Origin of the sequence: Acinetobacter sp. WCHAc060033, from assembly GCF_004209125.1 — a bacterium.
Taxonomy (GTDB): domain Bacteria; phylum Pseudomonadota; class Gammaproteobacteria; order Pseudomonadales; family Moraxellaceae; genus Acinetobacter; species Acinetobacter wuhouensis.
In genome coordinates, this window is sequence record NZ_SGSW01000028.1 from 1 (window position 1) to 56,437 (window position 56,437).

Annotated in this window: 55 protein-coding genes and 1 riboswitch; of the genes, 26 read left to right on the forward strand and 29 right to left on the reverse strand. The window is 38.6% G+C overall.

Going from position 1 to position 56,437, the window contains the following annotated elements; all coding sequences use genetic code 11:
* The first annotated feature begins 268 nt into the window (after window positions 1-268).
* The 7 genes from EXE10_RS13115 (at window position 269) to EXE10_RS13145 (ending at window position 5,715) form a co-directional block, all read left to right on the forward strand.
* Entirely contained in the window at window positions 269-1,228 is a 960-nt protein-coding gene (locus tag EXE10_RS13115; RefSeq protein ID WP_068973327.1) for a VacJ family lipoprotein, read from the forward strand.
* Between the two features lie 124 nt (window positions 1,229-1,352).
* Complete coding sequence (gene gigA / locus EXE10_RS13120) at window positions 1,353-2,321, forward strand: RsbU family protein phosphatase GigA (protein WP_130113664.1); 969 nt, start codon at window positions 1,353-1,355, stop codon at window positions 2,319-2,321.
* A gap of 113 nt (window positions 2,322-2,434) precedes the next feature.
* Window positions 2,435-2,959 (forward strand): anti-anti-sigma factor GigB, encoded by a 525-nt coding sequence (gene gigB / locus EXE10_RS13125; protein ID WP_068973325.1) that lies wholly within the window; start codon window positions 2,435-2,437, stop codon window positions 2,957-2,959.
* A gap of 36 nt (window positions 2,960-2,995) precedes the next feature.
* Window positions 2,996-3,820, forward strand: coding sequence for a carbon-nitrogen hydrolase family protein (locus EXE10_RS13130; RefSeq protein WP_130113665.1), 825 nt, complete (start codon window positions 2,996-2,998; stop codon window positions 3,818-3,820).
* A 107-nt stretch (window positions 3,821-3,927) separates the two neighbouring features.
* Window positions 3,928-4,515, forward strand: coding sequence for a hypothetical protein (locus EXE10_RS13135; RefSeq protein ID WP_130113666.1), 588 nt, complete (start codon window positions 3,928-3,930; stop codon window positions 4,513-4,515).
* Window positions 4,516-4,627: 112 nt separating this feature from the next.
* Window positions 4,628-5,053, forward strand: coding sequence for an organic hydroperoxide resistance protein (locus tag EXE10_RS13140; protein WP_130113667.1), 426 nt, complete (start codon window positions 4,628-4,630; stop codon window positions 5,051-5,053).
* Between the two features lie 212 nt (window positions 5,054-5,265).
* Entirely contained in the window at window positions 5,266-5,715 is a 450-nt protein-coding gene (locus EXE10_RS13145) for a hypothetical protein (protein WP_068973321.1), read from the forward strand.
* Between the two features lie 276 nt (window positions 5,716-5,991).
* Here EXE10_RS13145 and gspE read toward each other — a convergent pair whose 3' ends face one another.
* Entirely contained in the window at window positions 5,992-7,479 is a 1,488-nt protein-coding gene (gspE, locus tag EXE10_RS13150; RefSeq protein WP_130113668.1) for a type II secretion system ATPase GspE, read from the reverse strand.
* 134 nt (window positions 7,480-7,613) lie between these two features.
* Here gspE and EXE10_RS13155 point away from each other — a divergent pair, with 134 nt between their 5' ends.
* From EXE10_RS13155 to EXE10_RS13170, 4 genes are all read left to right on the forward strand, one after another.
* The gene (locus EXE10_RS13155; protein ID WP_130113669.1) at window positions 7,614-8,435 is read left to right on the forward strand and encodes a hypothetical protein; all 822 of its coding nucleotides are present in this window, start codon (window positions 7,614-7,616) and stop codon (window positions 8,433-8,435) included.
* Window positions 8,436-8,450: 15 nt separating this feature from the next.
* A complete protein-coding gene (locus EXE10_RS13160) occupies window positions 8,451-9,386 on the forward strand; it encodes a mechanosensitive ion channel family protein (RefSeq protein WP_068973316.1) in 936 nt (311 codons plus the stop codon).
* A 516-nt stretch (window positions 9,387-9,902) separates the two neighbouring features.
* Complete coding sequence (locus EXE10_RS13165) at window positions 9,903-10,349, forward strand: VOC family protein (protein WP_130113670.1); 447 nt, start codon at window positions 9,903-9,905, stop codon at window positions 10,347-10,349.
* Window positions 10,350-10,449: 100 nt separating this feature from the next.
* Window positions 10,450-11,070, forward strand: coding sequence for a rhomboid family intramembrane serine protease (locus EXE10_RS13170; RefSeq protein WP_068973314.1), 621 nt, complete (start codon window positions 10,450-10,452; stop codon window positions 11,068-11,070).
* Window positions 11,071-11,136: 66 nt separating this feature from the next.
* Here the strand turns inward: EXE10_RS13170 and EXE10_RS13175 are convergent, their stop codons facing one another.
* The 9 genes from EXE10_RS13175 to EXE10_RS13215 all read right to left on the reverse strand — a co-directional run bounded on the left by EXE10_RS13175 (window position 11,137) and on the right by EXE10_RS13215 (window position 21,022).
* Window positions 11,137-11,490: a DMT family transporter gene (locus tag EXE10_RS13175; RefSeq protein WP_068973313.1), complete on the reverse strand. Its 354-nt coding sequence runs from the start codon at window positions 11,488-11,490 to the stop codon at window positions 11,137-11,139.
* A 186-nt stretch (window positions 11,491-11,676) separates the two neighbouring features.
* A complete protein-coding gene (gene ygiD / locus EXE10_RS13180) occupies window positions 11,677-12,543 on the reverse strand; it encodes a 4,5-DOPA dioxygenase extradiol (RefSeq protein ID WP_130113671.1) in 867 nt (288 codons plus the stop codon).
* Between the two features lie 166 nt (window positions 12,544-12,709).
* Window positions 12,710-13,696: a diaminopimelate dehydrogenase gene (locus tag EXE10_RS13185; RefSeq protein ID WP_130113672.1), complete on the reverse strand. Its 987-nt coding sequence runs from the start codon at window positions 13,694-13,696 to the stop codon at window positions 12,710-12,712.
* 276 nt (window positions 13,697-13,972) lie between these two features.
* The gene (locus tag EXE10_RS13190) at window positions 13,973-14,458 is read right to left on the reverse strand and encodes a DUF934 domain-containing protein (protein WP_068973310.1); all 486 of its coding nucleotides are present in this window, start codon (window positions 14,456-14,458) and stop codon (window positions 13,973-13,975) included.
* Window positions 14,451-16,094, reverse strand: a complete 1,644-nt coding sequence (locus EXE10_RS13195; protein WP_130113673.1) for a nitrite/sulfite reductase — start codon at window positions 16,092-16,094, stop codon at window positions 14,451-14,453. Before EXE10_RS13195 ends, EXE10_RS13190 begins: the two co-directional genes overlap by 8 nt.
* Before the next feature lie 228 nt (window positions 16,095-16,322).
* Complete coding sequence (locus tag EXE10_RS13200; protein ID WP_130113700.1) at window positions 16,323-16,832, reverse strand: DUF1543 domain-containing protein; 510 nt, start codon at window positions 16,830-16,832, stop codon at window positions 16,323-16,325.
* 323 nt (window positions 16,833-17,155) lie between these two features.
* Window positions 17,156-18,382: a tryptophan synthase subunit beta gene (trpB, locus tag EXE10_RS13205; RefSeq protein ID WP_087554139.1), complete on the reverse strand. Its 1,227-nt coding sequence runs from the start codon at window positions 18,380-18,382 to the stop codon at window positions 17,156-17,158.
* Complete coding sequence (locus EXE10_RS13210; protein ID WP_130113674.1) at window positions 18,366-19,016, reverse strand: phosphoribosylanthranilate isomerase; 651 nt, start codon at window positions 19,014-19,016, stop codon at window positions 18,366-18,368. Before EXE10_RS13210 ends, trpB begins: the two co-directional genes overlap by 17 nt.
* A 158-nt stretch (window positions 19,017-19,174) precedes the next feature.
* Entirely contained in the window at window positions 19,175-21,022 is a 1,848-nt protein-coding gene (locus EXE10_RS13215) for a TonB-dependent receptor domain-containing protein (protein WP_130113675.1), read from the reverse strand.
* Window positions 21,023-21,130: 108 nt separating this feature from the next.
* Window positions 21,131-21,291: riboswitch (cobalamin riboswitch) on the reverse strand.
* A 105-nt stretch (window positions 21,292-21,396) separates the two neighbouring features.
* Here EXE10_RS13215 and EXE10_RS13220 point away from each other — a divergent pair.
* The 4 genes from EXE10_RS13220 to EXE10_RS13235 all read left to right on the forward strand — a co-directional run bounded on the left by EXE10_RS13220 (window position 21,397) and on the right by EXE10_RS13235 (window position 24,955).
* Complete coding sequence (locus EXE10_RS13220) at window positions 21,397-21,975, forward strand: cob(I)yrinic acid a,c-diamide adenosyltransferase (protein ID WP_130113676.1); 579 nt, start codon at window positions 21,397-21,399, stop codon at window positions 21,973-21,975.
* Window positions 21,976-22,251: 276 nt separating this feature from the next.
* Window positions 22,252-22,974, forward strand: coding sequence for a glycerophosphodiester phosphodiesterase (locus tag EXE10_RS13225; RefSeq protein ID WP_130113677.1), 723 nt, complete (start codon window positions 22,252-22,254; stop codon window positions 22,972-22,974).
* Between the two features lie 309 nt (window positions 22,975-23,283).
* Window positions 23,284-24,447, forward strand: coding sequence for an acyl-CoA desaturase (locus tag EXE10_RS13230; protein ID WP_068973303.1), 1,164 nt, complete (start codon window positions 23,284-23,286; stop codon window positions 24,445-24,447).
* A 178-nt stretch (window positions 24,448-24,625) separates the two neighbouring features.
* On the forward strand, window positions 24,626-24,955 hold the full coding sequence (locus EXE10_RS13235; RefSeq protein ID WP_130113678.1) for a DHCW motif cupin fold protein: 330 nt from the start codon (window positions 24,626-24,628) through the stop codon (window positions 24,953-24,955).
* On the opposite strand, the gene EXE10_RS13240 is transcribed toward EXE10_RS13235, so the two are convergent.
* The gene (locus tag EXE10_RS13240) at window positions 24,938-25,297 is read right to left on the reverse strand and encodes a hypothetical protein (protein WP_130113679.1); all 360 of its coding nucleotides are present in this window, start codon (window positions 25,295-25,297) and stop codon (window positions 24,938-24,940) included. The genes EXE10_RS13235 and EXE10_RS13240 overlap by 18 nt on opposite strands.
* Before the next feature lie 168 nt (window positions 25,298-25,465).
* Between EXE10_RS13240 and EXE10_RS13245 the strand changes: the two genes are divergently transcribed.
* Window positions 25,466-26,908 (forward strand): protein adenylyltransferase SelO, encoded by a 1,443-nt coding sequence (locus EXE10_RS13245; RefSeq protein ID WP_130113680.1) that lies wholly within the window; start codon window positions 25,466-25,468, stop codon window positions 26,906-26,908.
* Between the two features lie 28 nt (window positions 26,909-26,936).
* Here EXE10_RS13245 and EXE10_RS21725 read toward each other — a convergent pair whose 3' ends face one another.
* Both EXE10_RS21725 and EXE10_RS13255 read right to left on the reverse strand, forming a co-directional pair.
* Window positions 26,937-27,938 (reverse strand): hypothetical protein, encoded by a 1,002-nt coding sequence (locus tag EXE10_RS21725; protein WP_322972702.1) that lies wholly within the window; start codon window positions 27,936-27,938, stop codon window positions 26,937-26,939.
* Window positions 27,939-28,059: 121 nt separating this feature from the next.
* On the reverse strand, window positions 28,060-29,469 hold the full coding sequence (locus EXE10_RS13255) for a hypothetical protein (RefSeq protein ID WP_130113681.1): 1,410 nt from the start codon (window positions 29,467-29,469) through the stop codon (window positions 28,060-28,062).
* A gap of 516 nt (window positions 29,470-29,985) precedes the next feature.
* On the opposite strand from EXE10_RS13255, the gene EXE10_RS13260 reads away from it, so the two are divergent.
* Together EXE10_RS13260 and EXE10_RS13265 are read left to right on the forward strand one after the other, a co-directional pair.
* Window positions 29,986-30,585: a L,D-transpeptidase family protein gene (locus EXE10_RS13260; protein WP_130113682.1), complete on the forward strand. Its 600-nt coding sequence runs from the start codon at window positions 29,986-29,988 to the stop codon at window positions 30,583-30,585.
* Window positions 30,586-30,612: 27 nt separating this feature from the next.
* On the forward strand, window positions 30,613-30,990 hold the full coding sequence (locus tag EXE10_RS13265) for an MmcQ/YjbR family DNA-binding protein (RefSeq protein WP_130113683.1): 378 nt from the start codon (window positions 30,613-30,615) through the stop codon (window positions 30,988-30,990).
* A gap of 175 nt (window positions 30,991-31,165) precedes the next feature.
* Here EXE10_RS13265 and EXE10_RS13270 read toward each other — a convergent pair whose 3' ends face one another.
* Window positions 31,166-31,852: a response regulator gene (locus EXE10_RS13270; RefSeq protein WP_068973296.1), complete on the reverse strand. Its 687-nt coding sequence runs from the start codon at window positions 31,850-31,852 to the stop codon at window positions 31,166-31,168.
* A 15-nt stretch (window positions 31,853-31,867) separates the two neighbouring features.
* Window positions 31,868-33,607, reverse strand: coding sequence for a sensor histidine kinase efflux regulator BaeS (gene baeS / locus EXE10_RS13275; protein WP_130113684.1), 1,740 nt, complete (start codon window positions 33,605-33,607; stop codon window positions 31,868-31,870).
* Between the two features lie 136 nt (window positions 33,608-33,743).
* Here baeS and EXE10_RS13280 point away from each other — a divergent pair, with 136 nt between their 5' ends.
* On the forward strand, window positions 33,744-34,415 hold the full coding sequence (locus EXE10_RS13280) for a hypothetical protein (RefSeq protein ID WP_130113685.1): 672 nt from the start codon (window positions 33,744-33,746) through the stop codon (window positions 34,413-34,415).
* Between the two features lie 75 nt (window positions 34,416-34,490).
* On the opposite strand, the gene yjgA is transcribed toward EXE10_RS13280, so the two are convergent.
* From yjgA to mazG, 9 genes are all read right to left on the reverse strand, one after another.
* Window positions 34,491-35,030 carry a ribosome biogenesis factor YjgA gene (yjgA, locus tag EXE10_RS13285; protein WP_068973293.1) on the reverse strand — a complete coding sequence of 180 codons (540 nt, stop codon included), beginning with the start codon at window positions 35,028-35,030 and terminating at the stop codon, window positions 34,491-34,493.
* A gap of 2 nt (window positions 35,031-35,032) precedes the next feature.
* Window positions 35,033-35,302 carry an HPr family phosphocarrier protein gene (locus EXE10_RS13290; RefSeq protein WP_004725933.1) on the reverse strand — a complete coding sequence of 90 codons (270 nt, stop codon included), beginning with the start codon at window positions 35,300-35,302 and terminating at the stop codon, window positions 35,033-35,035.
* Window positions 35,299-36,150, reverse strand: a complete 852-nt coding sequence (rapZ, locus tag EXE10_RS13295; protein WP_130113686.1) for an RNase adapter RapZ — start codon at window positions 36,148-36,150, stop codon at window positions 35,299-35,301. The genes EXE10_RS13290 and rapZ overlap by 4 nt, the downstream gene beginning before the upstream one ends.
* Window positions 36,151-36,205: 55 nt before the next feature.
* A complete protein-coding gene (gene panC / locus EXE10_RS13300) occupies window positions 36,206-37,051 on the reverse strand; it encodes a pantoate--beta-alanine ligase (protein ID WP_068973291.1) in 846 nt (281 codons plus the stop codon).
* A 2-nt stretch (window positions 37,052-37,053) separates the two neighbouring features.
* Window positions 37,054-37,863, reverse strand: coding sequence for a 3-methyl-2-oxobutanoate hydroxymethyltransferase (gene panB / locus EXE10_RS13305; RefSeq protein WP_068973290.1), 810 nt, complete (start codon window positions 37,861-37,863; stop codon window positions 37,054-37,056).
* A gap of 60 nt (window positions 37,864-37,923) precedes the next feature.
* Entirely contained in the window at window positions 37,924-38,409 is a 486-nt protein-coding gene (gene folK / locus EXE10_RS13310; protein ID WP_130113687.1) for a 2-amino-4-hydroxy-6-hydroxymethyldihydropteridine diphosphokinase, read from the reverse strand.
* Window positions 38,406-39,890 (reverse strand): polynucleotide adenylyltransferase PcnB, encoded by a 1,485-nt coding sequence (pcnB, locus tag EXE10_RS13315; protein WP_130113688.1) that lies wholly within the window; start codon window positions 39,888-39,890, stop codon window positions 38,406-38,408. The genes folK and pcnB overlap by 4 nt, the downstream gene beginning before the upstream one ends.
* A 192-nt stretch (window positions 39,891-40,082) precedes the next feature.
* The gene (locus EXE10_RS13320) at window positions 40,083-40,544 is read right to left on the reverse strand and encodes a ComEA family DNA-binding protein (protein ID WP_130113689.1); all 462 of its coding nucleotides are present in this window, start codon (window positions 40,542-40,544) and stop codon (window positions 40,083-40,085) included.
* On the reverse strand, window positions 40,519-41,331 hold the full coding sequence (gene mazG / locus EXE10_RS13325; RefSeq protein ID WP_130113690.1) for a nucleoside triphosphate pyrophosphohydrolase: 813 nt from the start codon (window positions 41,329-41,331) through the stop codon (window positions 40,519-40,521). Before mazG ends, EXE10_RS13320 begins: the two co-directional genes overlap by 26 nt.
* 106 nt (window positions 41,332-41,437) lie before the next feature.
* On the opposite strand from mazG, the gene EXE10_RS13330 reads away from it, so the two are divergent.
* Window positions 41,438-42,211, forward strand: a complete 774-nt coding sequence (locus EXE10_RS13330; RefSeq protein WP_130113691.1) for an SDR family oxidoreductase — start codon at window positions 41,438-41,440, stop codon at window positions 42,209-42,211.
* Between the two features lie 136 nt (window positions 42,212-42,347).
* Window positions 42,348-42,770 carry a hypothetical protein gene (locus EXE10_RS13335; RefSeq protein WP_130113692.1) on the forward strand — a complete coding sequence of 141 codons (423 nt, stop codon included), beginning with the start codon at window positions 42,348-42,350 and terminating at the stop codon, window positions 42,768-42,770.
* A 96-nt stretch (window positions 42,771-42,866) separates the two neighbouring features.
* On the opposite strand, the gene EXE10_RS13340 is transcribed toward EXE10_RS13335, so the two are convergent.
* From EXE10_RS13340 to cysM, 4 genes are all read right to left on the reverse strand, one after another.
* Window positions 42,867-45,173 (reverse strand): RelA/SpoT family protein, encoded by a 2,307-nt coding sequence (locus EXE10_RS13340; protein WP_130113693.1) that lies wholly within the window; start codon window positions 45,171-45,173, stop codon window positions 42,867-42,869.
* A 27-nt stretch (window positions 45,174-45,200) separates the two neighbouring features.
* Window positions 45,201-46,622, reverse strand: coding sequence for a 23S rRNA (uracil(1939)-C(5))-methyltransferase RlmD (rlmD, locus tag EXE10_RS13345; protein ID WP_068973283.1), 1,422 nt, complete (start codon window positions 46,620-46,622; stop codon window positions 45,201-45,203).
* Between the two features lie 8 nt (window positions 46,623-46,630).
* Window positions 46,631-47,452, reverse strand: a complete 822-nt coding sequence (locus EXE10_RS13350; RefSeq protein ID WP_130113694.1) for a 3'-5' exonuclease — start codon at window positions 47,450-47,452, stop codon at window positions 46,631-46,633.
* Window positions 47,453-47,534: 82 nt separating this feature from the next.
* Entirely contained in the window at window positions 47,535-48,449 is a 915-nt protein-coding gene (cysM, locus tag EXE10_RS13355; RefSeq protein ID WP_130113695.1) for a cysteine synthase CysM, read from the reverse strand.
* A 313-nt stretch (window positions 48,450-48,762) separates the two neighbouring features.
* On the opposite strand from cysM, the gene EXE10_RS13360 reads away from it, so the two are divergent.
* From EXE10_RS13360 to rsfS, 5 genes are all read left to right on the forward strand, one after another.
* Window positions 48,763-51,570: an ATP-binding protein gene (locus EXE10_RS13360; protein ID WP_130113696.1), complete on the forward strand. Its 2,808-nt coding sequence runs from the start codon at window positions 48,763-48,765 to the stop codon at window positions 51,568-51,570.
* Between the two features lie 161 nt (window positions 51,571-51,731).
* Complete coding sequence (locus EXE10_RS13365; protein ID WP_087553567.1) at window positions 51,732-52,520, forward strand: crotonase/enoyl-CoA hydratase family protein; 789 nt, start codon at window positions 51,732-51,734, stop codon at window positions 52,518-52,520.
* Window positions 52,521-52,613: 93 nt separating this feature from the next.
* Window positions 52,614-53,483, forward strand: a complete 870-nt coding sequence (locus EXE10_RS13370) for an NAD(P)-dependent oxidoreductase (protein ID WP_130113697.1) — start codon at window positions 52,614-52,616, stop codon at window positions 53,481-53,483.
* A gap of 105 nt (window positions 53,484-53,588) precedes the next feature.
* Window positions 53,589-54,383 (forward strand): hydroxypyruvate isomerase family protein, encoded by a 795-nt coding sequence (locus EXE10_RS13375; protein ID WP_130113698.1) that lies wholly within the window; start codon window positions 53,589-53,591, stop codon window positions 54,381-54,383.
* A gap of 102 nt (window positions 54,384-54,485) precedes the next feature.
* The gene (gene rsfS, locus EXE10_RS13380) at window positions 54,486-54,887 is read left to right on the forward strand and encodes a ribosome silencing factor (RefSeq protein WP_068973276.1); all 402 of its coding nucleotides are present in this window, start codon (window positions 54,486-54,488) and stop codon (window positions 54,885-54,887) included.
* Window positions 54,888-54,949: 62 nt separating this feature from the next.
* Here rsfS and EXE10_RS13385 read toward each other — a convergent pair whose 3' ends face one another.
* Complete coding sequence (locus EXE10_RS13385) at window positions 54,950-56,170, reverse strand: ammonium transporter (protein ID WP_130113699.1); 1,221 nt, start codon at window positions 56,168-56,170, stop codon at window positions 54,950-54,952.
* Between the last annotated feature and the right edge of the window lie 267 nt (window positions 56,171-56,437).

The window sequence follows — 56,437 nt, forward strand, 5'->3', positions numbered from 1 at the left end:
CAAGTCACTGTTTTATCAGAAGTTTTAATCTTCATCACCGCCGATGGATGTGCATTCTACAGCATTTCAGAACCAACACAACCCCCTTTTTCATTTTTTTATAAAAAAGTGTTTCATCTGTTTATTTTTCACCCATAAATCATATTTATTCACATTTTTTGATCAAATTTGTTCTAATACAAATCGAATAACTCTTGTTAGAATGTCATTAGCCGTCTTTAATTTGATTATCGACTCATTTTATTTTCAAAATACTTCAAGGAATCGTATGCGTCCTTATCATACACTTTGGGCTTGTTTACTCAGCATTGGCTTAACGAGCCATGTATTTGCTCAAGAAGAGTCATCTACTCAAGAAAATGCAAACAATGCTTTGTCTACAGCGTCTGTTTCTGATGATAAGCCTGCTATAGATGACACAACAACTACAGCAACGTCAAAACATCCGAGATTGACAGCGTTAAAAGAACTTAAGCATGTTACTAAAAATGATCTCAAGGTAAATGCAAATGCGGCTCAACCTGATGCTGTAAAAGACCCATTACAACCCTTAAACCGTGAAGTTTATGCATTTAACGATATGTTAGATCGTAATATTTTCAGACCTATTGCGGTTCAATATAAAGAGAAGACTCCAGAAGATGTTCGCTCTTCTTATAGTTTATTCCGTAAAAATCTAAGCGAACCATGGAATGCAGTAAACCAACTCGCTCAAGGTCGATTTAGTCGTGCAGCAAAATCTTTAGGTCGATTTACAATTAATACTGTTACTTCTTTAGGTATGGCTGATCCAGCGACACGTCTAGGTTTAGCGACTGAAGAAGAAAGCTTAGGTATGACTTTAGGTTATTATGGTGTTCCAAGCGGCCCTTATTTGATGCTTCCTATTTTAGGACCAAGTACCATTCGTCACGTCGGTGACTATGTTGCTGAAGGTTATGCAAATCCAATTACTTATCCAATGGATGACAATGGTCAAACAGGTTTAATCTGGGGAAATCGTGTTTTAGGCGGTATCAATACACGTGCTAAACTTCTCGATGTTGAAAGCGTATTACAAGGTGATCGCTATGCAGCAATTCGTGACATCTATTTACAACGTTTGGCTTTCCAAATTGCTGAGAAGAAAGGTAAAGGTGAGGAAGCTGTTGCCTTTGTAGATGACGAAGACGAAAGTGATGATGTTACGAGCCCAGATGATAGTACTGACTCTAACACTCAGCAATAAGCTTAATATTTTGTTAAACTTCATTGCTAGCCATTCTTATCGTTTTGCTAGCAATGTCGTGTCATCTATAGTAAATCTATTAAATCACGCTGTTTATCCCCATTAAAGGTCATTCATTTCATTCATGTATTTCATTCAGCCAAATCGCCAAATTTCAAATCTTGAACAAGTGTTAAATACACTTCCGAGTTTGCAAATGATTACGATTGAAGATATTCATCTTTATGACCCGACCCGAATTGCGATCGCCGATGTGCATGACTTTTTACAACATCAATGGGCACTACCCACTATTGTTATTGCGCAAGAAAATGAAGGTGCTGAATTGTCTCAAGCATGGGAATTGGGTGCTTTAGCGGGTTGGATTTGGACAAAACTACCCATCAATCTTGAGGGTTCACTGTTAAAAATTGATGCGCAATATAAGCGTAATCAGGACAGTCGTGATCTTCCCTCTGCTGCTGAATTACAAAAGAAACTATTACCCAACCCAATTGAGCTACAAAATTATAAGGTTGAGACGTTATTTCAACCTTCTGCATATTTGTCTGGTGATTGGTACGATTATTGGAAAATCAGCGATAAAGAAATCATGTTCTATCTCGCTGATGTATCTGGTCATGGGGTAACAAGCTCATTACTGACCTCTTGGATGGCGGCATTTCATGGTCGCTCTAAAACACCGAGAGAATTAATCAAAAAACTCAATGGGATGCTCGTTCAAGAAAATATTGAAAAGCACATCACTATGGTTGCAGGTATTCTAAACTTAGAAACCCATGCTTTAAAATGGTCAAGTGCAGGACATTATCCTCCACCGATTATTTTGGAACCGAATCAAGCTCCTCGCGTTTTAAATACCAGTAGTTTTCCTTTAGGGCTGACAGAAGACCTAGAAGTTGAAGAATTCCAATGCACATTAACCAAACATGCTCGGTTTATTATTTGTTCAGATGGTGCGCTTGAACCTTATAAAGGTGGTTTGAACGAACAGTTCGCGCAATTGGTCTATGATTTGCAAAATCAATCATTCCGCGCGCCAGATCACGTCGCAGATGATATTGCCATCCTCAGTCTCCGAAGAATGAATTAACTTTACAATCAATCACATATAATAAATTAGACTAATAAGCTATACGCAAATGCTTGAGTATAGAGTTGCGCTATGTGATAATTTTCCTATCCTTCTCTGCAAATGGCATTTATATGTCAACAGGTCATGTTGAATATGCAAGCTTGGATGGAACGCATATCTTCAAACTCATTGGTGAAGTGCGAGCCCAATCTTGTATAAGCTTAGACAAACTTTTGGCGAGGATTGAACAGCAAAAAAACGTCACTGGCGCAATTGTTGATTTAACCCAAACCACATTTATAGACAGTACAGTTCTTGGAATACTTGCCAAGCTTGGCTTAAAGCTAAAACAAGTACACCACATCCAAGCCGTGATGCTGTCCACAAATCCAGATATTACCACTCTAGCCAATAGCATGGGCTTGGGGCAGGTTTTTGTTATTTTAAATTATTGTGGCGACCCTCAGGTCTGCACCAAAGCTTTGATTGACGACAATGTGAATCATAGCACCATGTTGTGTACCGTTCTCGATGCACACAAAACGCTGATGAAGCTCAATGAAAACAACCAAAATATGTTTGAGCCATTGGTTAAACAACTTGAGAAACAGCAAGATACGATGGACTGTGTATCTTCAGATCAGCAAAACGCTTAATCTTTCCAAGTTTGTCATCATTTAAAGGGATTGCACATGACTTTACTTTCTGTTGTTCAAATGAATTCTCAAAATGACATTGAAGCAAACTTCAGTGTGATTGAGTCGTTGATACAACAAAGTAAAGCGGATGGCGCATCGTTGATTGTTTTCCCTGAAAATTTCGTCTGTTTCGCGGCAGGTAAACAGCGTGAAACGGCTGCTCGTTTTGAAGAAATTCAACAGCGTCTGGAAAATTTAGCCCATCAATATCAAATTTGGATTGTTGCAGGGACTTTGCCTTGCCCTTTCCGTCCTGATGGTTCGATCATTGAAGATGGTCGTGTGCGTACTGTGAGCTTATGTATCAGCCCTGAGCGTACCGAAGCACGTTATGACAAAATTCATTTGTTTGATGTGCAAGTCGGTGATGCTGTGGGTGGTTATCAAGAATCTAAGTTTTTTGAGCCTGGTACAGACGTGGTTGTTGCGAAAACACCGTTTGGCAATATCGGTTTGATGGTCTGTTATGACTTACGTTTTCCTGAACTGGCTTTAACGCTACGTGCTCAAGGTGCAAATATCTTGACTGCGCCTGCTGCTTTTACTTATACCACGGGTGAAATGCATTGGCAGTTGCTTCTTCAAGCACGTGCGATGGACAGTCAATGTCAAGTTTTGGGCGCTGCTCAACAAGGTTGGCATGGTGAAAAGCGTCAGACTTGGGGACATGCAGGTGCGAGCAATAGTCGTGGGCAAATTTTACAAATTACAGATCAAGAAGGCGCGCAACTTTTAACAGTGCCATTTGATTTAGCAGAACAAGAAGCAATTCGTGCGTCTATGCCTTTGATGCAGCATCGTAAGCTGGTTAATTTTTAAATTTTTAGTTTAATTCTCAATATTACTTCTAAGAAATTACATCTATTGAATGGCATAAATATTTCGTTTCTAATAGCTTAATTTTTCAATATAAATCAAACAAAATAATGCGCAAAATTCTACTCTTAACTGCCCTATTCACAGCATTCATTCATAGTCCTGTTTTGGCAAAAGATAATCCGCAATATACTAAAGCCAAGCAAAACTTTGAAAAAGAATGTGTTCGTGGACTCGCAACACCTGTTTTACTGAAAAATAAAGTGCAAAAACACAGTTTTCAAATTCAATATACAACAGATGATTTTCCGTTAATCTACGGTTTAGAAACAGCGCAATTAGAAAATGGTCAATCCATTCGGCTTGAAAATGTCGGATGTGAATCTTATGGTTTCGACATTCAGTTGATTTTAAATGCACAAAACATTGAAAAAGATCATAAACTTTGTCAAAGCTGTTTAATTCAAGAGTTAAAGCGAATTGCTGTATATTTTCAAACTGATGATCGTGGTTTTTATCTTTATGGAATTAAAGCCTTAGAGCAACAATTTACAAAATACAAAACGTTTAAAATCAATGCAGAATACCAACTCAAAGGTTCTGAAGAAATGCCTCAAACTTTTACTTTTGGCAAAATTGCGAAACAAAAAAATGGGCAATATCTGGTGAGTTTTTTAAATAGCGTAGGTCCGCTTTAAGGCGCAACAATATCTCGCCTAAATTTACAAAAACACTGCTTATTCTTTCGGCATTTTCAGACAGGATGGTTATTCCTATTAAAAATTTTCAAGCCATAACAGGGAAATAATCATGTCTTTAGAAAAAGTCGTTTATACAGCACATGCCAAAGCAACAGGTGGTCGTGATGGTCGTGCAACCTCTTCGGATAATATTTTAGATGTGAAATTAGCTGTACCTAAGGAAATGGGCGGTGCAGGTGGTGGAACAAATCCTGAACAGCTTTTTGCTGCGGGTTATTCTGCATGTTTCTTGGGTGCGATGAAGTTTGTTGCCAATCGTGATCAGTTAAAGATTACACCTGATGTGTATATTGAAGGTGAAGTCGGTATTGGTCCAATTCCAACTGGTTTTGGGATTGAAGTGAAGTTAAATATTCATTTGGAAGGCTTGGAGCAAGCTGAAGCACAGAAGTTGGTAGATGCTGCTCATATCGTTTGCCCCTATTCAAATGCAACGCGTGGCAATATTGATGTGACGTTAAATGTGATTGTTTGATTTTTTAAGAAATAATTGGTCAAAAGCCGATTTTTGTAATCGGCTTTTGCAGATAAAGGATGTTTCCTAATTTACTAACAAATTGAAAAATAAAAACTATTTAATTATGATTTCGCATAACGCCCATTATGTTAAAATGACAGACGGCTTTAACAATATCAGTAAATGGTAAACTGCTGATCAAATAATTTTTATTAAGAAATATGTAAAAAATGAATTTTTATTATAGTCATAATGATGGTTTAACCATATTTAATAGTATTCGTGATCGTAAAGATGTACGAAAAGCTGTTGGTATAAATTATAGAGTACTTCCAAAGACCGAATATAATCAAAATTCAGTTGATTCCTTTGGAAAGCTAAGCATAAAGTGTTGGTATGACAAAAAGAATAGACTAACGGAAGTAGAGCTTCACGATTTAGATGCAATGTTTTATTTATTTAATAAACAAGTTTTAGGAATTTCCTATAAAGAATTAACAGCAATATTAAATGAAAATAATATTTGTGTGGTTAAAGATGAAGAGGGGCTAGGAGTTAATATTTTAAAAGATACTATTCGGTTTTACATTCCTGAAATCGAAGAGGAGAGAGATTTTGCTAAAGTTGAATCAATTTGGCTAAAAATTCCCAAATTATTAGATTGTGAAAACAATTGCTAATGTGATCAATTAAAAAGAAATTTAGTCTGATTGAACTTAAGATTTCCTAAAATTAACATAATACACCTTATGCGAAATGGCTATGATTTCTTATTTTAAATCATAACCTTATCACATAGCAAAATACCTAATCTTCACAGGTTAGACCTTTTTATAGATTTTTCACGTTTCACGCTTAGTATTCAACCATTGTTTCACGAATTTAAATAGATATCTTAAACAATACTCAGTCTACAATAGTGGAAAATTCAAAACCTAATATGAATATTCCGTTACTCACTCCGCAGCTTCATTGGTCACACGTAAAACCTCTTCCATCGTGGTTTTACCTGCCAGCACCTTACGCAAACCATCGTCACGAATCGAACCTGCATCACGGCGCGCATATTCCTCAAGCTCATATTCCGCAGCATTACCATGAATCAAACGACGCATTTGCTCATCGATTGGAACAATTTCATAAATCGCAGTACGCCCTGTAAACCCAGTATGTGAACAGTGATCACAACCATTTGGCACAGGAAGTTTTAAATTAAAATCTGTCGAAACCGGTTTAAATACTTCTTTTTCAAAATCATCCGCTTCACGCCATGTATGACAATGCGAACAAATCGTTCTCACCAAACGCTGTGCAATCACGCCAATCAACGAACTGGATAATAAGAATGGTTCAATACCCATATCTTTTAAACGCGTCACCGCACCAATCGCAGTATTGGTATGCAGTGTTGATAACACTAAGTGACCTGTAAGCGAAGCCTGAACTGCAATTTCCGCAGTTTCAAGATCACGAATCTCACCCACCATCACCACATCAGGATCTTGACGCAGCATGGCTTTGAGCGCACGCGCAAACGTCATATCCACTTTGGTATTGACCTGTGTTTGCCCAATCCCCTCAAGCTGATACTCAATCGGGTCTTCGGCTGTGAGAATATTTTTAGAACCATCATTCAAGTCAGAAAGTGCTGCATAAAGTGTCGTGGTTTTACCCGAGCCTGTAGGACCTGTAACGAGGATAATGCCATGCGGACGATGTACCAAAGTAGTTAAACGATCATAATCACTTTGCATCAATCCCAAATGGGTCATATTCAAACGCCCAGCTTGCTTATCCAGCAGACGCATCACCACACGCTCACCATGTGACGATGGCAAAGTCGATACACGGACATCCACTTCACGCCCTGCAAGACGCAAAGAAATACGACCATCTTGCGGAACACGCTTTTCAGCAATATCCAGTTTTGCCATGACTTTAATACGTGACACCAACAAGGGTGCAAGTTCACGGCGTGGCTGTACGATTTCACGTAACTGACCATCTACACGCAAACGCACTGATAATTTCTTTTCAAAAGCTTCAATATGAATATCAGACGCACCGACACGGATGGCTTCTGAAAGTAAGGCATTAATCAAACGCACAATCGGCGCATCATCTTCCTGATCCATCAAATCTTCAGTTTCAGGAACCTGATCAGCTAAACTGAGTAAGTCTGGATGATCTTCCAAACCTGCGGCAACCTGTTGAGATTCCCCAGTTTCCCCTGCATAACTGGAACTGAGCATTTGATTGAACTCAGTTTCAGAACATAACTGATGTTGCGCAACGCGTCCTAAATAGCGACGTGCTTCCTGTATTGCAATTTGTGCGGTATCCTGACGACGAACAATAAAAACTTGATCGCCCTCATAGCGCAATAACACGCCATGTCGTTTTGCAAAACTATAGGGTATTTGTAATTGTTTAAGGACTTGCATTACAACTTATATTAATGATTTAAATTGCTTTGAGTGTACTCTATGCGCATGACAGCGTGAAGTCTGTTTTTTAAAGAATTGATGATTTGCAAAGCCTATTTTTTAATGATCATTTATGTACGGGATAAACACATTTGTCAAAGAAGAATGAACATCTAGAACCTGAACTTCCCGACCTCAAGTGGTGGGGAGAACAACAGTTTGAACTGCATCAATCTAAGGCATGGCAGTTTGGCTCTATGATTATGCGCATGACGCGTGGCTTGCAAGAGTGGCGTTTAGAATATTATCGTCCACAGTTTCAATATGACTATGAACAACAATGGCATTGCATCCACGATGTGAATTTTGGCTTTCCAGAACCCTTACATGTTGAACGCTACATGTTCAGAGAAACGCATAAAACATTTCAACTGTTGCCTCGTTTAGCTGATCGTTCTGTGGTGATTCGTCCTGTAGACCCGATTTATATTCCCGCGGGGCAACGTGGCACACTCTATATCAGTACACCGCTTTGGGTTTCAGGTTTTGTTCAAGCGCAAAAAGAGCCACTGTTTGATATTCCTGTGATTCAACCCAAAGATACATGGTTCGGCCCCGATCATCGTTTTGGTGAAATGTGCTATGCCACATCTGTGGATGGACGTACTGAATTAAACTTATTACGTCCTCGTGCTTTTCGTGCTGTGACCCCGATTGATTTTCATAATGTCAGTAATCATCAGCTTCGTTTTGATCGTATGAATGTACCTGTTCCTGCCTTGCCACTTTTCTATAGTGAAAGCACGGGGCGTTTATGGACATCACAAATCAAAGTCATTTATGAGGGGAATGATCGCCCTGCACGAGTAAAAATTGAAAATCGCACCCCACCACTGGCAGGTGAAGTGGTCTATGTGCATCCGCCTCGTTCACCAGGTGGTGCATTGTTTAATATGTTTGATTCATTTTTCTAATGGGATGAGGTAAATATGGCTGATTCCAACATCCCCAAAGACATCGCTCAAAGCCTAAAAGGCATTTTTACCAATATCAATGTCGATCGTTTAAGCGAAATTGCGGTTGCACTGGTTCTCGGTTTTGTCGGTTTTATACTGGCTCGTGTGGTGTCCAATACCTTTATCCGAACCATCGGTGTACGTTTTAATGCACATCAACGCTTGGTTTGGCGACGCGGTATTTTTTACTTTATTTTCATGATTTTTGTCATGGCAAGCTTAAAAGAAGCTGGCTTTAAACTCAGTGTCTTTTTAGGTGCAGCAGGGATTTTAACGGTTGCCTTAGGTTTTGCCTCGCAGACCTCTGCTTCTAACTTGATCAGCGGACTATTCTTGATTGGTGAAGGTTCATTTGAAATTGGCGATACCATTCAGATTACCCTAATTCGTGGACATACCATTGAAGGTGAAGTTATTTCCATTGATTTGCTTTCAGTCAAACTGCTGACCATGGACAATGTCTATGTCCGTCTACCCAATGAGCAATTGATCCGAGCACCTGTACATAACCTATCTAAATTTCCAATCCGGCGACTTTCCATCACAGTTGCAATTAATTTTACCGAAGACATTAATAAAGTCCGTGAAGTTTTAATCGAACTTGCCAATGATTATTCACTGGTACTCGCTGACCCTAAACCACGTGTCACTGTGTCTTCTTTTGCTGAATCCTCTATTGAGATTCTTTTTGCTTTATGGTGTAAACAAAGTAACTATCTACAAGTCAAAGATGAAATTCATGAATTGATTCAAAATCGTTTTGTGGAAAATCAGATCGAAATCCCTGTGCCAAAAATTGGTTTTGTAGATCGCCCTGAAGCCCAAAGCCCTTCTCGCAATGAAGACTTAGATGAATATGCCAATGCGCAAGACTTAAAGCTCGAAAAGAAACAAGATAAATCTTTGTAATTAATGTTACCAAGTAGCATCAAAATCGAATTTTACACCTCGAAAAAGTTAGATACGCGGAAACGTCATCCGCAACGTGTTTGAGGCATGAGCCAGTTATGGCGCAAGATCTATAAGTTAATGTTTCTGCGATGTATTAATCAAGAGGTGGTGGTCGACGAGTTTTGCGGTGAGGATCCTCAAAATATATTTTGAGTCCGCAAGATGGTTTCCTTGCGCAGTTTCACTGCTCATTTTGCCAAAACAAAAGTAAGGCGAGCCGCAGGTTAGTCCGAAAATCAAAACTTTTCCATGTAAGACTCTGCTAAGGGGAATTAAAAAAATTTTAAATATAGATGACTCTTTTCAACCACGTAACATTAGATTGTAATTCAAATTTTCAACAGCAATTACTGTTGTGCTCATTGAGTGCAATAAAAAATAGCTAAAATGATTCAATAAACAACAAAATTTTCATCAAGCTTTAAGTATTCAAATGCTAAATTAATCAGATCTAAGCAAAAAATGGATTTGATCATGCAACTCAATCATTACTTAAACTTTCAAGGAACAACCGAAGCTGCATTTAACTTTTATAAATCTGTCTTTGGCGGAGAGTTCAGCTACTTGACCCGTTATGGCGAACTGCCACAAGAAGATGGCGTGACATTTTCAGAACAAGAAAAAAATTATATTTTACATATTTCACTACCGATCAATGATTTCACCATGCTGATGGCTTCCGATGTGAATGACCAATTTTGTGCACCTAACAGCATTTTTAGCCAAGGGACAAATCACTACATTTCGATCAACTTAGAATCACATGAAGAAAAAGAAGCACGACGTTTGTATGCAGAACTGTCCGTCAATGGACAAATTGAAATGCCTTTGGACAATACTTTTTGGGGTGCGCTGTATGGTGCGTTTACAGATCAATTCGGGATTAAATGGATGATCAACTGCCAACTCAGTGAAGCATAAACTTGGCATCACGATTAATACGTTCTGCAATATAGCCTATTGAATTACATTAAGATCGGTTATATTGCATCCAATCTATAATGAATGTGTTTATAACAATATGATCACAGGTCTTACTCATACCGTTCTGATTATTCTCATCACCATTGGGATTTCAATGGTGGCATGGCAACAACGCAATGTGATGAATCGTTTGATTTTCAATATTTCAGCGATTAAACATGGTCAATATGATCGTTTTTTGACACACGGCTTTATTCATAATGATGGCATGCATTTATTTTTTAACATGTTTACCCTGTATTTCTTTGGGCGAAATGTTGAGTTCTTTTTTCGTGGTTATCTGAGTGGTATGGGCTTTGTCCTGTTCTACTGTAGTGCCATTATTATTGCGGCAATTCCAAGTTATTTGCATAACCGTAATCTTAACTCTTATCGTAGCTTAGGTGCGTCTGGTGCAGTCAATGCCGTCTTGTTCAGTGCGGTGCTGTTTAACCCTTGGGGTATTTTATATCTTTACTTTATTCCGATTCCTGCAATTATTTTTGCCACGATTTATCTCTGTTATAGCTTCTATGCCATACGTTCAGGGCGCTCACCGTTGATTGACCATCGTGCGCATATTGCAGGTGCTGTGTATGGCTTCTTATTTCCTATGATTTTAGAACCATCACTTGGCACAGCATTTTTCTATAAATTTTTAAATACACCGTTATTTTAAATGCGCCTCTATTTTCAATAAGTACAGCAATGTTTGATGTTTAAGTATTTGAAGTAATCATTCGGCTTAAACATCAATATTGGAAAACTGCGCAATAATGGTTAACCCGATAGTAATAAAGGCAATCCCCACCCAACCTGCCAAATCAATATTCTGTCCAAGAAAAGCTTTGGCTAAAAGTGCCGTCGCAATCACGCCCAACCCAGACCATAAAACATAGAGAATCCCCGCTTGCATAAATTTCAATGCATAGGCTGCACAGGCAAATGAAATAATATATAAAACCAAAGCAATCCCTTGATCTAGCTTATTGACCAAACCATTGCCTTTAGCAGAATAAAAAGTAGAAAGGACATCCGTCGCAATCGCGATCAATAACCAGAACACCCCAGGATTAATTTTTGCAAACAATTCAGACATTATCTTTATAGTTCAAATTTTAGTGGCTGAAGTTTAGCTTGAGTTTGATATAAGGAATAGTACGATCATCATTTTCAATAAAACAAAGTCGTCGCAAAAGACTCAGCAAGAATCATAGTTCAATTAAAAAACAAAAAGGCGAATTATTATTCACCTTTTCAATCATTAATTTTTAGGTATTGAAAATTAACGCTGATCCAATCTAAAAGAAGTCATGGTCAATGAGCCACCAACTGCGCGATCGTTAAAAATAGACAATTCATCTTTATCTTCTTGCAAGCCTAATGCATACAGCATTGGATAATAATGATCAGGTGTTGGAATCGACAATAAGAAATCTTGCCCTTGTTTATCCCAATCAATCAATGCTTTGTGATTATGATTGAGCAAAAAATTCTTCATTTTGGCGTCGGCTTCTAACGCCCAGTCATAACCGTAATCATCATTCATTTTATCAAATGCAACCTGTCTCAGGTTATGTACCATATTGCCACTTGCAACGATCAATACACCTTTCCTACGTAATTGAGCAAGTTCTTTAGCCAAATCATAGTGATATTGCGCACCTTGGCTATAGTCGATACTGAGTTGTACCACTGGAATATTCGCTTCTGGGAATACATGACAAAGTACCGCCCAAGTGCCATGGTCTAAGCCCCAGTCATGATCATGATGCACATGAATACTTTGAATGGCTTCTATGGTCGCCTCAACCAACGCTTGATTACCTGATGCAGGATATTGCATATCGAATAATGCTTGCGGAAAACCACCGAAATCATGAATGGTTTTAGGCTGTTGCATTGCAGTCACTGCTGTTCCGCCCTGCGTGAGCCAATGTGCAGAAATACACAAAATCGCAGTGGGTTGAGTATTTAATTCAGCACCAATATTGTTCCATGAACGTGTGAAATCATTGCTTTGAATCGCATTCATCGGTGAGCCATGTCCAAGAAACAGCACAGGCATCACTTCCGTATTGGGCAGCGTTGCATTCCAACCTTTCAGTAAGGACAAATCACCTGTTGTTTGATGTAACATTTCATTCACCATGAAAATAGACTTTGCTTTATTATGCAAAGATTCTGATCATGAACATAGTTACTTTTACAACATACAACATTGCAAAAATAGAACGATGGCTGAGAAATAGAATGACGCTGAGGTAATAAAAAAGCCGAATTTTCATTCGGCTTTCTGTTCATTTTTCAATAATGTCTTAGAGTAATTCTTTACGCAGTTGCTCAGGTGTTTTCATTGAGAGTAAACCTGGTGCAACATCAAATGCAGTTTTCGCACCGTACTGCTGCATTTGATTCAAGCGATAACATGCACGTGCATACGCAACCAGTACACTCGCTGTAAACTCAGGATTACTGTCGAGTTTTAATGAAAATTCAACAACCTGATTCTGTTCATCACTGGTGTTTCCACTACGAATCACAAAACCGCCATGTGGCATTTTTTGGTGATCTTTTTTCAGTGTTTCTTCATCAATGAAATTTACAGTGGTGTTGTAGTCTGCAAAATAGTCAGGCATGGTCACGATCGCCTGCTCAACAGCTTTTGCATCTGCACCGTCTGCAAGAACGACATAACATTCACGTTGATGCTTTTCTTTGGTTGTCAACGTTGGACGTGCGCCACTACGAACTTTTTCAATCGCATCCGTCGATGGAATGGTGTATTGCACACCAGCTTTCACGCCCTCTACACGACGAATTGCATCCGAGTGACCTTGGCTTAAACCTTTACCCCAAAAGGTATAAGTTTCACCATCAGGTAATAGCGCTTCACCAAATAAACGGTTGATTGAGAACATGCCTGGATCCCAACCAATCGAAATCATCGCAGTTTTCTTATTTGCTAAAGCAGGTGCATCCACCGCAGCAAAATATTCAGGAATACGTGCGTGGGTATCAAAACTATCTACGGTATTGAATTGGCTTGCCAAGATTGGACCTTGCTGTGGCAAATCATCTTTCGAGCCACCACATAAAATCAATACATCAATTTTATCTTGGAAATCACTTAACGAATCCATTGCATACACTTGAGTTTCAGCAAAGCATGGAGAAACTGTTGCAGGATCACGACGGCTGAAAATACCGACCAATTGTAAATCAGGATTTTTTTGAATCGCAGTTTCAACACCACGCCCAAGGTTGCCATAACCCGCAATACCGACACGAATAGAATTTTGCATAAAAACAAGGTCACTTTTAAATAAAACTAAAAATAAAAGGGCTAGAAATAAAAGACTAAAAATAAAAGTGAATGCCTAAGATTTTAAATTAGATATTCACTTTTATTTTGAATATTCCGAAATATTAAACCTAACGCCTAGAGCTTAAGTAACCTTATTCTACATGACTATGCACTAAAATAGAGCAATGTTAACCCTATAAAATATATAAATTTATGATCAATTTTTAAAAATAAAAAAGCCTGCTTGATGCAGGCTCTTGAATGTCAAATAGGCTTAAGCACCCGTTTGATAACTTGCTTGCGCAACCGCAGTCGACGCTTGGTAAGGGTTGGTAAAATCACCCAAACCTGCCGCTGCTTCAGTAATATCTTTACCTTCTTTAATCACGAAAGTATCGAAACCTGAACGCTTCATGTAATTTAAAACATCTTTAAATACATCACCTGTGGCACGAAGCTCGCCTTGATAGCCTTGGCGACGTAACAACGCAGCAAATGAATAACCACGACCATCATTAAAGCCTGCAAAATCAATAAAGATTGCATCTAACTGATCAAGTGGAAATTGATTCACTTCAGGAGAAGTATCTACGGTAATGAATAAAGCTTTTTTACCTGAAACATTGCCAATTTGATCCAATTGCTCAACAGTCAGAAGCACATCACCTTGTGGTAACACACCATCTTCACCGATGATTTGATAAGTATTATCTGCAATTGTGCCATCTTTAGAGAGGACTTGAAGTGCTGTATTAAGCATATGCACGCTCCTTAAATGGCTGAATGCCGACACGACGATAAGTTTCGATAAACTCTTCACCTTCATTACGAAGATCAAGATAAGTATTCAAAATTTCATCCACAATATCAGGAATCACTTCTGCTGAGAATGATGGCCCTAAGATGTCACCAAGTGAAGCATCGTGGTCTGCATTTCCACCTAAAGAGATTTGGTAGAATTCAGCGCCTTTTTTATCTACACCCAAAATACCAATATTACCCACATGGTGGTGACCACAGGCATTCATACAACCCGAGATATTCAGATCAATTTTACCCAAGTTATAAATGGTATCTAAGTCATCAAAACGGCGTGAAATCGCTTCTGAAATTGGAATAGATTTCGCATTTGCCAATGAACAGAAATCACCACCTGGACAGCAGATAATATCGGTAATGAAACCAATATGCGCACGAGCAAGGTTATTCTTTTCAAGGATTTGCCACAATTCAAACAAGTCTTTCTGTGGTACATCGACCAAAGAAATGTTTTGTTCGTGTGTCGTACGAAGTTCACCAAACGTGTATTTGTCTGCAAGATCAGCAATCAAATTCATTTCTTCAGTGGTCATATCACCCGGTGCAACACCTGCACGTTTCAGAGAAATCGTCACGATACGATAGCCTGCAACTTTGTGTGCATTGGTATTAATATTGAACCATTGCTTGAATTTTGGATGCTCTGCAAATTGTGCAGTGAAATCTTCATCTGCATAATTTTGATACGTAAATGGTGTGAATTCCTCATCCATTTTCTTCAACGTATCTGCATCAACTTTTAATGTTTTAATCGTTTCAGCAAATTCAGCTTCAACTTTTTCAGCAAATACCGCAGGGGTTAATGCTTTTACCAAGATTTTAATACGTGCTTTGTATTTATTGTCACGGCGACCATGTAAGTTATACACACGAAGAACTGCTTCAAGATAAGCAATTAAATCTTCACGTGGTAACCATTCACGGATCATAGAACCAATAATTGGGGTACGACCTAAACCACCACCAACTTTGATTTTATAACCGAGTTCACCCGCTTCATTGCGTGTTAGATATACACCAATATCGTGGAATGAAGTCGCTGCACGATCAACTTCCTCAAGTGCAGAGACTGCAATCTTGAATTTACGTGGTAAGAATGCAAATTCTGGATGGAAAGTTGACCATTGACGGATCAATTCACAAGTAGGACGTGGGTCAGCAATTTCGCCTGCAACCACACCTGCATATTGGTCAGTGGTTGTATTACGGATACAGTTACCTGAAGTTTGGATCGCATGCATCTGAACTGTTGCAAGCTCTTGCAACATATCAGGCACATTTTCCAATGCAGGCCAGTTAAATTGAATATTCTGACGTGTAGAAACGTGCGCATAGCCACGGTCAAATTCCTGAGCCAATTCAGCAACTTTGCGTAATTGCTTAGAGTTCATTAAACCATAAGGCACGGCGATACGTAACATCGGCGCATAGCGCTGAACGTATAAACCATTTTGTAGACGTAAAGGACGATACTCATCTTCAGTGAGTTTACCCGCTAAATAACGTTCCGTCTGATCACGGAATTGTGCAACACGTTCATTAACCAATTGTTGGTCAAAATCAGTATATAAATACATGGCGTACAGCTAGTAGTTTCATTATAACGATGCACAATATAACGAGATTTGATCTATCAGCGAAATGCTTTTTTTACATATTTTATAGCGATTTTATTGATAAGCCTTGTTGAAAGCATGAATAACTAAGGCTTTGCGAGTTTTTATCACATTTATTACGATATTGATGATTTTCTGAGATACTTATCTTATTAAGTGATAAGAAACCAAATTTCTTACTCACTCATTTTAAAGGGTTAAATAAGTATTTTCCCAATACCCTTGTGCAAATTCGCCCTCGATTAATTGCACATAACGTCCATGTACATGGTCAATGGCGATACAATCATCGACATCCAAGACACGATCGGTATGTGGTTTTTGCCAATGCTGAGCAAATTGTTGTTTTCCTTTCATTTTAGCTTCAGCTGAATCATGAGCAACGACAAGAACATAGCGATGCAATTCACCAAATTCATGAGCATCATAACCACCCAAATTAATCAGCCATAATTTAGCATCTGAGCTATTCGGCTGAGCATCGGTAAAATGGATTTGATACTTCTTATTTTCAAACTCCAAACCATGTAGCTGATGCCATGCATCAATATGTAAACCTTGCTGTTCACCAAACCATGCATGTTTCAGTTGTGGTGTAATTTCTTCAAGCGATTCACCCACTGCTAAAACGACATCATGAACTTCAGTATTGGCACGTGCGTGGCGACCACCAAGCATGACAATAAACAAACTCGACATTTCTACACCAAATTTTAAATGCAATGTAAATCCTTAAAATTTACATCCTATAAATATAGCTGTTTTCACAGGCCTAGACTTCAATAGGATAGTGCTATCGCGTTAGGCGACATGGATGTCGCCGTTGAGTCGGGGTTCTAGGATGAACCCCTGACGAAACAAAAGGGTTTTGTTACTTTTGCCCAGTCAAAAGTAAGGCATCGCCTACGCAAATTTATTTGATTACTCAGCATAATTTAGGGCTGTGCTTGCCATTTGACTTTAATTAAATGATATGAAAATAAAGCCCCTTCAAGGAGCTTTATTTATGATTTTATTGAGAATTACATCTCAACCATTTCTACGCCATCAATGCGGGCTACTGTCATCAAATCTTTATCACCACGACCAGAAACAGTCGCAATGATGATTTGATCTTTATCCATGGTCGGTGCAAGTTTGGTCACGTATGCCATCGCATGTGAACTTTCAAGCGCAGGAATAATCCCTTCGATATGGGTTAAATCACGGAAACCTTGTAGTGCTTCGGTATCATTGATTGGCACATAGTTCACACGGTGCATATCTTTTAAGAAACTGTGCTCAGGACCTACACCTGGATAATCCAAACCTGCTGAAATTGAATGCGTTTCAATGATTTGACCTTGATCATCAGACATTAAATAAGTACGGTTGCCATGAAGTACACCGACATGACCTGCGTTTAACGGTGCAGAGTGTTTACCAGTTTCGATGCCATAACCCGCAGCTTCAACACCGTACATTTTCACATCTTCATCATTCAAGAATGGATAGAACAAGCCCATTGCATTTGAACCACCGCCTACACATGCAACCAATGCATCAGGAAGACGACCTGCTTGCTCTTGGATTTGTTTACGTGCTTCACGACCAATGATCGATTGGAAATCACGTACCAATTGCGGATAAGGATGTGGACCTGCAACTGTACCAATCACATAGTAAGTTGAATCAACATTGGTCACCCAGTCACGCATCGCTTCGTTCATGGCATCTTTCAATGTTTTTGAACCGCTTTCTACAGGTACAACGGTCGCACCCAATAAACGCATACGATACACATTCATGGCTTGACGTTTCACGTCTTCAGCACCCATGAATACCACACACTCAAGACCCAAACGTGCTGCAATTGTAGCTGTCGCAACACCGTGCTGACCTGCACCAGTTTCTGCGATAATTCGCTTTTTACCTGACAATTTTGCCAATAAAGCTTGACCAATGGTGTTATTCACCTTGTGAGAACCCGTATGATTTAAGTCTTCACGTTTTAAGTAAATTTGCGCACCACCCAACTCTTTCGACCATCGCTCAGCATAATATAGCGGACTTGGACGTCCGACATAGTAGGCTAAATCACGGTCGAATTCTGCCAAAAACTGAGCATCATCTTTCATACGGAAATAGAGTTTTTCTAAATCTTCCAATGCTGCCATAAGAGTTTCTGACACAAAACGTCCGCCATGGATACCGAAATGCCCGTTTTGATCAGGGAATTGGGTATAGTCAATCTTACTTTGTTGATCCACGTTGGACTCCTTTCATAAATCTTTCTATGAGTTGTTGGTCTTTAATACCTTTTGCGGATTCTACGCCTCCGCTGACATCGACTGCATACGCTTGAGTCGTTTGTATCGCATCTTCAATATTCTCAGGTTTTAAACCACCTGCCAATATTAAAGGAATATCGAGTTTGGGAAACTGTGACCAGTCAAAACTATGCCCTGTTCCACCTTTCAGTTCAGGATGCCATGCATCTAAAAGCATAGCACTTGCACCAGCCTGTTGATATTGCTGAATTGTCGAAATTATTTCTGCACTTGTCGCATCAGGTTTCACCTGAATCGCTTTGTACCAACGACGTTTATTATAGTGTGCAATCTGCCTGCATTGTTCTGCTGATTCATCACCATGAAATTGAATCACATCAAGCGGAACTTGCTCTAAAACCTGAGCAATGTCTTCTGCTGTTGCATTGACAAACAGCCCCACAATATTGACATAAGGCGGAATCAGTTTTGCCAATTGTTGTGCCAATTCTACATTTACATAACGTGGACTCGGTTCAAAAAATACCAAACCAATCGCATCCACACCTGCTTGGACAGCAGCCTGAATATCTTGTGGTCGGGTAATTCCGCAAATTTTGGCACGGGTACGCATAGCATTAACTCGGATGTGTTCTTTATTTTCAATACAAATTTAAATATTGAAGGCGAATCATTGTAAAGCAATTTTTATACATTGCGTGGATTTTCAAGGCCTTTCCATATGAAAATAAAAAAGCCCTGAAATTTCAGGGCTTTTTCTGCATCTACAAATTATTTCATTGCATAACGTAAAGTCACCCAAGCAGTACGACCGTCTTGGTTATATCCTTGCGAAGTTTGATATTGCTTATCAAACATATTAGCTAATTTTGCCTGAATAGAAAACTCTGGTGTTGCTTGGTAAGTCACACGCGTATCGGCTGTTGCAAAACTTGGTAAAGAAGCTGTATTTAAACCATCGGTATCGATATAACGTTTATCTTCTGCATGTACAGATCCACCAATTGTCCATTTATCCATTGTATAGTCAGCAGATGCGTTAAATAACTGTTTTGCACGATAGCTAATTTGTTTGCCTTTGGCAGCACCTTCACTACGGTTTTCTGGATCTTGGTACGTGTAATTTACATTCCATTTCCAGTTTGCTAGTGTTTGACCCAAGCTTAATTCAGCACCACGAATACGTGCTTTGTCGATTTGGCTCGCATACCAATTCCATGAACCAGGTGCATCTGGACGCCATACAATCAAATCATCAATTTCATTATAAAAACCATTCAACTCCCAATCGAGAGTTTTCAACTGACCTTTTAAGCCAATTTCATAGTTTTTAGATTCCTCTGGCTCTAAATCAAGAACACCACCATAAGGACTGTATAAATCATTGAACGTTGGTGCTTTAAATGCTGTGCCATAGCTTGCATAAACCATTGCCTGATCAAAATGATAACCTAAAGTTGCATTACCAGTGGTATGCGTACCAAACTGTTCATTATCATCTACACGAAGTGCTGCTTGTAATTCAACTTGGTTATAGTTACCAAGATATTGCGCAAAATAACCATGATTATCACGTTCTTTTTCTACATATTCTTTGACACCAGAGCCTTTCACTTCATCATTTAAATAATCATAACCCAACAATAAAGTATTATTTTTATTAAATTTTAATGTATTTAACCAAGAAACCGTATCTCTTGTAGTGTTATAAACCGACTGCGATTTTTTATTACTACGTGAATCTTCTTTATCTTCTGCTCGCCCTAATTTAACTTGGGTAGACCAAAGATCATTCACATCATAAGTTGCGCCAAGACCATACACATTTTGCTGAATTTCTTGTTCTGGATTAACTGCATAACTATTGTCATATTCAGTTGTACCATCAACATGAAGTACATTCATATCCACAGCCAGTTTATCTGTAATTTGATGCCCTGCTTTTAATGAAACTGAATAGTTTTTATAACCATCATGATCACGTTCGGTCTGTGTATCTGTCGAATCAATTCCTTGAGTATGTGTACCCGCAACACTTAAAGTTGCCCAACTATTGTCGGTTTTGATATTGACGCCCGCATTTGCATCATAGCTTTCATGAGAGCCATAGGTAAATGATGCAAAAGGTTTTACCCCATTTTCAGTCCCTTTACGTGTATAAATTTGAATCACACCACCAATCGCTTCAGAACCATATAAGCTTGAACGAGGGCCACGCACAACTTCCACACGTTCAATTTGATCAATTGGAAGGAATTGAAATGCGGCTTGACCTGTAGTTGCAGAACCAATTTTTTGACCATCAACCAAGACTAAAATTGCATTAGCATTAGTACCACGTAAACTAAGTGATGTTGCTTTACCTGCACCACCACTATTCTTCATGGAAACACCTGGGAGTGTTTTTAAGAGATCTTCTACAGAGTTATATTGCTTACGTTCAATTTCAGCACGATCAATGACCGTAACCGCAGCCATGGTTTTTTGGTTATCTTGTTCAACCAAATTTGCGACTGTGTTAATCGTTGGAAGTTGAACAACATTTTCAGAAGCGATAGCTACTGATAAAGGAGATAAAGTAAAAAAAGAGCTAACTAAAGCTTTTGAAATAATACGCATAAAATTACGTCCCCATTCGCACCGCCCGTGCGAAACAAACTATGGATTATGCAAATGTTGATTGCGCTATATCGATTTCATCAACAACGAATAATAAACAATTGCATATTAATTAGGTCTGTATCAGGCCGGTCTCCGGACTTAAGAGCAATCATTTCAAAAAATGGTTGAACTCTATTCACCGTTGCGGGGGCAGTGTCAGATTAGGAATTTCTACTGACTTCCCAGTTTCACTTCTGAATTGAAGCACCTGAAACGTTCGCAGATTATGTTCTGACCATGTTGAAGTCAAGCTTAATTTTTAAAGTATATTCTTATCGTCATCGAAATCTTTTATGCTTATATAGACACTGAAATTTTCGCAAGGAATCCAAATGGGACATCGTTTAAGTAAAATTTACACACGTACAGGTGATGCAGGAACAACAGGGCTTGGTGATGGCTCACGTGTAGCCAAAGATGATCTACGCATTGCTGCACTGGGTGATGTTGATGAACTTAACTCGATTGTCGGTGTATTACGTTCACAAATTGCAGTGAGTACAATTGAAGATAAAGCGACTTGGGATAAATCACTCAGCTTAATTCAACACTGGTTGTTCGATTTAGGCGGTGAAGTGTGTATTCCAAACTACAACCTACTACAACCTGTTTGCGTTGAGTTTCTTGAACAAGAAATTGACCGTATGAATGAAGACTTACCGATGCTGAAAGACTTCATTCTTCCATCTGGAACAATTGTTTGTAGCTATACCCATCAAGCACGTGCAGTTTGCCGTCGTGCTGAACGTAGTTTAATGACCGTACATACACGTGACCAAAATATCCAAGCCACAGCTTTACAACTTCTCAATCGCTTATCGGATTGGTTCTTCGTTGCTTCACGCACATTACAACGCGCTGAAGGTGGTAGCGAAGTACTTTGGCAAAAGAATATTAATGAGACGATTTGATCGTACATATCATTTACAACACACTTTCCTATAAATTAAAACCACATGATAGTGCTATTGTGTTAGGCGACATGGATGTCGCCGTTGGGTACAGGTAAATGGACTTACCTTGTACTCAACAAAAGATTTTTGTTACTTTTCATCTTTGAAAAGTAAGGCATCACCTACGCAAATTAATTTAACTTTCCAATACAATTTGAGGTTGTGAACACCTTATAATCTTTAATCGTTGAGCAAACAAACCTTTCAAATAAATATCATCAGACAGAGTGCATTATGAAAATCATCGGACATCGTGGCGCACGTGGAGAAGCTCCTGAAAATACTTTAGCTGGGTTCCAATACATCCATGACTTAGGCATTCGTGCAGTCGAATTTGATGTACGACAGCTCAAAGATGATGAACTCATCATCATGCACGATGACAACTTTCTTCGAACTACAGGAACAAATCAAAAACTCTATGATCTAAAAAGCACAGAGCTCGAGTCCTACAACCAAGCCAATATTTGGATGGATTGGGAAAAACAAATCACACCAACTTTGCGTCAAAGCCTGAATATCATGCAAGACTTTGAACATATCGAGGTTGAAGTCAAAGCGGTTGAAACAGAAGAACACGCTGAAAAACTCGTTATTGAATTAGAAAAACAGCTTAAAGGCTTTGAAAATACTGCAGTAATCACCAGTTTCGATCTAAAAATCCACCAAGCTTTAATTCAACAAAATAGTCATTTCAAACACGGTTTACTCATTGAAGATGACATTCAAGACAAAGCCATCGAACAAGCTTTAGCACTGAAATGTTGTCAAATTGGATGGATGAACCAATTAGCCACAGATCAACTACTCAAAGCAACACAAGATGCCAATTTAGCCATCAGTATTTGGACAGTAAACGATATTGAACGTGCAAAAAAATTACGTGATTTAGGAATTGATGGTTTGATTACCGATTTTCCTAAAATGATGCAAGTGGCACTGAATCAAACCAAATAATCATCAAGGATTCAGCTTGTTTTACTTGATTATCAACAGTCTAAACGACGACTTTTGCCAGAAAGCTATGACTAAAATTTGTATGCTTTTTTGACAAAAAAATCATACTTTTGAATCATTCATTTTTTTCGATTAAATCTTTAAAATTCATGTTTTATTCTGTTACTGTTTTATACAATACAGATGTACACTAATGCTAGTGAACACATGTTCGCCCATGATAGAATCCATGAATGTATAGCCTAGAAAAATACTGAAGCTATGCTTTCAACTTTAACCTAATTAAGGTTCTTAGGAGTGCTGTTGGAGATGAATGCTCCCCTACCCAAAGCCCCAATAAACTGGATCGGTGTTTTTGCATTGGTATTTTTACCTATAGTTGCAATGATCGCGATCCCTTTATACGCCTATCATCATGATTTTAGTGCGGCAGCTTGGATTAGTTTATTCGTTTTACTCGGTCTCAGTAGTTTAGGTATTACTGCTGGTTATCATCGTTTATGGGCGCATCGTGCCTATGAGGCGACTTTACCACTCAAAATCATTTTGATGATTATGGGTACTTTTGCTGTACAAAACAGTATTTTATTCTGGGCTTCTGGTCACCGTACCCATCACCGTCATGTGGATGATGTCGATCAAGACCCGTATTCAATCAACAACGGTTTTTGGTTCGCGCACATTGGTTGGATGTTACGTAACTATCCATCTTCTGAAGCCAACTATAAAAACGCACCAGATTTATTAAACGATAAAGTTGTGATGTTCCAAGACAAATATTACATTCCATTGGTCATTGCAGTTCATGCAGGCATTTTATTGCCAATCGGCTGGGCTGTAGGTGACATGTGGGGCGTATTATTATTGGGTGGCTTACTTCGCTTGATCTTTAGCCATCATGTGACGTTCTTCATCAACTCACTATGCCATATGTGGGGCAAGCGTCCTTATACAGACGAAAATACAGCACGTGATAACTTTATCCTTGCGATTGCGACTTGGGGCGAGGGCTATCATAACTATCATCATATTTTCCAATACGACTACCGTAATGGTGTGAAATGGTGGCAGTACGATCCGACAAAATGGCTCATTTGGTCATGCTCTAAAGTTGGTTTGGCAAAAAATCTTCGCCGTATTCCAAGCTTTAATATTAAAAAAGCTGAATTGGCCATGAAGTTTAAATATGCTGAACAAGATCTTGCGATCTATGGTCACGATGTGAACTCCGATATTGCAGCGATGAAGCAGAAAGTCTCTCAAGAATATGAAGCATTTACCCATACTTTAAATGATTGGGCTGCTTTAAAAGAGCAAGAGATTCAAGCGAAAAAAGCTGCTGTTGCTGAAAAAATTCATCAAATGGATGCCAAACTTAAAGTTGATTTCCAATTGGTTGAACAAAAACTTGCTTTCCATCGTGAACGTTTAGAAACCTTAATGCGTGGTATTAAAAAGAACGTTGTTTCTTAATCAAATTTGCATCAATTGAAAAGCTCCGAAATGGGGCTTTTCTTTTAGCATTAAAAATCCTCCCCCCTCTGGGAGATGAAGATCCTCAGAAGTCATTCTGAGTCTGCAAGGAGAGGGTTATCCAATAAAAATGCCCTTGAACGAATAGAACAAAACAACATTAAATAAGAGAATCAAAATGAATCTAAATAACATCCCTTTCGGCACAACTAATTGGGCAGAAATTCCAACTACTCATCATGAGGGTGAACAAGGTTATGCACTATGGCGTACTCAACAATTTGATAATATTCGCGTACGCATTGTCGAATATTCTGAAAATTATTTAGCTGACCATTGGTGTAGTAAAGGACATACACTTTTCTGCTTAGAAGGCGAATTACACACTGAACTTGAAGATGGCAGAACTTTTACCCTCACTGCAGGCATGAGCTATCAAGTGGCAGACAATACTGAAGCACATCGTTCATCTACAACAATTGGGGCAAAGTTATTTATTGTAGATTAATGAATTTTCAGCTATACGCAAAATTTGATAATTTTCAGTGGCGATAATTTTTAATAAAGGTGTTTCAAACCACCCAACATGAAAATTAAAGCACCTGAAGCGATGAGGTTCTTCATCCTTATACAATCTTAATGCTTCTGATTTCAACGAATCTTCTGCAACTTCCGAAACATGAGAGAGATCAATGTTTTCTATTGAAAATTCTTGTATTGCCAATACTTCTTTAAAAGTGATCTCCCATTGTATATCCTGCCAGTCTGTCATCATTATTTTCACATAAGATTGGCTTGATTGAATTGAAGTAATTATTCCATCAGAAATGCTCAAATCACTTATTAACATGCCTTCGAACTCAGATACATAGGCAAAGCCGGACTTAGGACTCTAAAATAAAAAGATCAATGAATCAATAATAACGAGATCAATACACTGATAGGACGTTGAACAATTCCGATTTTATAAATTTTTTTGCTATATTAAATATTACATAAGCCTGATCCTTTCATTACCATGCACTTCAATCCTCGCTATCCTTCCTTAAATCCAAAGCTATACCACGAGCAAATGCCCTCACCCCTCAAAGATGCAAAAGCAGGACATTTTAATCAAGCTTTGGCAGATGAGTTGCAATGGTCTGATGATGAAAAAGCGCAATGGGTTGAAATCTGTAGTGGACAAAAAACCTTTCCCGAATTTCATCCTTTGGCAATGGTCTATGCAGGACACCAATTTGGGCAATGGGCAGGACAACTCGGTGATGGACGTGGCTTGCTCATCGCTCAAGTTTTAGACAAGAAAGGACAAACCATTGACCTACATTTAAAAGGTGCAGGTTCTACCCCCTACTCTCGCATGGGTGATGGTCGTGCTGTACTTCGTTCAGTCATCCGTGAATATTTAGCAGGTCATGCCCTCAATGCTTTAGGCGTACCATCAAGTAATTCAGTCGGTTTTACAACTTCGGAACAAGGCGTACAACGTGAAAAGTTAGAACTTGGCGCAATGATGCTACGCACCTCAGACTGTCATATTCGTTTAGGACATTTTGAATGGATCAATCAATATCAGCCAGAATTACTCAAAGAATTTACACAGAAATGTATTGAGTGGCACTATCCAGAATGTTTAAAAACTGAAAATCCTATTTTAGCCTTTGCCACCAAAGTTATTCAAAACACCGCAGTGATGATTGCCAAATGGCAATTGGTTGGTTTTGCTCACGGCGTGATGAATACTGATAATTTAAATATTGCGGGCTCAACTTTAGACTTTGGTCCTTACGGTTTTATGGAGCGTTTCCGTCCAAATTGGATCAATAATCACAGTGATTATAATGGTCGTTATACCTACCAAAATCAACCAAGTATTGCACACTGGAATCTTTGGAATTGGTTGAATAATCTCATTCCACTGGCAACACCCGAGAATAAAGAACAATTTAAAAAAGACCTTGCGGATTGCTTAGAACATTTTGAACCGACATTTTTAGAGCATTACACGCATGGCTTATGTCAAAAAATGGGCTTACCAAGTTTCCACAAAGGCAGTTTTGACTGTGCGATGGCATTTTTACGAATTTTGCAAAGCGAGCAATTAGACTACACCGACAGTTTTATTCGTTTGCAGAATAAACAATATGAAGCCATTAAAGATGATTGTCTTGACCGTAGACAGTTTGAAAGCTTCTTATCACAATTTGAAAGTATCCGAGAAAACCAAGATATTGACGCCTTAGATGCTGAAATGCCGAAAGCCAATCCCATCTATATTTTACGTAATCACATGGCACAAAAAGCGATTGAGCTGGCTGATCGCGATGATTTTTCAGAAGTCGATCGTTTATTTAAATTACTTAGTCGACCATTCACGAAGCAGCCTGAGTTAGAACGAGCGGAAGATTTAGCACCATTGCCAAGTGATGTTACTGAAGTGATGGTGAGTTGTTCGTCTTAAAAATAAAGCTTACATTCAGAATGATGAATTACCAAAAATATTGCGCATATAAATATGTACTAAAACGATGCGCATCATTGGTCGCTAAATCATCTGTTAAATATTTCAAACCAAAGTTTTTATGCTGTACAGACACGCCTAAAGATTGGGTCTGTGGTTCAATGTGTACCCCATATTTGAGTGAAGCATACTGCCAAAAACCATTCATCTGTACCAAAGTAAGATACTGATTTGAAAAACTTGTTAAGCTTAAACTCCATGGTTGATCATTACGAGAATAAGTAATTTCAGAACTGACTTTATAAGGTAACTTTTGGGTGTATTGCTTGGTCTTACTTAATTGTCCTGCCAAGTCCATACGTGGACGGCTATTCTGATCGTAACGAATACTATATTTTGTAAATGGTGCATTGTCCCAATATAAATAACTGAAAATATCTTCTGCTTGTACAGCAATATCCCAATTTTTAGCTAATTTACCCTTCACCCCCAGATCTAAGGCATAACCATAACCTTTATTGGTTTGACCATTCCAACCAAGTTCATCTTCTTTTAATGCAGGTTCATCATAACTATAGTTTAAATGACCATTTAACCACTTAACCCGATCCATCAGTTCAGGCATGTTGCTTGTTTGACCTTGTGCTTGAAACTCACCATCTACATAATGCCGACCGATCAAAGCGGTTAATCCTGTCACGATCTTCCAATCAGAGTTTATATCCCAATCATAGCCAAATCTTGCACCTACAGTATCGACATGTTGAGCTTCTAGCTCCAAAGCATAATTTGAATTTGCATCAATAAGCTGATCATTTTTAATTTGATAATATAGCTTCGCCATATCCTCACTAAACCGTAATTGATAGTCATACGACCAAACCCATCCCATCGTCCAATGATCATGCTGAGTTTCAAGTTTCATTTTACCTGAAGCAAAAGCATTCTTTCCTTTTTCCAAACGTGGGCTATCCCAATCATTCAAAAAGGCATGTACAGAAACAGGATCACTATATAATTCGGCATTCAATGAAAATTTCGCTGATTGTTCAGCAAAACAGAATGACGGTAAAAGCATTAAAAATATTAGGTTTTTATTCATTTAATATAAAAGAAGACAGCGCATGCTGTCTTCTTCTCACTCGTTAAAATTAAGGTGTAATGTAAACAATAGTATTATCAGTGAACTTAACAGCGTATTGACCTGAAGACGTTTTAGTAATCGTTCCATAACTTGTCGTACCGACTTTTACGTCAGCCTGTTGGAAATTTCGAATATCATTAATTTGCACAAAAGCACCATTTTTATGCTTAATCAAACTGTCAATCACAGGTTTTTCGACAGTAATATCTTGTGATTCAAATGCAATATCCAAAGCATTTTTATCTACAGCAACTGCTACATTTGCAATGCCTTTTAAATATTCAGCACGTTTCGCAGTCACATCGATACTAAATGGTGTAGGAGCAGCATTGGCACCTTTTAATTTACCAGATAACTTAACTGCCAAGTCTGCATTGATAAAGTTCAGTTTCGTTTCACCTTGGCTAATATCAATCACTTTAGTTAAATCATTATTTAATTTAATGCTAGCATCTAAATCTAATACTTCTTGCAAATATGCAACTTGCCCCTTCAATGTCAAATTATATGGAATAAGTTGTTCATTGGTCGATTGACCATTGCTAAATTTAACTGCTTTAGCGTCAAAAGAAACTTCGCTTAACGTTGCTTTCACATCTGCACTTTCAAAGACTAAACCTTTAAGCTGTAAAGACGCTTGATTTAGTTCCGCCTCTTGGTTTTCCAAAGTGTCAGTTACTGGATATACCAACTTAGCAGTACTGTCAGCAGTAAAGCTAAATTTAGCTTTTTGCTGTGCTGAATTGGCCACTTCAATTGAGCCACCATTTGCAATTTTGAAATTATAAGTACTTTGACTTGCAACAAAAGGGGCTTCAACTACAAAATTTGTCACATTTACTTTTGCTTGATTGGCGTAAATAAAGTTGTCTTTATTGGTATACCAGTCAGGATTTCCCCATTCCCAATTATCTAAATCTTTAAAATCATCCCAGTAGGCAACATCCGCAGAACCAGTAACTTTGACAGAATTACCACTTACTTGTATCTGTAATGTGCTATTTTTTATGTCGTACCCAAGTGGATAATCATTTTGGATGGCATCATTTTTTAATAATAATTCCAACTCTGCGGCATTATATTGTTTTGCCTGACCTTTTGAATCTTCTTGTGCTAGTTCTGCTAAAGTAAGCACAATGTCAGCACCACGACTTAAATCCGAAGCTGTATTATTAATCACTTCAACAGGTGTCTTATAGTTATCTGCAATATCTTGAAAACCATTGTAATATGAAATAATTGCTTTTGTTGTTTCAATTAATTGTTTTGCTTTATCTAAATCCGAAGCCGGTGTAGTAACACTACCACCGCCTGTTCCACCACTACCGTTTGAATTTTCATTTGATGATCCTCCCCCTCCACACGCCACCAAAGCCGAGCTACACATCAACACAAGCAATGTTTTTTTCAATAACATGAGATATCCTTTTTATGAACGAATTCAAAAGTAATTTTTTGTAAATATAAAACTTTTTAAAAATATCTTTTTATGCTTGAAATTTCAACATAATTTAGACAAAAATATTAATATTTTGATAATAATAAAATACTTATTCAAAATACCTAATAAGTATGCAAACCTAAAATAAAATCGTCACACAAAATAAACAGCCAAAATTTATTACATAAATAAACATTTAACACATAAAATATTCATTAAAAATAAAAGTTAAATTTCCATCATTCAAAATAAACAAGAAAATCCATTACTGTTTGAAAATTTCTTTGATGCGAATAATCAATAATGAAACTAAATCCAAAGCAAAGTGAAATAAAATAGCATTAATTATCCATCAAACTTACCCACAAATTCTGTGGATAACCATGTGCTTATCCACAGGATAAATCCACAATCACAAAACAACCACAGCTTTCGCATTTAAAATGAATAAAATTTAGACAATACATAGTTTTACATTGTTTATAACTCAAAATGAATAAAAAGTTTATCTTTCTCATTATCCTGATTTGCTTATTCAGCATTGCAGGTACGTTTGCCTATCAAAAATATCAGAAATACTTGCCGACAACTCAAACTGAAATTACAGTCCATAATCTATCAGAACAAGAAATTGCGCAGATTCGCCAAAATACTCCGATTACAGAAGTTAAAGTCTATAAAACAGATCGTGTAGTCAAACTCATGCACCGGAGTCAAATTATTCAAACCTATCCAATGCGTTTAGGTTTTGATCCGATTGGGCATAAAGTCAAAGAAGGTGATGGCAAGACTCCAGAAGGACAATACATCTTGGATTGGCGCAATCCGAAAAGTGCATTTTATAAATCACTCCATGTCAGTTACCCAAATGCGCAGGATAAGGCAAAAGCCAAACAACTCGGTGTTTCCCCAGGGGGTGACATTATGATTCATGGCTCGGCAACAACTTCACAAATTGAAAAACTGCCGAGCCTCATGACCTATTTACCCCGAAATGACTGGACGTGGGGCTGCATTGCCGTTAGAAATGTAGATATGGACGAGATTTGGAAATTGGTCGATGATGGTACACTCATCAGTATTTTTCCATAATGATCGATTTTTAAATGTGGGGGTAAGATGACAGGCAATGATATTCAAGCGTTTGCTTTAAAAATAGCAGCACAATTACCCAAAGCCGAGTTAGATTACCCTTTTGGCGAAGACATCCATGTGTATAAAATTATGGGCAAAGTCTTCATGCTGGTTTTTGATTTAAATGGCAAAGAAATGGTGAATCTCAAAGTGCAACCTGAACATGGTGAAATGCTGAGAGATGTGTATGAATCTATCCATACAGGCTACCACATGAATAAACGACATTGGATCTCAATCTATGAGGGTGAACAAATCACAGAAGAACTGATCGAAGACCTTGTCCAGAACTCCTATGCACTGGTCGTGAAAACTTTAACTAAAGCACAAAAACAAGTTTTAGCGATCCATAGCCAAGTTTAGGTGAATAAATCCAGTTTGACTCAAAATTTATTATTCCAAATAAGAATATATACTTTAAATATTATTTATATGTTTTATTTCTGAGCTATTAAATTAAAAGTTATAAACATTTACCCACAAAAACTGTGGATAAACCTGTGTTTATCCACAAAACATATTTCAAATTGTAAATTTTTTAATCTTCTGGATACTCGAAGCGATAGCCTACTCCGTAAACAGCTTGTACCCATTCATGACGGTTTCCAGTTTCAGCTGCTTCCGAAATTTTACGACGTAAGTTTTTGATATGACTATCAATAACACGGTCTGCAACATCAAAACTGTCTGGGTTGATATGGTCTAAAAGTTGCGCACGCGAATAGACTTGACCTAAATGTTCGAGGAAAAGCTCTAAAAGACGGAATTCAGTTGGTGTTAAATTCAACGATTTTTGTTGATACCAGATACGTTGTTGTGCTTTATCAATACGGAATAGATCATTGGCTTCAGGTTCAGCCTTGCGTTCTAAACGACGCAACACCGCTTGAACACGTGCCACCAATTCTTTAGGGCTAAACGGTTTACAAACATAATCATCTGCACCCATATTTAAGCCCAATACACGATCAATTTCCTCAGTTCGCGCAGTCACCATAATGATCGGTAAGTCAGTTTGCTCACGGACTTTACGGCAAATGGTTAAACCATCCATCCGAGGTACCATCAAATCCAAAACCATCAAACTTGGTTTACGCTGTAAATAACTGTCATATGCTTCCTGACCATCATGAAACATACTGACCTCAAAGCCTGCTGCTTCTAGATAATCTCGCACCAACTGCGCAAGTTCAACTTCATCTTCTACCAGCATGATATGCTTCATGTTGTGCTTTTCCTTTTAAACTTTTGTATGTTTTGAAAATGTCAGTTTGCAACGCAAACCACCGAGTGGTGAATGATCAAACGTCAATTGACCACCTAAAGCTTGGGCAATTTTACCCGATAACGCCAAACCTAAACCTGTTCCACCTGTACTACGTGTACGTGAATCATCCACACGATAGAAACGTTCACCCAAACGCGCAATCTGCTCATCACTTAAACCCAATGGACTATCATCCACGATCACAGTCCATGAATCTGCATCTTGAATGGTATGCACTTGAACTTCTCCACCTGCTTCAGTGTAGCGAATACTATTACCCAACAAGTTGACCATAATTTGCTTAAAGCGATCTATATCTAATTGTAATTTTACATGTTCACCTGTTGCTGAAATTGTTAAATCCGCCTGTTCAAACTTCGGTTTAAAATTTTCAACCTCTTGCAAAACCACAGCCCAAGGATCAATTTCAGCAAAGTAACATTTCAATTGCTGTGCTTCAGCTTGCGCTAAATCGGCTAAATCCTGCGTCAATTTTTTTAGACTGGTGACTTGACATAACATCGCTTCAAAATGCTCAGGTGTTGGTTTACGAATTCCGTCTTGCATCGCTTCAATCTGTGCTTGCAATACTGCCAATGGTGTTTTTAATTCATGCGAAGTATCCGCAACCCACTGACGACGTGAAGTTTCATGTTGATCAAGAATTGTGGCTAATTCATTAATCTCATTGGATAAATCCCCCAATTCATCATTACGCTTTACAGTCACTTGATGTTGAAAATTGCCTTTGGTTAATTCTCTTGTTGCGTTCAATAAACGCTGAATTGGCTGTTTAAAATAGGTTGCCAATAATAATGCCGCCACCAAGCTAGTCAAAAAGCTCAGAATATAAATGAGAACCAAATAACGTGTTTGATTACTAAAAAAGTTAATACTGAGTGCATCATCTTGATCTAAAACTGGTTTTAAGCCTAAATAACCCACCACTTTATTATTCACTGTGATCGGACGGTAAGATACTTGCTCACTTGATGGTTCGCCCAAAATAAACTGATGATTGACATCATACAGTGAAAGCCGTGAACTTAATCCAAGACGATCAGGCATGGCAATGAACATTTTTTTGCCTTTTTGGGAATCACCAGTAGTCCGCATGGTATCAGGGGGTGGCAACTCTTTAGGTGGCGGATTATCACTTTGTGGGCGAGGCTGTGACGAATTTTGTGATGTACTCTGTGATGAGTTCTTACGATCCGCAGGTGGTCTAAATAAATTTTGATTGGCACTTAAAGGGAATCGAAGACCTTCAAAAGGCTGATATTGTGAAGGTAAATTTTCTTCAAGTATTTTTAGCTCAGTTTGATCAAGTTGCCCCTGCCCGACATTTGCATTGGCAACGACAGAATTAACAACTGTATGTTCTTTAAAATATTTTTGCTGTAACGAAATATCATACTGACGACGTAACCACCAACGAGAAAGCTTGTCGTAATCATCAGGCGCTGCTTCACCCTCGATTTGTAAAATTTGTGCTTGAACAGCATTTCCCCAGTCTTGATAGACACCATAGACCCCTGCCAAATTTTCAATCAAATGATCGAGTTTCTGCATCTCAACATCTGCAACATATTTGGCAAAATTCTTCTGCATCGTCCAATGCAATACCCCCAAACTCACAGTTGTAATTAACAAAGTCGTTAATAAAACTGTGAGGAATAAGCGTAGTGCAATGGGGACTCGGCGTATTTTCAAAACTGATCTCGCATTTTTCTTCTCATTTCAACATTGTACCCAACACTTGTTTAAAATACTCTCCATTGTTTCTACATCATTATTATTTAATCTTTACTGATCGACAAAACATAGAACATTCATTGGAGTAGCAACAATGAAAGCAATGACAAAAATCGCTTTAGTATCCGCAAGTGTTTTAGCAATGGGGGCTTTAACCGCTTGTCAGTCCAACCCTAGTCCTAAAGAAGGGCACGATGGTCGTGGCATGATGCATGGTGATAAACATCATAGAATGTCACCAGAACAACGTGAGCAAATGAAACAAATGCGTGCTGAACGTCATGAGTTTAAGAAATTAGCGCAAACTGCCTGTGACAATAAAGCCGTCGGTTCTACAGTTTCATTCAAAGTCAATGAAAAGTCTGTTGAAGGTACTTGTGCAATCAACTTCCATCCAGATCGTGGTGCAATGAAAGCCTTACGTGATACAGATCGTGTCAAAGATCATGATAATCGCCATGACCGTCATCGCTTTAAGCGTGGTCAAGAATTAACAGCAGAGCAAAAAGCGCAGTTCGAACAACAACGTGCTGAACGTAAAGCTCAATTTGAACAAAAGCGTGCTGAACGCCAAGCAAAATGGGACGCAATCCAAAGCGCATGCAATGGACAAACGAATGGTAAGCAAATTCAAGCCAAAATTGATGACAAATTAATTGCGGGCACCTGCGTAGTACATTTCAAACCGAATACACGTCCAGACATGATGGGGAAACCTATGCATGCACCAGCACCAGTTGATGCACCTGTACCACCCAAAGCATAAGCGCGTAATGGTTTAAATTGCGGACATAAAAAAACGACCATATTTGGTCGTTTTTTCTATACAACAGAGATGTAATTACTTTGAATTATCAGAAATTAAAGCCACTTGTTGCGCATAATTCAGCAATTTTAACTTAGATGCTTCTAACTCTTCAGCAGAAACTTGTTTTGTAATATCACGATGAATACGCAAAACATGTTGACGTAAAGAATGACTTTCAGCCGCATTATACGATTTACAAAATTCTTTAATCGCAGGATCACGTTGTTCAATCATACGATCCACCCAACGATCCAATTGCGCTAATTTCTTCGCACCTTGCTTTGGCGTTAAATAAGACAAAATTATTGCCTCATCTTCATTACGCAACAATTTACCAATACGCTGAAACTGACGACGACGTGCTTCAAAAGATGTAATGAGTTGTACATCTAATAGAGCTTCGATCAAACGCTCTTCAACAGGTAAAGCTTCGATTTGCTTCTTTGACAACTCAGCGAGTTGCTCACCTAAAGCAGCCATGCGTTGCACAGCTTTCTTCTGTTCGGTTTTACTTGCACGCCCTTCTAAAGAATCAAAATCATCTTCAGTAAAACGTTGCGGACGACGTGCCACGATTATTCTGCCTCGTAAAATTTATCTGCGAATAATGCTTGAACTTCAGACAAAGCTTTTTCTTCATCTGCACCATCAATCACTAGACGCAAAGTTGTTCCTTTACCTGCTCCGAGCATGAGTAAAGAAAGGATATTCTTGGCATCGACCAATTTATCACCCTTACCAATTTGAATAGAACATTTAAACTTGGTAGTGACTTCGATTAGTTTTCCAGATGCACGCGCATGTAACCCTAATTTATTAATTACGTCAACAGTTGTGTCGATCATGACCAGTGCTTCATTTCTCTATGTAATACTTGAACGGGCCATTTCGACTCAAGAGCCTGCTTCAACCGATCCACAATATAAACCGAACGATGTTGACCACCCGTACAGCCGATTGACACCGTAATATAGTGACGATGTCCCTCTGCAAAAGCAGGCAACCACTTATTTAAAAACGCATAGATGTCTAGATACATCTCATTTGCTTGTTCGCTGGCTTCTAAAAACTTACGCACAGGTTCATCTAAACCTGAAAATTTACGCAATTCTAAATCCCAATGAGGATTCGGCAAATGCCTGACATCAAAAACAAAATCTGCATCCAATGGAATACCATGTTTATATCCAAAAGATTGCAAAATTAAAATGAGTTTATCGGACTGTCCGAGTTTGGACAATAAGGTATCTTTTAAATCATGTACACTTTTATCTGTTGTATCTATATGTACTGTTGCACGGAGTTGAATTGGCAACAGTAAATTTTTTTCTTCTTGAATACATTCATTCAAACTTTGAAAACGATTGGACAATGGATGTGGACGACGTGACGCACTAAACCGTGAAATCAGTTCCTGATCACGTGTAGTCAAATAAATCACATCAACACTACCGTGTCTTTGGATTTGCTGAAAAACCTGATCAAAACCCTGTAAATCTTCACGAGCACTACGCACATCGACACCGAGTGCGAGTAAATCTAAATTATTTTCTTTATCTAATTTTTCAACAATTTCAGGAAGCAATGCCAAAGGCAAATTATCAATACAGTAATAACCCAAATCTTCAAGCACCTGCAATGCAGATGATTTACCTGAACCAGATTGTCCTGTCACGATAAGTATGCGCTTCATGGCATGGCGATTCCTAATACATAGCTAAACTAAATCATTAAATCAGCGAATAAAGTTAAGCAGAATGTTTGACTTGTAAATTGTCGATCAAGCGAGTTTTGCCCAATTTTGCTGCGATAAACAATACAACATCTTGGTCAAATTGTTCAACCTTTTGTAGCATTGGACTGCGTGCTTCCACATAATCCACCACCAAACCCGCACCAGTTAGACTTGTACGAATTTGCGACAAGGTATCAAGCAATGATTTCCCTGCGTGTAGATCTTGTTCCGCAGTTTTCAAGGTCTTGTAAATCACAGGTGCCGTTTGACGATCTTGTTCAGACAAATACCCATTACGCGAGCTTAAAGCGAGACCATCTTCTGCACGTGCGATTGGCACGCCTATCACTTCAATTGACATATTCAAATCTTGAACCAACTGTTTAATCACAGCCAATTGTTGATAATCTTTTTGCCCAAAGAATGCAAAATTAGGTTGAACAATATTAAACAACTTTGTCACAACAACAGCGACGCCATCAAAATGACCAGGGCGCTGTAAGCCACATAAATCATTGGTAATATCACTCACGCTAATATTGGTTAAACGTGGATGTTTACCATACATTTGTTCAACTGAAGGTGCAAAAACGATGTCGCACCCAACTTCAGCAAGCAAGTGACTGTCTTGCTCTAAAGTGCGCGGGTAGTTATCGAAATCTTCATTTGGACCAAATTGAATGGGGTTCACGAAAATACTAACCACCACAACATCACATAATTTACGAGCTTCACGAACAAGGTTTAAATGCCCTTGATGTAAATTACCCATCGTGGGAACAAAGCCGATGATTTTACGTGCCGCTCGAGCAGGATTAAGTGATGCTGTTAATCCTTGGATGGTAGTTTCTGTTTTCATGTTTACAGCTCGACTTGGAAAGTATGTTCTTTCGCAGGGAATGACTGATCTAGCACCGCAGCATGAAATGCCTTAAATGCATCAACAATTGCCGTTTCGCCTGCTTGTTCTTTCATAAAATTACGCACAAAACGTGCCACTTTACCAAAAGTCAGTCCTAGCATATCTTGAACCACGAGGACTTGACCATCAGTCTCTACACCTGCACCAATACCAATCACAGGTACATGCGGGAATAATTCAGTGATTTCTTTACCCATTTGAGCAGGAACGCATTCAAGCAATAACATTGCTGCGCCAGCTTCAACCACAGCTTTACAATCAGCAATCAGTTGATCCGCAGCTTCACGTGTTTTGGCTTGTAGTTTATAACCACCAAACACATGTACGGATTGCGGTGTTAAACCTAAGTGTACACAAACAGGAATACCGTTTCGTGTCAAAACTTTAACTGTTTCAGCCAGCCACTCACCACCCTCAATTTTCACCATTTGAGCGCCCGCTTGCATCACGGTTTTAGAGTTGACCAACGCATCATTCAGCGTTGCATAACTCATAAATGGTAAATCACAAAGAATAAAAGAATGCTGATTGGCACGACGCACAGCAGCTGTATGGTATGCCATATCTGCAACGGTCACAGGCAAAGTGGAATCATGCCCTTGGATTGTCATCCCTAAAGAATCGCCAATTAAAATAGTATCAATTTCTGCGACTTCCATGCCACGCGCCATACTTGCATCATAGCAAGTCAAGCATGAAAATTTACGTCCTTGAGTTTTGAATTGTCTTAAATCGCTTAGACTAATCATGACAATATTCCTCTATCAATGAGAGTTCTTTCAATGAAAGTGTTGTGTACATTCAACAGTTCAGTCTGCCCAAGCCTGATCTGCAAGCACGGTCAATGTTGAATGTGATACAAGTTCTAAATTTTGTAATAATTGTCCATTTACTTGAAGCTCAGTATCTAAGTCCAATAAAGGAATCACCACAAAATCACGCTCCAAGATACCAACATGTGGCACTGTGAGTCGCTCATTTATAATGTTTTTTTCAGCATAAAGCAAAAGGTCAAGATCTAAAGTTCGCTCTCCCCAACGACGTAAACGAACACGACCTGATTCATTTTCAATGCGTTGCAACTCATCTAACAAATCTAAAGGGGCTAAATGAGTGTTTAATTCTACAACAGCATTGTGATAATTCGGTTGATCTTGAGGTCCCATCGGAGGGCTTTGATACAACTTAGAGACACTAACCTTACCCAATTTTCTAAGTTGCTCTACGGCTTCACGTAAAATCTGCTTAGAATCCCCTAAATTACTACCTAAACCAACGTAGGTCTTATTTATCATTGCGTTGGCCCAAAGATCACTTTGGTCAAATCACGTTGTACACGGCGACGTTTGGTGATCGGATGATCTGCTGTAATTTCACCCGTATTGACTGTAGTTTTTGCTGATCTAAAATCACCAGATGATGCAGACGAGTTTGGCTTACTGCGTGAACGACGATTACGTGATTCTTGCTCTTTCACCAATGGCTCAATGTGTGTTGAAGCCGATTTACTTTCGTCCACAACAGCCTTATCACCAGTTACAGAGTCTGCAACTTTTTTACGGCTCTTGGCACGTTGACGATTGTAGCTGCTAATTGCACGCTCTTTCTCGTCCGTTGACATATTTTGATAAGCATCCCACCACGCGCCCATCCCATTGGTGGTAGTATCGCCTGATTTTTCTCTTAACAATAAAAAGTCGAAACCTGCACGAAAGCGTGCATGACTTGAAAGTGCTTCAATTTGCTGAGGTTTAGGGCTAAGTAAACGACTTTGCATTTCCCAAACTTCACGAATAAAGGTTTCAGCAAAACGAGGAATAATGGTGCGTGTTGCTTGACGTTTTAATACATCAAGCCCTGCCTGCGCACGTGCTTCAGCAGCAACAACGCCTTTGCCTTGATAAAACTCACAACGTGCTTGGAAGTTATTCCACAACAATACCGCATAGAAAAATGCAGGGTTGATGGTTTTACCAATTTGAATACGTTGATCGGTATTTTTTGCAGCACGCTCAATGAATTGAGTAATTTCAGGGGTGATGTCAGCAAACAATTGCTTCCAAATACCAAACTCAATCAGCATCGGCATCACACGATGCAAATGCCCCATGGTAAATAATTTTTGTGATTCATCGTATAAGCGATGTGGTGATACATCACGTAACAGATTGGTCATTTCTGGGGTAAAGATTTTTAAAATTTCAGGATCAATACTAAAATTCAACTTCGCTGCGAAACGCAAAGTACGCAACATCCGTACAGGATCTTCTTCAAAACGTAAGGTTGGATCCCCCAAAAGACGTAATTTTTTATCTTTTATATCGTCATAAGCATGGCAAAAATCAAGCACTTCATCTTTACGTGGTTGATAGTACATGGCATTAATCGAGAAATCACGACGCGCAAAGTCTTGCTCAATCGTGCCCCAATTATTATCCCTTAAGATCATGCCTTGTGCAGAAGTAATCGCCTTTTTCGGAGGCGCACGAAATGTTGCTACTTCAATCAACTCACGACCAGAATAGACATGTGCCAATTCAAAACGTCGTCCGATAATTCGGCAACGGCGACCAAACACTTCTTTAACCTGTGATGGTGTTGCATTGGTGACTGCATCGAAATCTTTCGGATTTAAGCCAAGCATTAAATCACGCACACCACCACCGACTATATAAGCTTCATAGCCAGCTTTGGTTAAAGAATCAATAACATCTAAAATGGAAGAAGGTAATTGAGCGGTGGATAAGCCACACTTTGACGCACGCAAAGTTTGCAAAAGACACTGTCTCCTACGTCAGGACGTAAAAATCATAATTGTGCTAATCATATCGCTTACACAACTAAAGGGCAATTTGAATCTCGAATTCTTCACAGTAAATTCAAAAAATGAATAGTGCTTGCGATGCGATTTAATCACACTCCTCCCTTCCAAAAATTATGATATAAATCAACAATAAATATTAATTTACTATAAACTTAATTGGCTTTTATTTTTTTCTAACAGCTTAGGGCCTATTCCTTTTACCTTTTGCAAATCATCAATACTATTAAATTTTCCATTCTGATTACGATAATCAATGATCGCCTGCGCTTTCTTCGCACCCACACCATTCAACTGTTGCAATTGCTCTAAATTTGCAGAATTTAAGCTAATTTTAGAACCAGAGCTCAATTGTGAAATCTGCTTTGAAGATGAAGGCTGATTTGAACGACTTGAAGATGTCGATAAACTTGGCTTCGACAAATAATAGTTATCGTCTTGCTTTTTTAACTTAGCATCCTGCGCTTGCTGTTCAGCTTTCCATTTTAAATAGGCATGATCAAATTGTTGTGCATACACATTCGACGACATCCCCAACAATAGAAGCCATAGAATGGCGAATATATTTAATTTTTCTAAATAATTATTTCGCAACACCTGAATTTTCATGGATAACCTGTTGTTTTAGTTTTAGCTTTGCTTGATCCCAAAGTTGATCCATTTCTTCTAAAGTACAATCTTCTAATTGTTTATTTTTAAAATTGATTTGTTCTTCAATATAAGCAAAGCGAGTTTTAAATTTATGAATAGTGCCTAAAAGCGCCATTTCACTTGATATGCCTAGTTTACGTCCAACATTAATTAAAGAAAATAAACAATCACCAAATTCATCTAACATTTCATCGGATTTTCCAGACTCCATCGCTTCTTCAAACTCAGCTAATTCTTCTTTGACTTTTTCATAAGCTTGAACTGCATCAGGAAAATCAAATCCAATCTTCGCAACATTCTTTTGAATATCTTCAGCTTGCGACAAGGCAGGACCATGTTTTACCGTATCTAAACGTGATTGGAGTTTGCCCTGCTTGGCTTTTTGTTGCTTCTCTTGATGCTTAATGTCTTGCCATAAAGATGAGACTTGTTCAGGCGTTAATTGCTCAAACTTTTCTTTTTCAAATACATGCGGATGACGACGAATTAGCTTTTGACAAATCGCTTCAACCACATCATCAAAGTTAAAAGCACCTTGTTCACTATACATTTGTGATTGAAACACCACTTGTAGCAGTAAATCGCCCAATTCATTTTTCACTTCTTCAACATCGCCAATACGAACAGCTTCTTCGACCTCATACGCTTCTTCAATCGCATAACGCGTCAAACTTTCAGGGCTTTGCTCTCGATCCCAAGGACATTCTGCACGTAACTGCTTCATAATGCTTAATAACTGTTCCATTTTATATCCTTTAAGATCAATCACAAATGACGCTTTAGAACTTGTGATCATTGTTCATTTATGTTCAACTCAATTCAATCTAAATAAAACAAAAACGGAGATTGCCATGAGTCAAAGCATTTTTATCAGTGGTTCAGCGCAAGGGATTGGCGCTGCGATTGCTCGCCTATTCTATCAACAAGGCTATAAAGTTGGTATTTATGATATCAATGAAACTCAGGCGCAAGCTTTGGCTGATCAATTGGGACACAATGCAAAAGCTGGGAAATTAGACGTCAGTGACTATGCACAATGGCAGATCGCACTAGAGGAGTTTTCTCAATGGGCAGGCGAACTCAATATTTTAGTCAATAATGCGGGTATTCTCTATTCAGGGGATTTTGAAAAAACCGACATTTCAGCCCATCATCGAACAATTGCTATTAATGTTAATGGTGTATTGAATGGGTGCCATGCCACATTACCTTATTTGCGAAAAGCCAAATTTGCACGGATCATCAATCTTTCTTCGGCATCTGCAATTTATGGACAGGCAGATTTAGTATCTTATTCTGCCAGTAAATTTGCTGTCCGTGGCATCACAGAAGGCTTAGATACAGAGTGGCAAAAATATGGCATTCGCGTTTTAGATGTCATGCCACTGTTTGTGCAAACTGCGATGGTTAAAAATATGGATGCAGGTACGATTCAAAAAATAGGGGTTGATCTAAACCCACAAGATGTTGCCGAGCAAATTCTGACTTTAGCCAAAGCCAAAGGGACAATTCTTACTACAACTCACACACTCATCGGTTTCAAAACCAAAATTTTGTATCAACTGTCCAATATTAGCCCGCAGATTATCAACCGCTTGACTAATCTCATTATTTCAAAAAAGTAAAAACAATAAAAAGTCACATTATTGAAATATTTTTAATATTTCATCACAAAATTGTGGCTTTTTTTTAATACTTGTTTAATATATCTGCACCTCCAGAGGGTAATTATAAATTTAAACTTAAAAGTGAATAACTAACATGAAAAAAATCATTGTATTAGCTACTATCGCAACACTTTCTGCAACTACTTTTGCTGCAGAATCTACTTCTCAAAAATTAAGCACTTCTGAACTTAAAGCTATGGATTGTGCAACACTTTCTGTTGAAAAATCTAATGCACAACAATCTTTAGATGCTGCTGATAAAAACCTTGCAAACATCAATGCAAAAGCTCAAGACCCTTCTGCTAAAGTTAGCAAATGGGCAGGTATTGCTGGTGGTGCGCTAAGTGCATTTGGTAAAGGTGACTCTAAAGCTGGACAACTTGCAAACTCAGTTGCTGGTCAGCAAGATACTTCTGATGCAAGCAACCCTGAAATTCAACAAAAGCTTAAAGCAGATTCACAAGCAAATCTGAATAACATTGCTGTTTACCAAAAGTCTAAAAAATGCAAAATCTAATCAATTAGATCAAGCGTAAAAAAACCTGCATTTAGCAGGTTTTTTTTACGCCTCAGATTTTAAATATATAGCGCTTTGAAATAGCCTAGAAAATCGTTAATTTCCTTGAACCAAACGGCGTGCGCTAATAATGCCAGGTTGTTGCTCTAGACGTGCCAATAGACGTGACAACTGAGCTAATCCTTTGACTTCAATCAATAATTTCATATTCGCGATACCATCTGATTCAGATATCGTGTTCACTTGGCGAATATTAATCTGGTCAGAGAAAATCACTTGGGTCAAATCTTTAAGCAAACCACGGCGATCATAAGCTTCCACCACGATCTGCACACTTTGACCACGTGTTGGCTGCATTTCCCAGTCCGCTTCTACCGCACGATCAGGCTCATTTTTGATCATGCGTAGATAATCTGGACATGCAACTTTATGAATACTAACACCACGGTTCAGCGTAATATAACCCGCAATTGACTCGCCATGGACAGGCTGACAACATTGTGCAATATGCAATTCAACATTATCCAAACCATCAATCAAAATGCCATGTGCAGACAGTGTATGACTAGCACGTGGATTCAATGTCGGTTTTAATACCAGTTCAGGTTCGTCTTGATCCAAGTGCATGTGGCGATTCACTTGATTAATCAAGGCATGCAAGCTAATGTCGCCACTCACCAATGAAACCAGAATATCATCACCAGATTTCACATTGAAATGATTGCAATAATCACTTAAATCAATACTTTTCGGGTGAATTGCTAAACGTGAAAGCTCTTTATTGAGTAACTCACGTCCAACTTCCAAATTCTTACTGCGGTCTTGTTGTCTAAACCAATGACGTAACTTGTCACGTGCACGTGCAGTTTTGATATAACCGAGTGAGTTCACCAACCAATCACGGTTCGGTTCACGATCTTTCTTGGTTAAAATCTCAACTTGTTCACCTGTTTTTAAGGTGTAAGTGAGTGGCACATAACGTTGGTTAACACGTGCTGCATAGCACTTATTGCCCACTTCGGTATGTACATGATAAGCAAAGTCTAAAACAGTTGAACCACGTGGTAATTCTTTAATATCACCATCACGGCTAAACACATAGATTTTTTCAAAACCTTCAAAATCTTGAATTTGTTCAAAATCTTCAGGCTCATCTTCGTTCGGATGCGCACTCGTTTCTGTACGTTCTTGATAATGCTCAAGTACTGCACGTAACGAATGCAAACGATGATTAAATGAGTAATCTGTGGTTTTTGAGCCTTCTTTATAGTTAAAGTGCGAACATACGCCCAACTCGGCTTCTTCATGCATTTCTTTGGTACGAATCTGAATTTCCAAAGATTTATTTTCAGCGATTACCGCTGTATGCAATGAACGATAACCATTGGCTTTCGGATTGGTAATATAGTCATCAAACTGATGCGGGATGTGACGCCAGATTTGATGCACAATCCCTAAAGCGTGATAACACTCTGCAACGGATTTCACCAAAACACGCAATGCACGAATATCATAAAGCTGATCAAAACTTAGATTTTTACTCTTCATTTTGCGATAAATCGAATAAATATGTTTTACTCGACCTGAAATTTCCGCCTCAATATCATGATCAGCCAACTCACCCTTGAGTTTTTCAACCACAAATTGAATATATTGTTCACGCTCAAGACGCTTCTCATTCAGCAATGAGGCAATTTCTTTATAGCGTTCAGGGGCTAAGTAACGGAAAGCTAAATCTTCAAGCTCCCATTTTAACTGTGCAATCCCTAAACGATGTGCTAAAGGCGAATAAATTGTGAGAATTTCCCGCGCCACACGCTCTTGACGTTCTTTCGGTGAATGCGCCAATTCACGTAAAGCAAAAGTACGCTCCGCCAGCTTGATCAACACAACTCGAACATCTTCAGTGACTGAAATCAACATCTTATAGATGCCAGTCAAATGCTCACGTTGATTATTATTGAAGTGATCTTCTAAGCGTTTATTTTTTTCAATCAGCTCAGAAAGTTTACCCATTGCCAAAGTACCTTTGACAAGGTTGTAAACTTGTTCACCGAATTCTTGTTGAATTTCCTCTAAGGTGGTTAAACCTTCACGCACGCTTCGATACAGCACTGCTGCTGCCAGCGTATCTTCATCGACATGTAAATGCGCAAGGATATCTGCCATCCCGATACCTGTGGTAAAGGTATTGGTTCGCGAATTTACCGTGGTCGCCAATTCTTTTTGTAATACGAGTTGCGCGACTTGTTCTAACTGTTTAAGTTCAGCACCGTCTAAAATTCCACGCACACGATCTAGCCAAGTCGCCAGAGCATGTTGCGCTTCAGCGGCATGTTCTACAGTCGCTTCCTCTGACAACTCATTTAGTTGATCAGGAAGTTGCTCACGTACTGTGACCATACCCTACTCCTATAACTCTATACTTCATTATAAATCGTTTATCTCTGTTTTCTTTTCAAATAAAGCAATGGATTCAACATGCCCCGTATGAGTAAACATGTCCATCACACCTGCTTTTTTTAGCTGATAACCGTGTTGCACCAAAATCCCAGCATCTCTTGCCAAAGTCGCTGGATTACACGACACATAAACGATTCTTTGTGCACCAAACTTGGGCACATAATGCATAATCTCTTCCGCACCCGCACGAGGAGGATCAATCAATAATGCATCAAATCCTTGATTTGCCCAAGAATAATGCGAAAAGTCTTTTGTTAAATCTTGTGAATGAAATTTAACATTGGTGATGCTATTTTTCAGTGCGTTTTCTGTACCGCGCTTCACCATCTCTTCACTACCCTCAACTGCAACGACTTTTCCTGTGACACCAACACATCTGGCGAGAGGAAGTGAAAAATTTCCCAATCCACAAAACAGATCTAGAACTTTTTCACCATGTTGCAATTCAAGCAAATCACATGCCAGCTTGACCATTTGAGGATTTACAGTCGGATTGACCTGAGTAAAATCTGTGGGATTGAACGCAAAATCGACGTTAAAATCTTCTAATCGGTAATGTAAATGCATTGCTGCTTGCGCATCATCCACGCGATGTACACTGTCTACACCTGCGGGTTGCAAATACAACTGCCATTGTTTCTGTAACGCGTATTGTTGCAATAGGTTGACATCATGCTCTTTTAATTTTTCAGTATGACGTACCAATAAAGAGATTTCACAATCTCCTTTGGCTAATTCTATATGACCAATGCTACTTTTGCCTTTTAGACTTTCGAGTAATAGCTTAATTTCTGGAAGTGCTTGATCAAGTTCAGTATCGAGAATTTTACAGGTCTGAATTTCAGTTAAATGATTGCTTTGCGCCTCACGAAAACCCATGAGTAATTTATTTTGTTTTGGTAAATAACGTACGCCAATTCGTGCTTTATGACGATAATCGACACGCGTTGAACGTAACGGCGCTAGCCATTGCTCAGGTGCTAAACCTGCAAAATGGCTTAAGTGAGATTTTAAAACGTCATGCTTTAAACGGATCTGCTCATCGGGATGAATATGTTGCATATTACACCCACCACAGCTTCCAAAATGCGGGCAAATCGGTTGGATACGATGAGGATTTGGCTCACTGAGCAATTCGATACAATCTGCTTCTTCAAGTTTAGACACTTGTTTAGTGATTTGAGCCTTAACGATTTCACCAGGCAAAGCATAGCGAATAAACACTTTTTTACCGTGCTTTTCACTCGGATGTTTTGTACCACGAACATCTGCCAAATGTTCTGTGGTATTTGAATAGTGCGCAATCCCTCGCCCTTCGTGTGACAATCGTTCAACTTTAAAAATATATTGTGGAAGTTGAGATGGTCGAGGTTTGGCTCTATGTTTCAAAGGAATACCTAATCGGGTGTGGAGGGAAAATCTGCTCGAGTAAACTCAGTCTGCTGTGAAGTTTCACGCCAAACATCTAAGAACTCTTTTTGTTGCGGTTGACCTTGTAAATAATGAATCGACGCTTGAATCCATAAACGATGATCTTCTCGACTGATTTGACCTTTGAGTAAAGACCAACGTAGATAGATCAACCATGTATTCAATACATCACCTTCGCAATAGCTGGTCAGTTTGAGCCATTGCTGGTTTTTCACATATTCAGGTATAAAATAACCTGAAACACCACGTTTACCAGGATAGCCGAGTAAATGTGCTGCATCATCTAACTTCTGAAAATGACGACCATTAAACATCGCCATCACATCCATCAAATCAACATGACGGTTGTGGTATCGGTTCTGATAGTTATTATACCTTTTTTGCGTATCAATCTCACCCTGATCGAACAAACTTGGCGCAGATAATCCATGATACATGGCACGGAATAAAATCACTGGAATATCAAACTGTGAACCATTCCAACTCACCAATGTCGGATGACGCTTATCAAAGATAGATAAAAATTTTTGTAAAATTTCTGCTTCAGAATGATGTTCACGGCTAAATGAAAACAGTTTCATTGCCCCATTTTCATCAATCCATAGCCCTGAGATACAGACAATTTCATGTAAAGGCAAGCGCTGAAAATCCATACCAGACTCTTGACGACGCAGCTTTACTAACGCTTGCTCAAGATCTTCTTGCGGTAAATCCAAGCCATATAAATGCGCCCCAGATTTCAAATCTGTCAGGGTTTCAATATCAAAAACTAAAACAGGAAGACGCATAAAAAGCTTTACTCAATTATCAGTTTGCCATCATGAAACAAATGAGCACCATGAAGCAACCATTCTTGGTGAAGAATAATAATTAATCCTCAACCGAAAACAAACCCGTAGAAAGATAACGATCACCACGGTCACACACGATACATACAATCACAGCATCTGGATTTTCTTCTGCGATTTTAATCGATGCCCACACCGCACCACCAGAAGAAACACCCGCGCTAATACCTTCTTGACGCGCTAAACGACGTGCAGTTTTTTCCGCTTCAACTTGCGGAATGTCCATAATACGATCGACACGTTTAGGCTCAAAAATCGTCGGTAAATATTCTTGTGGCCAACGACGAATCCCTGCAATATTTGAACCTTCCGACGGTTGCAAACCAATAATTTGAATATCAGGATTTTGTTCTTTTAAATATTTAGAAATTCCCATAATCGTACCCGTCGTTCCCATCGAACTGACGAAATGGGTAATTTTACCGCCTGTTTGTTGCCAAATTTCAGGGCCAGTGGTCAAGTAATGTGCTTCGACATTATCAGGATTACCAAACTGATTTAAAACCAAGCCTTTGCCTTCACTTTGCATTTGCAAAGCCATATCACGTGCTTGTTCCATATTTTCAGATTCAATCAATTCAGCACCATAAGCACGCATGGCATCTTTACGCTCTTGACTTGAACCTGCTGGCATGATGAGTTTCATCTTATAACCACGCATAGCAGCCACCATTGCCAATGCAATCCCTGTATTTCCACTGGTCGCTTCAATCAAAGTATCGCCTGGTTTGATCTGTCCACGCTGTTCAGCTTTCATAATCATATTATATGCTGGACGATCTTTTACAGAACCTGCTGGATTATTGCCTTCAAGTTTTGCCAATACTGTTGCTTGAGTATGACTCGCCAAACGCTGTAGACGCACCAAAGGCGTTTTACCTACATAATGGTCTAACAAAAAATCATCGGCTAAAAAATCAGGTTGTGTATTACTCATGGATTGCACCTATATCGAGGTGCGCATATTGTATGAAAAAATAAATGCTACTGCACAACTTTCCTAGTGATTTTGAAAGAAATGATCAAACTAAACCCAGATTATATTCAGCTAAATAAAATCAATTTAAATTGTTTATTGAATAAAATTAAACACATATATAAACACAAGAATACTTTAGAATTAGAAATGATAAAGTTATCTATAAAACAGCATAACAATACTCAAAGTTGCAAGAATTTTAATCATATTGTCATGCAGGATGAATAAAGCATGTTAATATTCTTCGCATGAGCAATGAGTTGCTGGAACCATGTCGAATTTCAATAAAAAACTCTTTAAACGCTTAAAACTGAATCACGCTTATGGTCAACTGATTGCGTTAATTTTCGTGCCAATTATGGTTTTGGCATGTGTCGGCACTGCGCTCGTCCTTTCTGAGACGTCCTCGGCTGCAAAATCAAAACAACGTTTTCAAGCGATTGCCATTCTCAGCCGTTACCAATACACCGCAGAAAAACTCACAGCGGTCATGGAAGTGAATAAAACACAGCATATTAAAGCTGAAAATATTTTACAAAAAATGTTCAATGAGAAACATTTACTCAGTGCAGCTGTGATTGATGCAAATAATATCAATCACTTAAGTATTGGTTATCAAAGCAAGCGAACTTGGCCTCAAATCCCCAAAACAGGTACTTTTTTTGGTCCAATCCAAAGTAAAACCAATAATATTTATGGCATAAAACTCAATCCAATCAACAGCACAGAAAATATGTGGTTGGTGATTGAAATGGATAACCAGCCTTTAGAAATCGCTCATTACCGCGTCATGATTGTACTCATTACGACAGCGCTATTTACCCTATTGTTACTTTTATTGTGTTTGAATTTTTACTCACGTCGTTGGATTGCACCGATGTACGAAATTCGAATGCAATTACAACGTCTAAACGCAGATACGCTCGATCAACACATGGTCATTAACAGCACAGGGGAATTACGTTTACTACAACGTGATATTGCCAATGTGGTGAAGCGTTTACATTTTAGTTTTCTTGAACTGAAAGAACATACTGAGCAGACTGAGGATGATTTGCGTCGTACTTTGGATACCCTAGAAGTTCAAAACATTACTTATAAACAAGCACGTGACCAAGCGATTTTATCGAATCAGTCTAAATCGGTATTTTTGGCGAATATCAGTCATGAATTACGCACACCGCTCAACAGTATTGATGGTTTTATTCACCTGATGTTGCGTCAAGATAATTTGAGCAATGATCAAAGCCTATATTTACAAACCATTCGTAAATCTTCAGCACATCTTTTGGCATTAATTAATGATGTACTGGATTTTTCAAAAATTGATGCAGGAAAATTAGAGCTTGAAACTGCCCCTTTCGATCTTGAAGAAGCAATTTTTGATGTGATGGATATGTTGTCGCCATTGGCAGCACAAAAGCATATCGAAATGGCGTTTTATTTTGCAGACAATGTACCCAAATACGTGATTGGTGATGCTTTACGTTTCAAACAAATTTTGACCAATTTAATTTCCAATGCGATTAAATTCACCCCAGATGGTGAAATTATTGTCCGTGCCCGTATGGAGCATGATGATATTGGACAATGCTTACTGCACTTTAGTGTCCAAGACAGTGGGATTGGTCTTAGTGGTACAGACCGTAAAAAACTTTTTGAATCATTCTCCCAAGGCGATGCATCGGTTACTCGTCAATTCGGCGGTACAGGCTTAGGTCTAGCCATTTCCAAACAGCTTGTGCATCTCATGCATGGTCAAATTGGTTTTGAGGATAACCAAGAACGCGCACCGACTGAAAAAGGCTCGACTTTCTGGTTTACCGCAATGCTTGCGGTCAATGAAGATGAAGATATTGTTCATCCATCATTTAGCGAACAAAAAGTGGTGTCATACTTGGCACATCCTGCGACTGCAAATGTATTGCGTCATTATCTTGAAGATTATCAAGTCCAGCACAATGAAGCGCAGTCGATCCTCGACTTGTTTAGTCGCTTAAATAGCTTAGGACAGGATACAGATAATACATGGTTGATCGTCGATCATAGTGGCGATACTGAAGCATTACTGAAAGAAATTCGTGGTCGTTATCAAGGGCATTTGGCTGTTTATGGCTATCAAATGTCACTTGATCCAAATATGCTCAGTGAATATAAAGCACGTCCCTTGTATCAACCTTTAAGTCGTAGTTCGGTCATTCAACTACTCAGCAATAAACCTGTCTTTGAGCAAGAACAACACAAAGACTTTAAAGGACAAGATTTACATATCTTGGCAGTTGATGATCATTTACCAAACCTAATTGTGCTTGAAGCTTTATTGGGTGAATTGAATGTCAAAACCACTAAAGCACAAAGTGGGCAAGAAGCCTTAACCATTATCCAACAAGGCATTGAACAAGGTTCAAAACCTTATGATCTAGTGTTTATGGATATTCAAATGCCTGTAATGTCAGGGATTGATACCACCCGTGCGATTCGCTCTTTGGAATCAACATTAGATGGTATGCGTATGCCAATTATTGCACTTACTGCACATGCTTTAGCGGATGAAAAGCAAAAATTATTGAAAGTGGGTATGGATGATTACGTCACTAAACCAATTCAAATTGAACAAATCATTCAAATCCTCACCAATTGGACATCAGATAAATTTATCCAACAGAAACAACAAACCAATGAAAATAAAGTCTATATCGAGGCATTTAATACCGATATTTTAGATTGGAAACAAAGTCTTGCTTTAGCTGCCAATAAAGAAGATTTGGCACAAGATTTATTAAAAATGTTGGTCGATAGTTTTCCAACGGAACTGGATGAGATAGAGCAACTGATCGAGTTGGAAGACTTTCCGCAACTTGAACACGTCTTACATCGTTTATACGGCGCAACCCGTTATGTGGGTACACCAAAATTACAACGAGTCACTGGTGAATTTGAACAGTTCATTTCTACACTCCGCAAAGAACGTCGTAAAGCAGATGAAAACTTTATCCAAGAAGTTCTACGCCGTTTAGATGATCTACAAGTGGCTATTCGTGAAGTAGAAACTGCTGCACAACAAATTTTACCGAATTAGATTTCGATCAGTTCAATTGAGCAGTTTAAATTTTTTTTAAATTGCTTCAACTGTTTTTAGCATCGTCAATGGATAGATTTAAAATTTTCTGTGACTCTCCTGTCATGTAACTCTACCATGCTCATGCTATGCTGATAACCAAGGAAAAAAGAGTCTAGATCATGGCACTATTACATATTGAAAAAAATAACGGCATCGCAACAGTTTCACTAAACCGCCCAGATAAACGTAATGCAATGAGCTTTGCTTTACTCAAAGAACTGGTCAAAACTGCTGAAAAAATCAAAAAAGATCGTAGTATCCGCGTGGTGATTTTAACTGGTGAAGCCAATGTATTTAGTGCTGGGATTGATCTTGCAGATTTGAACAGCCCGAACAATAGAGCTTTTGCAGCGTGGGAATTGATTAAGCCAGGACAAAGCTTATTTCAAAAAGCTTTTCTAATTTGGCAAGAACTACCTGTACCTGTGATTGCTGCAATTGAAGGTTTCTGTTTTGGTGCTGGGATGCAATTAGCTTTAGCTGCGGATATTCGTATTGCACATCCAGAAACTAAAATGTCGATTATGGAAAGTCGTTGGGGCTTAGTGCCTGATATGGGTTTAACTCGTTCGATCAAAGGTGTGATTGGTATTGATCTAGCCAAAGAACTCACCTTAACAGCACGAATTTTTGATGGTAATTATGCCAAAGAGATTGGACTCATTACTCATATAGATGAATCACCATTGGTAAAAGCTCAAGCCATTGCCGAAGAAATGCTACAGCGTTCTCCTGACGCACTTGCAGCAGCAAAACGTGTCCTAGACGCAATGGAACATGAACCAAAGAAATCTTTACGCTTAGAAAAAATTTGGCAGCTCAAATTACTTTTGGGCAAAAACAGTCAAATTGCACGCAAAAAGGATAAAAATCCTGAAATGCAATTTGTACCACGTCAGTTTAAGTAAAAAACTTCAATCGACTTAAACCAATGACTGATTCAGAAATCGTTTTGAATCAGTCAAAATTGAAAACACGATTCAAAATGGTTGAGTAATAAAATGAATTTTGACCGTCATAGTAAAATTGCATTCCTCGGTATGGGGTTAATGGGAAGCCGTATGGCAACCCGATTAATCCAAGCAGGTTTTCACGTTGCGGTATGGAACAGAACAGCAACTGCCTGTAAAGCTTTAATTGATATGGGCGCACATCCATTAGAACTGACACAAATTTCAGACTACCCCATCATTCTCAGTTGTCTTGCCGATGATCAAGCCGTGCAAAGCGTATATAACTCGATTGAGCCATATGTAATTAAAAATCAAGTGATTGTAGATTTCTCAAGTTTGTCTGTGGATAAAACCAAGCAGCTTGCAGAACAAGCAAAAAACAAACAAGTGACGTGGATTGACTCCCCTGTTTCAGGCGGAACAGCAGGCGCTGAAAATGGCACACTCGTCATCTTTGCAGGTGGTGATGCGGAAACGATTCAAGATTTAAGCATTGTTTACAACGTACTTTCTCAACGTGTGACTTGCATGGGTGGAACAGGTACGGGACAAGCGACGAAAATCTGTAACCAATTAATTGTGGCTGCAAATAGTACACTCATTGCAGAAGCGGTGGCACTTGCAGATCAAGCAGGTGTGGATACCACATTACTTGCACCCGCACTTGCAGGCGGTTTCGCTGATTCAAAGCCCTTTCAAATCCTTGCACCACGCATGGCGACCCATACTTTTGAACCAGTACAATGGAAAGTTCAAACCTTATCAAAAGATTTAAACAACGCTGTCCAACTTGCACAGCAATTCAATTTAAATATTCCAGTTGCGCAACTCGCTTTAAGTCGACTACAAGACCATCAAAATAATGGCTTTGCTGAATCTGACTTAGCGACAGTGATTCAGCATGTCGAAGTAAAATAGGCGATGTATTTAAGATATATACGACTTCAGCATAAACATATTGAAAAATAGTCCATTGCCAACTACATTGGAGATGAAAGCCCATTCACGCAAGGAGCAATTATCATGACTAAACTCGCAGTAAATCTCTCGATGATCTTTACTGAAGTCCCACTCATTGAGCGTTTTGCTTTAGCGCATAAACATGGTTTTCACAATATTGAGATTCAATTTCCCTATGAATTAAGCATCGAAGAGATTCAAGCTCAACTGGAACTACATGATTTACATATTTGCCTAATCAATGTTCCGGCGGGTGACTTAATGCAAGGTGGTGATGGTCTAGCAGGTATTCCAGGACGTGAAGTCGAATTTCATCAGGCACTCATACTTGCGATTGAATACGCAGATGCTTTGAATGTGCCGAGTGTGAATATTCTCGCTGGAAAGCAACCAACTGACGCTGACTTACTTCCCTGCCTAAATACTTTAGCCAATAATTTAAAACTCGCATCCCACATGTTGTCTGATCATGATATTCAACCAGTTTTTGAAATGATCAATGGTACAGATATGCCTCGTTTCTTGGTTCAAAATATCGCCCAAGCACAAGAAATGCTTGAAGCAGTACAACATCCAGCCTTAAAAATGCAATTTGATTGCTACCACATGGCAATGATGGGTGAAGAGGTATTAGCAGTATTACAAGAAAATATAGACTGGATTGGGCATATTCAATTTGCAGACTGCCCAGGTCGCCATGAACCAGACACCGCACAAATTGATTATTTATCTATTTTTACATGGCTAAAACAAAGCACCTATACAGGCTACATTGCTGCGGAATATCGCCCACAATCTCATTCCAATCAATCATTTGCGTGGATGGATAAATATTTCTCTAACAACCATAGCTACTAAATAAACAATTTTATCGAGCTAGAGATGCGTTCTAAAATTTGTATTTTTTAGCCAAAAGCGCTATATTAGAAGGTGAGATATTGTTTGGAAAACACACTTTATATGAATTTAGAACCATCGCCCAGCGCTTCTAATTCTCACGAACTTGCAATGAACACTCGCAATCAAGACCTAAAGACTTGTTTAAAAGTTGTACAAGAAGCCCTACTTGATGTAAAAGCAAAAGATATTCTTGAACTTGATGTAAGCTCAATCAGCAATGTTGCAGATGCAATTGTAATTGCAAGCGGTACATCAACTCGTCATGTTAAAGCACTTGCTGACAACGTTGCTGAAGAAGCACGTAAAGCGGGTTTTCGCCCAATCGGTGTAGAAGGCGAAAGAGATGCTGAATGGATCCTGATTGATTTAGGATTTGTTGTTGTGCATGTTATGCTACCAACCGCACGTAAATTTTATGATTTAGAAAGTTTATGGCGTGTAAGCCCTGAAAGTGTTGCTTAACTTTCAATAGATAGAAATAGTTTATAAAAAGCGACGTTCATGTCGCTTTTTTAATGTGCAAATTATTCATGAATTTCAGTTATCGGGATCATCTTGCGCATCATTTGAAATACGATATAAGCGATACCAAAACTCCAAACAAAGTTGATCAAAACGCCTACCCCTTGCTCCCATAAGGTTGCTCTATTCATCAGCCCCACGACTGAATCATTGAATAAAGATACAGCAAGTGTTCCCCAAATTCCGCAGAAACCATGCACCACTATCACCTCTCGGACATGTTTTGAATCAATCCAACGTGTTAATAAATGTGGCGTTTGTAGGGTCAAAAATCCAGCAACCATCCCAATAATCAATGCAGATGAAATCTGAACAAAGCCACAACTTGCTGTGATTGCAACCAGTCCACCTAAGGCAGATTTAATTAAATCTGCCCAAGAACTCATTTTACGATAAAAGATAAGAGAGAATATAAACGAAGCGAATATTGCTCCGAGTAGAGCTGAAAATGCATTAAATACAATATTACTAATCTCAATATGAATTGAAGTAATATAAATGACGTTTAGACCAGACCAAGCCAGCCATAATATAAAACCCGCCAATGCAAATGCTAAAATTTTATAATCTTCAAAAATTTTATCTTGTTTATGTAGCTCTATTTTTCGCTGTGACTTAAAAATCAGATACCCCGCTAGAACAATCCATGCTGCCATAGAATGCACAACTGTAGATCCTGCAAAATCAATAAAGCCAAGTTTTTGCAGCCAACCGCCACCCAAAACCAAGTTCCCCCAAGACCAACTTCCAAAGAAAGGAAAAATGATTGCGGAAATAATAAAACTCATGATTGCGTAAACAGAAATAGGTGCAGTATTCGGAATAATACGCCCAACGATTGTGGTAATGGTGGTCGCCATTAAGGTATAAAAAAAGACTAAATTCCAATGCCAGCCATGCATGTTATGACTAATTTGCTTAAGGTTTTCAAACCACCCCAACTCAGCAATGATAAAACAGAAAAGACCAAAGCATGCTGTACCGAGAATTGCAAAAATATAATTAATCAATAAACAAATAATGCTTTTTGCATTATTTTCATAACCGCCTTCCGCAACAGCAAAACCAGCCTGCATTAATATGACAAAAACACCACCTAGAAATAATAATTTATAATCTGTTAATAGATTAAAAGCATGAATATCACTTTCTAAAGTTGAGGCAAAGCAAGCTGGCGTCAGTATGATTAAAATTAAACTGAGCAAGAATTTTAATCGAGCCATATAAAACCGCCCCAAAATTTTTAATTATTTTTAGCAAAACTTGCGTAACAATAATGAATAATTTTGAACTTGAATAATAACAATATCGCAATTATAGACATTTTTGAGTAAAAATACACACTTACATTTTATAGTCTATATCATGAACTATTGTTCTGATTAATTTCAATCACTTGAATTTTCAGCATGCCCTAATGCCAAAATATTTTTTAAACAAATAGTCAATTTTAAACTGGTAAATTAGGGTCTGTTGACATTTCATAAATA

Coding starts and splice junctions, on each gene's coding strand:
- EXE10_RS13115 (WP_068973327.1), top strand. CDS start 269: ATGCGTCCTTATCATACACTTTGGGCTTGTTTACTCAGCATTGGCTTA.
- gigA (WP_130113664.1), top strand. CDS start 1,353: ATGTATTTCATTCAGCCAAATCGCCAAATTTCAAATCTTGAACAAGTG.
- gigB (WP_068973325.1), top strand. CDS start 2,435: ATGTCAACAGGTCATGTTGAATATGCAAGCTTGGATGGAACGCATATC.
- EXE10_RS13130 (WP_130113665.1), top strand. CDS start 2,996: ATGACTTTACTTTCTGTTGTTCAAATGAATTCTCAAAATGACATTGAA.
- EXE10_RS13135 (WP_130113666.1), top strand. CDS start 3,928: ATGCGCAAAATTCTACTCTTAACTGCCCTATTCACAGCATTCATTCAT.
- EXE10_RS13140 (WP_130113667.1), top strand. CDS start 4,628: ATGTCTTTAGAAAAAGTCGTTTATACAGCACATGCCAAAGCAACAGGT.
- EXE10_RS13145 (WP_068973321.1), top strand. CDS start 5,266: ATGAATTTTTATTATAGTCATAATGATGGTTTAACCATATTTAATAGT.
- gspE (WP_130113668.1), bottom strand. CDS start 7,479: ATGCAAGTCCTTAAACAATTACAAATACCCTATAGTTTTGCAAAACGA.
- EXE10_RS13160 (WP_068973316.1), top strand. CDS start 8,451: ATGGCTGATTCCAACATCCCCAAAGACATCGCTCAAAGCCTAAAAGGC.
- EXE10_RS13165 (WP_130113670.1), top strand. CDS start 9,903: ATGCAACTCAATCATTACTTAAACTTTCAAGGAACAACCGAAGCTGCA.
- EXE10_RS13170 (WP_068973314.1), top strand. CDS start 10,450: ATGATCACAGGTCTTACTCATACCGTTCTGATTATTCTCATCACCATT.
- EXE10_RS13175 (WP_068973313.1), bottom strand. CDS start 11,490: ATGTCTGAATTGTTTGCAAAAATTAATCCTGGGGTGTTCTGGTTATTG.
- ygiD (WP_130113671.1), bottom strand. CDS start 12,543: ATGGTGAATGAAATGTTACATCAAACAACAGGTGATTTGTCCTTACTG.
- EXE10_RS13185 (WP_130113672.1), bottom strand. CDS start 13,696: ATGCAAAATTCTATTCGTGTCGGTATTGCGGGTTATGGCAACCTTGGG.
- EXE10_RS13190 (WP_068973310.1), bottom strand. CDS start 14,458: ATGCTTAATACAGCACTTCAAGTCCTCTCTAAAGATGGCACAATTGCA.
- EXE10_RS13195 (WP_130113673.1), bottom strand. CDS start 16,094: ATGTATTTATATACTGATTTTGACCAACAATTGGTTAATGAACGTGTT.
- EXE10_RS13200 (WP_130113700.1), bottom strand. CDS start 16,832: ATGTCGAGTTTGTTTATTGTCATGCTTGGTGGTCGCCACGCACGTGCC.
- EXE10_RS13210 (WP_130113674.1), bottom strand. CDS start 19,016: ATGCGTACCCGTGCCAAAATTTGCGGAATTACCCGACCACAAGATATT.
- EXE10_RS13215 (WP_130113675.1), bottom strand. CDS start 21,022: ATGCGTATTATTTCAAAAGCTTTAGTTAGCTCTTTTTTTACTTTATCT.
- EXE10_RS13220 (WP_130113676.1), top strand. CDS start 21,397: ATGGGACATCGTTTAAGTAAAATTTACACACGTACAGGTGATGCAGGA.
- EXE10_RS13225 (WP_130113677.1), top strand. CDS start 22,252: ATGAAAATCATCGGACATCGTGGCGCACGTGGAGAAGCTCCTGAAAAT.
- EXE10_RS13230 (WP_068973303.1), top strand. CDS start 23,284: ATGAATGCTCCCCTACCCAAAGCCCCAATAAACTGGATCGGTGTTTTT.
- EXE10_RS13235 (WP_130113678.1), top strand. CDS start 24,626: ATGAATCTAAATAACATCCCTTTCGGCACAACTAATTGGGCAGAAATT.
- EXE10_RS13240 (WP_130113679.1), bottom strand. CDS start 25,297: ATGTTAATAAGTGATTTGAGCATTTCTGATGGAATAATTACTTCAATT.
- EXE10_RS13245 (WP_130113680.1), top strand. CDS start 25,466: ATGCACTTCAATCCTCGCTATCCTTCCTTAAATCCAAAGCTATACCAC.
- EXE10_RS13255 (WP_130113681.1), bottom strand. CDS start 29,469: ATGTTATTGAAAAAAACATTGCTTGTGTTGATGTGTAGCTCGGCTTTG.
- EXE10_RS13260 (WP_130113682.1), top strand. CDS start 29,986: ATGAATAAAAAGTTTATCTTTCTCATTATCCTGATTTGCTTATTCAGC.
- EXE10_RS13265 (WP_130113683.1), top strand. CDS start 30,613: ATGACAGGCAATGATATTCAAGCGTTTGCTTTAAAAATAGCAGCACAA.
- EXE10_RS13270 (WP_068973296.1), bottom strand. CDS start 31,852: ATGAAGCATATCATGCTGGTAGAAGATGAAGTTGAACTTGCGCAGTTG.
- EXE10_RS13280 (WP_130113685.1), top strand. CDS start 33,744: ATGAAAGCAATGACAAAAATCGCTTTAGTATCCGCAAGTGTTTTAGCA.
- EXE10_RS13290 (WP_004725933.1), bottom strand. CDS start 35,302: ATGATCGACACAACTGTTGACGTAATTAATAAATTAGGGTTACATGCG.
- rapZ (WP_130113686.1), bottom strand. CDS start 36,150: ATGAAGCGCATACTTATCGTGACAGGACAATCTGGTTCAGGTAAATCA.
- panC (WP_068973291.1), bottom strand. CDS start 37,051: ATGAAAACAGAAACTACCATCCAAGGATTAACAGCATCACTTAATCCT.
- panB (WP_068973290.1), bottom strand. CDS start 37,863: ATGATTAGTCTAAGCGATTTAAGACAATTCAAAACTCAAGGACGTAAA.
- folK (WP_130113687.1), bottom strand. CDS start 38,409: ATGATAAATAAGACCTACGTTGGTTTAGGTAGTAATTTAGGGGATTCT.
- EXE10_RS13320 (WP_130113689.1), bottom strand. CDS start 40,544: ATGAAAATTCAGGTGTTGCGAAATAATTATTTAGAAAAATTAAATATA.
- mazG (WP_130113690.1), bottom strand. CDS start 41,331: ATGGAACAGTTATTAAGCATTATGAAGCAGTTACGTGCAGAATGTCCT.
- EXE10_RS13330 (WP_130113691.1), top strand. CDS start 41,438: ATGAGTCAAAGCATTTTTATCAGTGGTTCAGCGCAAGGGATTGGCGCT.
- EXE10_RS13335 (WP_130113692.1), top strand. CDS start 42,348: ATGAAAAAAATCATTGTATTAGCTACTATCGCAACACTTTCTGCAACT.
- EXE10_RS13340 (WP_130113693.1), bottom strand. CDS start 45,173: ATGGTCACAGTACGTGAGCAACTTCCTGATCAACTAAATGAGTTGTCA.
- EXE10_RS13350 (WP_130113694.1), bottom strand. CDS start 47,452: ATGCGTCTTCCTGTTTTAGTTTTTGATATTGAAACCCTGACAGATTTG.
- cysM (WP_130113695.1), bottom strand. CDS start 48,449: ATGAGTAATACACAACCTGATTTTTTAGCCGATGATTTTTTGTTAGAC.
- EXE10_RS13360 (WP_130113696.1), top strand. CDS start 48,763: ATGTCGAATTTCAATAAAAAACTCTTTAAACGCTTAAAACTGAATCAC.
- EXE10_RS13365 (WP_087553567.1), top strand. CDS start 51,732: ATGGCACTATTACATATTGAAAAAAATAACGGCATCGCAACAGTTTCA.
- EXE10_RS13370 (WP_130113697.1), top strand. CDS start 52,614: ATGAATTTTGACCGTCATAGTAAAATTGCATTCCTCGGTATGGGGTTA.
- EXE10_RS13375 (WP_130113698.1), top strand. CDS start 53,589: ATGACTAAACTCGCAGTAAATCTCTCGATGATCTTTACTGAAGTCCCA.
- rsfS (WP_068973276.1), top strand. CDS start 54,486: ATGAATTTAGAACCATCGCCCAGCGCTTCTAATTCTCACGAACTTGCA.
- EXE10_RS13385 (WP_130113699.1), bottom strand. CDS start 56,170: ATGGCTCGATTAAAATTCTTGCTCAGTTTAATTTTAATCATACTGACG.